Origin of the sequence: Pseudoalteromonas sp. NZS37, assembly GCF_015864265.1 — a bacterium.
GTDB lineage: Bacteria > Pseudomonadota > Gammaproteobacteria > Enterobacterales > Alteromonadaceae > Pseudoalteromonas > Pseudoalteromonas arctica.
In genome coordinates this window covers 1-57,671 of record NZ_JADYXL010000007.1, presented here as the reverse complement: position 1 = coordinate 57,671, position 57,671 = coordinate 1, and the positions used below count along the sequence as shown (strand labels likewise).

At 39.3% G+C, this 57,671-nt stretch carries 48 protein-coding genes (1 of these 48 running past the window's edge); 19 read left to right on the top strand and 29 right to left on the bottom strand.

The features are described from left to right. Positions 1–18, top strand: the 3' end of a protein-coding gene (locus tag I6F47_RS14100; RefSeq protein ID WP_197184058.1) for a DUF262 domain-containing protein. Its footprint begins 2,253 nt before the window's first position; 18 of the gene's 2,271 nt are visible here — the last part of the coding sequence; the start codon falls outside the window, past its left edge; its stop codon occupies positions 16–18. A gap of 37 nt (positions 19–55) precedes the next feature. Here the strand turns inward: I6F47_RS14100 and I6F47_RS14095 are convergent, their stop codons facing one another. From I6F47_RS14095 to I6F47_RS14085, 3 genes are read right to left on the bottom strand one after another with little or no spacing between them, the layout of a single operon-like run. Next, positions 56–2,095 carry a DNA phosphorothioation-associated putative methyltransferase gene (locus tag I6F47_RS14095; protein ID WP_197184057.1) on the bottom strand — a complete coding sequence of 680 codons (2,040 nt, stop codon included), beginning with the start codon at positions 2,093–2,095 and terminating at the stop codon, positions 56–58. 3 nt (positions 2,096–2,098) lie between these two features. Further along, positions 2,099–2,935 carry a DUF6997 domain-containing protein gene (locus I6F47_RS14090; protein WP_197184056.1) on the bottom strand — a complete coding sequence of 279 codons (837 nt, stop codon included), beginning with the start codon at positions 2,933–2,935 and terminating at the stop codon, positions 2,099–2,101. Beyond that, on the bottom strand, positions 2,936–3,100 hold the full coding sequence (locus I6F47_RS14085; protein WP_197184055.1) for a hypothetical protein: 165 nt from the start codon (positions 3,098–3,100) through the stop codon (positions 2,936–2,938). It abuts the gene before it with no gap. 962 nt (positions 3,101–4,062) lie between these two features. Between I6F47_RS14085 and I6F47_RS14080 the strand changes: the two genes are divergently transcribed. From I6F47_RS14080 to I6F47_RS14070, 3 genes are all read left to right on the top strand, one after another. After that, positions 4,063–4,548, top strand: coding sequence for a hypothetical protein (locus I6F47_RS14080; protein WP_165726384.1), 486 nt, complete (start codon positions 4,063–4,065; stop codon positions 4,546–4,548). A gap of 2 nt (positions 4,549–4,550) precedes the next feature. After that, positions 4,551–5,684 carry a DUF1570 domain-containing protein gene (locus tag I6F47_RS14075; protein ID WP_197184054.1) on the top strand — a complete coding sequence of 378 codons (1,134 nt, stop codon included), beginning with the start codon at positions 4,551–4,553 and terminating at the stop codon, positions 5,682–5,684. Positions 5,685–6,012: 328 nt separating this feature from the next. After that, positions 6,013–7,107, top strand: a complete 1,095-nt coding sequence (locus I6F47_RS14070) for a Fic family protein (protein WP_197184053.1) — start codon at positions 6,013–6,015, stop codon at positions 7,105–7,107. A 409-nt stretch (positions 7,108–7,516) separates the two neighbouring features. On the opposite strand, the gene I6F47_RS14065 is transcribed toward I6F47_RS14070, so the two are convergent. Together I6F47_RS14065 and I6F47_RS14060 are read right to left on the bottom strand one after the other, a co-directional pair. Then, the gene (locus tag I6F47_RS14065; protein ID WP_197184052.1) at positions 7,517–9,016 is read right to left on the bottom strand and encodes a phospholipase effector Tle1 domain-containing protein; all 1,500 of its coding nucleotides are present in this window, start codon (positions 9,014–9,016) and stop codon (positions 7,517–7,519) included. A 98-nt stretch (positions 9,017–9,114) separates the two neighbouring features. Next, positions 9,115–10,419: an NAD(P)/FAD-dependent oxidoreductase gene (locus I6F47_RS14060; protein WP_007583476.1), complete on the bottom strand. Its 1,305-nt coding sequence runs from the start codon at positions 10,417–10,419 to the stop codon at positions 9,115–9,117. Between the two features lie 514 nt (positions 10,420–10,933). Here I6F47_RS14060 and I6F47_RS14055 point away from each other — a divergent pair. Further along, positions 10,934–12,862: a RecQ family ATP-dependent DNA helicase gene (locus I6F47_RS14055; RefSeq protein WP_197184051.1), complete on the top strand. Its 1,929-nt coding sequence runs from the start codon at positions 10,934–10,936 to the stop codon at positions 12,860–12,862. A 45-nt stretch (positions 12,863–12,907) separates the two neighbouring features. After that, the gene (locus I6F47_RS14050; protein WP_197184050.1) at positions 12,908–13,216 is read left to right on the top strand and encodes a YkgJ family cysteine cluster protein; all 309 of its coding nucleotides are present in this window, start codon (positions 12,908–12,910) and stop codon (positions 13,214–13,216) included. Positions 13,217–13,287: 71 nt separating this feature from the next. Here the strand turns inward: I6F47_RS14050 and I6F47_RS14045 are convergent, their stop codons facing one another. From I6F47_RS14045 to I6F47_RS14030, 4 genes are all read right to left on the bottom strand, one after another. Then, complete coding sequence (locus I6F47_RS14045) at positions 13,288–14,907, bottom strand: methyl-accepting chemotaxis protein (protein ID WP_197184049.1); 1,620 nt, start codon at positions 14,905–14,907, stop codon at positions 13,288–13,290. 226 nt (positions 14,908–15,133) lie between these two features. Then, positions 15,134–15,751: a glutathione S-transferase family protein gene (locus tag I6F47_RS14040; protein ID WP_024594029.1), complete on the bottom strand. Its 618-nt coding sequence runs from the start codon at positions 15,749–15,751 to the stop codon at positions 15,134–15,136. 50 nt (positions 15,752–15,801) lie between these two features. Continuing rightward, positions 15,802–16,830 (bottom strand): NADP-dependent oxidoreductase, encoded by a 1,029-nt coding sequence (locus I6F47_RS14035; protein ID WP_197121082.1) that lies wholly within the window; start codon positions 16,828–16,830, stop codon positions 15,802–15,804. A 179-nt stretch (positions 16,831–17,009) separates the two neighbouring features. Further along, on the bottom strand, positions 17,010–17,516 hold the full coding sequence (locus tag I6F47_RS14030; protein ID WP_197184048.1) for a GNAT family N-acetyltransferase: 507 nt from the start codon (positions 17,514–17,516) through the stop codon (positions 17,010–17,012). Between the two features lie 149 nt (positions 17,517–17,665). On the opposite strand from I6F47_RS14030, the gene I6F47_RS14025 reads away from it, so the two are divergent. Further along, positions 17,666–18,871 (top strand): anhydro-N-acetylmuramic acid kinase, encoded by a 1,206-nt coding sequence (locus I6F47_RS14025; protein ID WP_197184047.1) that lies wholly within the window; start codon positions 17,666–17,668, stop codon positions 18,869–18,871. Between the two features lie 37 nt (positions 18,872–18,908). On the opposite strand, the gene I6F47_RS14020 is transcribed toward I6F47_RS14025, so the two are convergent. The 3 genes from I6F47_RS14020 to I6F47_RS14010 form a co-directional block, all read right to left on the bottom strand. Then, complete coding sequence (locus I6F47_RS14020) at positions 18,909–19,394, bottom strand: hypothetical protein (RefSeq protein WP_165735990.1); 486 nt, start codon at positions 19,392–19,394, stop codon at positions 18,909–18,911. 412 nt (positions 19,395–19,806) lie between these two features. Then, on the bottom strand, positions 19,807–20,934 hold the full coding sequence (locus tag I6F47_RS14015; protein WP_197184046.1) for a zinc-binding dehydrogenase: 1,128 nt from the start codon (positions 20,932–20,934) through the stop codon (positions 19,807–19,809). Positions 20,935–21,041: 107 nt separating this feature from the next. Next, on the bottom strand, positions 21,042–21,719 hold the full coding sequence (locus tag I6F47_RS14010) for a glutathione S-transferase family protein (protein ID WP_197116835.1): 678 nt from the start codon (positions 21,717–21,719) through the stop codon (positions 21,042–21,044). A 174-nt stretch (positions 21,720–21,893) separates the two neighbouring features. On the opposite strand from I6F47_RS14010, the gene I6F47_RS14005 reads away from it, so the two are divergent. From I6F47_RS14005 to I6F47_RS13990, 4 genes are all read left to right on the top strand, one after another. Beyond that, positions 21,894–22,820, top strand: a complete 927-nt coding sequence (locus tag I6F47_RS14005) for a LysR family transcriptional regulator (protein ID WP_197111745.1) — start codon at positions 21,894–21,896, stop codon at positions 22,818–22,820. 159 nt (positions 22,821–22,979) lie between these two features. Beyond that, positions 22,980–24,938 carry a hypothetical protein gene (locus I6F47_RS14000; protein WP_197184045.1) on the top strand — a complete coding sequence of 653 codons (1,959 nt, stop codon included), beginning with the start codon at positions 22,980–22,982 and terminating at the stop codon, positions 24,936–24,938. A gap of 107 nt (positions 24,939–25,045) precedes the next feature. Next, positions 25,046–25,504, top strand: coding sequence for a TlpA family protein disulfide reductase (locus I6F47_RS13995; protein ID WP_197184044.1), 459 nt, complete (start codon positions 25,046–25,048; stop codon positions 25,502–25,504). A gap of 215 nt (positions 25,505–25,719) precedes the next feature. Next, entirely contained in the window at positions 25,720–26,106 is a 387-nt protein-coding gene (locus I6F47_RS13990) for a hypothetical protein (protein ID WP_197184043.1), read from the top strand. 65 nt (positions 26,107–26,171) lie between these two features. On the opposite strand, the gene I6F47_RS13985 is transcribed toward I6F47_RS13990, so the two are convergent. Beyond that, entirely contained in the window at positions 26,172–27,050 is an 879-nt protein-coding gene (locus I6F47_RS13985) for a LysR family transcriptional regulator (protein WP_197184042.1), read from the bottom strand. A gap of 121 nt (positions 27,051–27,171) precedes the next feature. On the opposite strand from I6F47_RS13985, the gene I6F47_RS13980 reads away from it, so the two are divergent. After that, positions 27,172–28,251 carry a YeiH family protein gene (locus I6F47_RS13980; RefSeq protein WP_121954472.1) on the top strand — a complete coding sequence of 360 codons (1,080 nt, stop codon included), beginning with the start codon at positions 27,172–27,174 and terminating at the stop codon, positions 28,249–28,251. Between the two features lie 29 nt (positions 28,252–28,280). Here I6F47_RS13980 and I6F47_RS13975 read toward each other — a convergent pair whose 3' ends face one another. From I6F47_RS13975 to I6F47_RS13960, 4 genes are all read right to left on the bottom strand, one after another. After that, a complete protein-coding gene (locus I6F47_RS13975; RefSeq protein WP_197184041.1) occupies positions 28,281–29,600 on the bottom strand; it encodes a DASH family cryptochrome in 1,320 nt (439 codons plus the stop codon). Between the two features lie 120 nt (positions 29,601–29,720). Continuing rightward, positions 29,721–30,059, bottom strand: a complete 339-nt coding sequence (locus tag I6F47_RS13970; protein ID WP_197173417.1) for a transcriptional regulator — start codon at positions 30,057–30,059, stop codon at positions 29,721–29,723. A gap of 154 nt (positions 30,060–30,213) precedes the next feature. Continuing rightward, the gene (locus I6F47_RS13965; RefSeq protein WP_197173416.1) at positions 30,214–30,924 is read right to left on the bottom strand and encodes a winged helix-turn-helix domain-containing protein; all 711 of its coding nucleotides are present in this window, start codon (positions 30,922–30,924) and stop codon (positions 30,214–30,216) included. A gap of 49 nt (positions 30,925–30,973) precedes the next feature. Beyond that, entirely contained in the window at positions 30,974–32,701 is a 1,728-nt protein-coding gene (locus I6F47_RS13960; protein WP_197184040.1) for a DUF885 domain-containing protein, read from the bottom strand. Positions 32,702–32,929: 228 nt separating this feature from the next. On the opposite strand from I6F47_RS13960, the gene I6F47_RS13955 reads away from it, so the two are divergent. Together I6F47_RS13955 and I6F47_RS13950 are read left to right on the top strand one after the other, a co-directional pair. Further along, positions 32,930–33,517, top strand: a complete 588-nt coding sequence (locus I6F47_RS13955) for a DUF4202 domain-containing protein (protein WP_197184039.1) — start codon at positions 32,930–32,932, stop codon at positions 33,515–33,517. A 41-nt stretch (positions 33,518–33,558) separates the two neighbouring features. Then, positions 33,559–34,062 carry a TFIIB-type zinc ribbon-containing protein gene (locus tag I6F47_RS13950; RefSeq protein ID WP_197184038.1) on the top strand — a complete coding sequence of 168 codons (504 nt, stop codon included), beginning with the start codon at positions 33,559–33,561 and terminating at the stop codon, positions 34,060–34,062. A gap of 80 nt (positions 34,063–34,142) precedes the next feature. Here the strand turns inward: I6F47_RS13950 and der are convergent, their stop codons facing one another. From der to ndk, 9 genes are all read right to left on the bottom strand, one after another. Continuing rightward, a complete protein-coding gene (gene der, locus I6F47_RS13945; RefSeq protein ID WP_024592997.1) occupies positions 34,143–35,609 on the bottom strand; it encodes a ribosome biogenesis GTPase Der in 1,467 nt (488 codons plus the stop codon). A 74-nt stretch (positions 35,610–35,683) separates the two neighbouring features. Then, complete coding sequence (gene bamB / locus I6F47_RS13940) at positions 35,684–36,862, bottom strand: outer membrane protein assembly factor BamB (RefSeq protein WP_007583433.1); 1,179 nt, start codon at positions 36,860–36,862, stop codon at positions 35,684–35,686. 10 nt (positions 36,863–36,872) lie between these two features. Beyond that, the gene (locus I6F47_RS13935; RefSeq protein WP_007583431.1) at positions 36,873–37,493 is read right to left on the bottom strand and encodes a YfgM family protein; all 621 of its coding nucleotides are present in this window, start codon (positions 37,491–37,493) and stop codon (positions 36,873–36,875) included. 19 nt (positions 37,494–37,512) lie between these two features. Then, positions 37,513–38,793 (bottom strand): histidine--tRNA ligase, encoded by a 1,281-nt coding sequence (gene hisS, locus I6F47_RS13930; protein WP_024604284.1) that lies wholly within the window; start codon positions 38,791–38,793, stop codon positions 37,513–37,515. Between the two features lie 398 nt (positions 38,794–39,191). After that, positions 39,192–40,310 (bottom strand): flavodoxin-dependent (E)-4-hydroxy-3-methylbut-2-enyl-diphosphate synthase, encoded by a 1,119-nt coding sequence (ispG, locus tag I6F47_RS13925; RefSeq protein WP_007583427.1) that lies wholly within the window; start codon positions 40,308–40,310, stop codon positions 39,192–39,194. A 5-nt stretch (positions 40,311–40,315) separates the two neighbouring features. Beyond that, positions 40,316–41,185, bottom strand: a complete 870-nt coding sequence (locus I6F47_RS13920) for a RodZ domain-containing protein (protein WP_024591180.1) — start codon at positions 41,183–41,185, stop codon at positions 40,316–40,318. Further along, on the bottom strand, positions 41,182–43,020 hold the full coding sequence (gene pilW, locus I6F47_RS13915; RefSeq protein ID WP_197184037.1) for a type IV pilus biogenesis/stability protein PilW: 1,839 nt from the start codon (positions 43,018–43,020) through the stop codon (positions 41,182–41,184). Before pilW ends, I6F47_RS13920 begins: the two co-directional genes overlap by 4 nt. A 126-nt stretch (positions 43,021–43,146) precedes the next feature. Next, on the bottom strand, positions 43,147–44,277 hold the full coding sequence (locus I6F47_RS13910; RefSeq protein ID WP_007583420.1) for a bifunctional tRNA (adenosine(37)-C2)-methyltransferase TrmG/ribosomal RNA large subunit methyltransferase RlmN: 1,131 nt from the start codon (positions 44,275–44,277) through the stop codon (positions 43,147–43,149). Between the two features lie 167 nt (positions 44,278–44,444). After that, the gene (gene ndk, locus I6F47_RS13905) at positions 44,445–44,876 is read right to left on the bottom strand and encodes a nucleoside-diphosphate kinase (RefSeq protein WP_007377442.1); all 432 of its coding nucleotides are present in this window, start codon (positions 44,874–44,876) and stop codon (positions 44,445–44,447) included. A 279-nt stretch (positions 44,877–45,155) separates the two neighbouring features. On the opposite strand from ndk, the gene trhP reads away from it, so the two are divergent. Then, positions 45,156–46,541 (top strand): prephenate-dependent tRNA uridine(34) hydroxylase TrhP, encoded by a 1,386-nt coding sequence (trhP, locus tag I6F47_RS13900; protein WP_197184036.1) that lies wholly within the window; start codon positions 45,156–45,158, stop codon positions 46,539–46,541. A 230-nt stretch (positions 46,542–46,771) separates the two neighbouring features. Here the strand turns inward: trhP and I6F47_RS13895 are convergent, their stop codons facing one another. After that, entirely contained in the window at positions 46,772–47,152 is a 381-nt protein-coding gene (locus I6F47_RS13895; RefSeq protein WP_197184035.1) for a GreA/GreB family elongation factor, read from the bottom strand. Positions 47,153–47,778: 626 nt separating this feature from the next. Between I6F47_RS13895 and I6F47_RS13890 the strand changes: the two genes are divergently transcribed. After that, positions 47,779–48,651 (top strand): DMT family transporter, encoded by an 873-nt coding sequence (locus I6F47_RS13890; protein ID WP_024591184.1) that lies wholly within the window; start codon positions 47,779–47,781, stop codon positions 48,649–48,651. 44 nt (positions 48,652–48,695) lie between these two features. On the opposite strand, the gene I6F47_RS13885 is transcribed toward I6F47_RS13890, so the two are convergent. Continuing rightward, entirely contained in the window at positions 48,696–49,589 is an 894-nt protein-coding gene (locus I6F47_RS13885) for a LysR family transcriptional regulator (RefSeq protein ID WP_197184034.1), read from the bottom strand. A 217-nt stretch (positions 49,590–49,806) separates the two neighbouring features. Here I6F47_RS13885 and I6F47_RS13880 point away from each other — a divergent pair, with 217 nt between their 5' ends. Both I6F47_RS13880 and I6F47_RS13875 read left to right on the top strand, forming a co-directional pair. Next, complete coding sequence (locus I6F47_RS13880; protein WP_010554958.1) at positions 49,807–50,055, top strand: YfhL family 4Fe-4S dicluster ferredoxin; 249 nt, start codon at positions 49,807–49,809, stop codon at positions 50,053–50,055. 214 nt (positions 50,056–50,269) lie between these two features. Next, positions 50,270–50,971, top strand: a complete 702-nt coding sequence (locus I6F47_RS13875) for a metallophosphoesterase (protein WP_197184033.1) — start codon at positions 50,270–50,272, stop codon at positions 50,969–50,971. Positions 50,972–51,321: 350 nt separating this feature from the next. Here I6F47_RS13875 and I6F47_RS13870 read toward each other — a convergent pair whose 3' ends face one another. Then, positions 51,322–53,619 (bottom strand): hypothetical protein, encoded by a 2,298-nt coding sequence (locus I6F47_RS13870; protein ID WP_197184032.1) that lies wholly within the window; start codon positions 53,617–53,619, stop codon positions 51,322–51,324. Positions 53,620–54,111: 492 nt separating this feature from the next. On the opposite strand from I6F47_RS13870, the gene I6F47_RS13865 reads away from it, so the two are divergent. Further along, positions 54,112–57,048, top strand: a complete 2,937-nt coding sequence (locus I6F47_RS13865; protein WP_197184031.1) for a TonB-dependent receptor — start codon at positions 54,112–54,114, stop codon at positions 57,046–57,048. The last annotated feature ends 623 nt before the right edge of the window (positions 57,049–57,671 follow it).

Genomic DNA, 57,671 nt, shown 5'->3' with positions numbered 1-57,671 from the left:
TTAATTGTTAAGAGCTGATAACTAAAGAGTTGAAAGCTAGACAAAAATTCAGTACTCAAGGAGTACTGAATTGGTATAAACGATAACCCTCGATCTTCAAGTTTACCTGACTTAAAAAAGTTGAAGTTTGGGTATAAGTTAAATTCCTATATCCAAGATCTAACTTATTTAGTTCTTTCAAAAGGCGTTTATTAAACGCCTTTTGCTTTTTATAATCATCAAAAGTGTCATCAATATAATCAATTTTATTAAGAAGTAGTGGGCGCTTTTCCTCAATAATATAATCAAAAAAGTCTACATCCTGATCTGCCATTTTTATTTTAACGCGCTCTTTCAATTGTGGTAATGGCGTGTTTTCAAATCCTTCGTAACCTAGCAGTGTCACTTTACCTGAATGTATATGAATTTTAATAAGTTGAATATCATCAAGTTCACCATACATTTGTAGTGCTGCACCTATATAAACGCGAAGTACTAAAGGTAGCAGAGTTATAAAATCCTTATGAAGCGTTAGTGAGTGTGGTAGCACATTTTCAAAGTCGACTTTACCTGCAGGTAATAACTTTTCGGCTTCAATGCACAGTGACTCGATTAGTGCACTGTCTGCTATTTGAAAAAGCAGCTCAGTAGCTTGATGCTGCGCTATTTTGTAGGTGTCGAAGAATGCTTTTATATCACGCTTTAAATCTTCAGGTTGTTGGGCGTAAGGCTTTCGCTTTTCAAACATAGCAAGAGCAAAGTAAAGAAGTAAATCTTCTTTACGCATTGTTTCGGCGGTCGTTAGCTCATCTTCTTCAAACCATTTTAAAACAAGTTGCAGGGCTTTTTTATTTGAACCAATAACTTCTTTTATTTTGTCACTTTGCGCAAATTCATTGTTTGCTGGGCAGCGGCCAAGCGTTAAGCATGTTAACCAAAACGATTCAAAAAGTTGCTGGTGTTGTGTAAATAAAATTCGCGCCTGTTCTTCATTAACAGGTTCTGGCGCTGTTAGGTGCTGCCATTTATAAGCACGTTTATGACGGTTTTGTAAAAAGTGTTGTTCAAGTTGCTTATCTTTAAATATGTAATAAATACCAGGGGCAACAGCAATTGCGTTTTCATCAACGCTCATTTCTATAAATGCTTTAAGCTCTGATTGCGTGTAGTATTTTTGAAAGGTGTTACGACTCGTAATTACGCCATCTTTGTATGGTTGAAACTGACTTATCAGCGTTTCGTTTCCGAGCATTGCTGATACAACAAGTAACTTTTGTGAAAGCTCCCATGCACCAAGTAACGCTTCTATTCGCTCATCTCTGTCTTCTATTACATTAATTACAAAACCAATGTTAACAATGTCAGAAATAACTTTATCAGCATCAGGACGGTAGTTTAAATCCCAACCTAATGCATCTATCCCATGAGCTTCGAGTTCGCGCAAGTCGTCGCCTCTGCCGCACCCGTAATCAAATATTGAATAGTCGCCGCTCAAAAAGCCATTTTTAGCGAGTGTTTTTAAAGGAGCTGAAAGTTCATGTCGTACAATGGCCGTTAAATGTCGATCTATTATTTTATCATCATCAGGGCTTTGTAAGGCAGAGCTTCGAAATAAACGACCATCAACTAGCTCATATCCTTTTTTAGCAATTAAACGTTCCCATGAGCCTTTAAAACCGATCATACGCGTATTTTCGTATAAGCCTGCTTGCTCACCTTCAGAAGTTAGGTCACAAAATAATTGGTAATACTTACTAGCTGGTGAAACCATGGTTTCTTTTCGGTGTAAAATAGGTGGATTTTCGCTGTTATTGTATTTAGTTATTCTATGGCTAAGTTTTGCTAAATCTACTGTAACGCTTTGCTTTAATGCGGGGTAAGAGTCTTCATAAAATGTTGGGTAGCTTAATAGCGAAAGCCTAAAGTTACTTTTAAACAGCTTGATTAAGTCGAAATCGGTTTCTTCAATTTTTAATGCTTGCGCTACAACTTTAATGAACTTAACTAAATCGGCTGGTGCATCTGCAAATGCATCTTTATGGAAATAGATTGCATCAGGTAGCTTTTTTGCTATTTTTACTTTTTTTACAAGCTGCTTAAATTGCTCTGCGTTCATAGTTTAATAATTTGCTAAATGTAGTGCCTGAACTTTACAGGAGCTTAATGTATCCAAACTATATAGTTCATCTTGTTGATTTACAATGCAAGGACACTCTGCAATATAAAAGTTGATACCATTTTCTGTTTTTATACTTCTTAAGTAAACGGGGACTATAGGCATAGATGAAGGAAGCTTTTGCAATAAGCTTAAACTAGGGTAAAGCAATTTGTGTTTTGCTAGCGAATCAAATTTATCGCCATGCTTTGCCTCAATTACAAATAAATGCTCTTTACCGTCCCGCTTAGCAACAAATACAGCATCGATTTCAACTTGGCCATTTATATGCTCAAGGACAACATCTTCGTTATCGAGTGGCTTAAATTTAAACGTGAATGTACTTTGCCCAGTTGCTGGCACTACTATAGTTTTGTCATCTTTTAAGTTAAGTGCTTCAGCAATCAGGCCTGATGCTATAGCTAAATTAACAACGGAGGTTTCAGTAACTTTAGGCAGGAGCTGAAATGCAAATAAGCTTCTTATTGATACGTTTGGTAAAAATAACTCTGGTTGTAATTGACCAAACAGCGCTTGGTCATTAAAAAAGAAATCGTTTATATTACTTGATTTTACAAGCGAAAAATAAGTTTGATTATCGCCTAAGCGAGAGCCAAGCCTAAGTACCATCGTATTATAATCTCGTAAAGTTTTTGGCAGCTTTTTTATCGAATCTATAGATATTGATGCTGCAGTATTGGCTTTTAAATTATTGGTACTTAAATATTTTTGAAAGCCTTGGGGAGGAGACACTTTTTGTTCTTTGGCTTGCATTTTTTGTAGTAAATCGTGAAATATCACTTATTCATCCTTGATTTCAAAATAATAAAAGTACGCACGTCCGCGTTTTTCAAACTTAAGCTCGCCACGTTCCCGACGATGCATTAACTCACAGTCTGATATTTTTAAGAGCTTTATCGTTTCTTTGCTTGAAAACCACTCACCTTGTTGTTTTTGGTTAGCCATTTAAGTTACTCAAATTATGTCTAAATTTAATATACCTAACTCTAAGTACATCGACAAATTTAGCTTAAACGCGACAGCTAAGGCATCCCCGTGATCACACCCGAAATTAAATTAATGATGAGTAATTAACAGCATGGATGCTGTTAAAAGCGTAGCTTGGCCATGGATGGCCTATCTACGCTGGTTACGTTCATATCATTAATTTAAATTGAGGAATTAGTGTGATCCTCGTGGCGCCGAGAGATTCCAAAGAGAAGTCGGCGGTTACTTCTCTTTGGTTGTCATCGCCAATGCGATATTTGTAAATTATTTTAAAAGCTACGCTTTTCGCGCGAGCAAGCTGAGCGCCTACAGCAAATTTTAAGAACGCTGCTAAGAAAGTTCCCCCGTGATCACATCCGAAATTTAATTAATGGTGAGTAATTAACAGCATGGATGCTGTTAAAAGCGTAGCTTGGCCATGGATGGCCTATCTACGCTGGTTACGTTCATATCATTAATTTAAATTGAGGAGATAGTGTGATCCTCGGGGCGCCGTGGGGTTCCAAGGGGCGGTCGGCGGTATCCGCCCCTTGGTTGCCATCGCCAACGCGATATTTGTAAATTCAATTTAAAAGCAAAAACGCGAGATAAACTCCCGCCTACAATTTAAAAGCTACGCTTTTCGCGCGAGCAAGCTGAGCGCCTACAGGTGTTTAGGCGGGCTTTGTAGCGTTGATTGGAGTAATGAGCTAGTTACTAAAGAGAAAGCGCGATGTAAAATCGCACCTACGCTTTTGTTGAGTGCGGTGGTTTAATTATTGTAGGTGAGGTTTTATACCTCGCGGGTGCTTTTTAAAAACCAAGACACAAGGTGAACTCCCACCCATAGCTTTAATTTTGCTTTTTGGATTAGTAATGTTGATGTGTTTTTTCACATTTATAGGTACACTATTTTAAAGTTTTAATTCAGGGAATGAATAATGATTAAATGGATTTTACTGGTATTTATTAGCGTATTTACAACTTTTCCTCAAGCTGGTGAGGCTTACACACAAGCCCAATGCGATAGCATTAAAAAGCAGCGCGAAGCTATTCGGTCTCAATTTAGAAGTGGCTACAGTAATAAAGAAGGTGAGCGTTTAACTGCGCGCGATAAAGCGCTATTTACCTTACTTGCTAATCACTGCAGTAAGCCTAAAAAGAGTGGCAGCGCTTATCAGGCTACTTCTTCTACCCCAACTCGTACGCCTAATAGCAATTGGTTACTCAATCATAAAGTATCAAACATGTCTTTGCACAGCGATAGCTATAAAGATGCCGCTAAGCTTGATGCTTGGTCAAAATTTTATAAATTGCCTAAACGTTGCCGTAAGAAAGGGATGGAGTCGGCCGACTTTGTATGGTGTAGCGAGTATCGGGGTAAGCAAAAAGAGTTGTTTGAAGCACAGTGGCAAGGGCGCCCATAAATATGTTCAAAACAAAATTACGTGTGGTGTTTGTATTTTTTGTGCTGCTAATTGCATCGGCGCTCATTGCTAATCATTTTACTGGGCGGGTATTTAATTATCACGATCCTATAGGCGAGGTTAAACGAATTTATAATAGTTTATCGTCGCAGGTAACTACTGAACCGTTAGCAACTAAACAGCTCAAAAATGTAAGCACGACAACTTTACAAAATGTATCAGTATCTGCCGATAATCATTTATCGCAAGCTAACAATACGCGCTGCGTGGATGTGTCGTTGGGTAAGGTTAAATATAAACGTAATGGCGATATATTTACGTGGACAGACAGTGACGGTGTGCCGCATTTTAGTGATAAAAAACCGGATTTTGCAGTAGCAACTTACGATACTGGTTTTATTGAACCGTTAGATTACTTTGATCTCACTTTAAATACGCCTAATTTACCTTCGTCATTTAACCAAGAGTTACGCATAAAACTCAATACTGTATTTAAAGTATACGGGCAGATTATTGGCGTGCATGCACTTAAAAAGGTAAAGCTGAATTTAACGGTATTGCCTACACGCCGCGCTTATGAGGCCGCAATTAGGCAACGCAGTGCTGACCCGACAAACACTGCGGGTATGTATTTTCACGCGAGTAATTCTGCTTTTATTCATTATGATAATGCACACAGTGCAATGCGAACTGCGGTACATGAGGCAGTGCACGCCATTAATAAAGCGGTCTTAGGTTACACCCCGAGATGGTTTAATGAGGGATTTGCTGAATACTTTGAGCTTACTAAAAATAATATGCAAATGGCTATTGTTGAGCCGAATAGTTCATGGACGAAAAATAACAATATTACTAAAAGTGTATTTTTAATTGATTCGTTAGTGGGTTTGGATGACTCGTGGAAAAAAGGTGATACCAGTAAGTTGTATGCAAGCAGTTGGGCTGCAATTTACTTTTTAATGGATACTCAAGCAGGGCGATCGTTACTTAATAATATAATGCTTGCTGAGCAAGGATTTCTCTGTAATAAATTATCTGAAAAGCAATTAAAAACAATGATATATAAGCAATTTCCTAATCTTAATCGTGAATATTCTAAGCGGTTAAAAAAGCCTTTAAAAGCGCATATATTTTAAATTATAAACCAAAAGCGCGAGGTAAACTCCCGCCTACAGCTTTTCGCGCGAGCAAGCTGAGCGCCTACAGGTGTTTAGCTTGGCCTTATTTCAAAGGCAAAGCGCGATGTAAAATCGCGCCTACGGGTTTGTTAAGAGTGGTGTTTGCAATGATGTAGGTGAGGTTTTATACCTCGCTTATAAATGGATTGTTTTTACCACAGAAAAGTGAATTATTGTTCTATGTAGCGCTTAAAAGTAATGAGGCAATTAACTCTTCTATTCGCCTCATTGCATGAGGCAAATAAATAACATAGACTGAAGCTAATTACCTTTAGGACTAAAGACTATGTGGATATGGCAACAGCAAAACTGGCCAAACTTTACGTGGGATGCTGCAGCGCTTGCTCCTTTACTAAGGGAGCTTTCATATAATCAAGGTTTATTAGTAGGGCGTATGGGCGCGCAAAGTGCTCAACAAAAGCAGCAGGCCCTTGATATCTTACTAGCAAATATTATTCACTCCAGTGCGATTGAGGGCGAAAAGCTTAATGCATTTTCGGTTCGCTCTTCTCTTGCTAAAAAGCTCAATATTAATGAGCAACCTTACCCAACAACAGTGCAAAGCGATAATCTTGCAGAGATTATGCTTGATGCAATAAATAACACAGATTCACCGCTTAATTTAGAACGAGTGCTTAATTGGCATCGCTTATTATTTGCAGGTGAGCAAAGCTTGTTTACTAAAATTGAGGGCGGGCAATTGCGTGGTGACGAGCCAATGCAAGTGGTATCGGGGCGCTTAGATAAACCGGTATTACATTTTACGGCGCCTCCTAAAGAGCGAGTAAATAAAGAGCTTTCGCTATTTTTTAACTGGTTTAACAAAACGCAAAACGATCCTCAAATAGACCCTTTTATCCGGGCAGCTATCGCACACTTATGGTTTGTAACAATACATCCACTTGAGGATGGTAATGGGCGTATTACACGGCTTATAACCGACCTGGCATTAGCGCAAGAACATGCTGAGTCAATTCGGTTTTACGCTATGTCGGTGGCTATTTTAGAAGACAGAAAAAGCTACTACGAGGTGCTTGAAGCGACTCAACGTGGAGAACTTTGTATTACGCAATGGATTAAGTGGTTTTTATGTACGCTTAATAATGCGATACACCATACGCTTAATAATATTGAGCAAACAATTTTTAAAACCAATTACTGGGCAAGTAAAGATCAAACAAAGTTAAGTGAGCAGCAAGTAAAAGTGCTTAATAAGTTACTTGATGGCCAATTTGAACAGGGTATTAGTGCGAGTCAGTATCAAAAGGTGGCTAAGGTTAGCCGTGCAACCGCAACACGCCATTTATCGGACTTGCAAGCGCTTGGATTTTTAACAAAAACCGCCGCAGGTGGGCGTAGTACACGTTACAAAATTGCCTAATGAGGCAATTACACATATTGTTTGCCTCATTGTGTGAGGCGAATAGGTGTTTTAAATTGTTACAGGTGAGGTTTTATACCTCGCATGGTGTTTTTATAAAGCGAAAGCGCGATGTAAAATCGCACCTACAATTTAAAAGCTTCGCTTTTCGCGCGAGCAAGCTTTGCGCCTACAGGTGTTTAGGCGGGCTTTGTTGTGTTGATTGTGGTGTTTGAATTATTGTAGGTGAGGTTTTATACCTCGCGGGTGTTTTTATAAGAGCAAAGCGCGATGTAAAATCGCACCTACGGGTTTGTTGAGTGTGGTGTTTGAGTTGTTGTAGGTGAGGTTTTATACCTCGCATGGTGTTTTTATAAAGCCAAAGCGCGAGATAAACTCACGCCTATAATTTTAAATACTGTGCAACCTCTTATTCCAGCCGCGTTACTTTCACTTTTATTTTACCTGCATTAGCGCCATAAAAGCGGCTTAGGTCGTTTGCAAATGGGCAAAACTCGCCTGATTTATCTATTTTAATATCGGCGCCGTTGGCTATTTCAAAAAGGTGGTCGTCGTTTTTATTTATAGCACCAATGAGTGAAAACCATTGTGCGCGAGGAAATCGTCTAAATGGTTCGAGTACGGCCATTGGGATTTCTTTTACGCCAAGTTGTACGTTGTCGCGGTTCCAGCCTAATGGCGTGCACTTTATGCCATCGTCAAACCAGTATTGATTTGGGTATGGGGTAAAGCGGTACGTAGCGCCTTGCTCTAGCATGAGGCCGGTTGCGTTGTATTGCTCAGAGGCAAATACCATTACATCTTGGCTTTGGTTAATGCTCAGCACACTCATGTTTTGATTAGCTAGTTCTATATGTTGGCTTAAACCAATAAAGCTAAGTGTGGTGTTGTCGTTATAGCTAATTTTGTAATGCAGTTTTTTAAGCGATTCTGGGCGGTAACTGGTTAGCTTATTAATACGTTCGGCTACGCTGTAGTGTACTAAGGGCTCAAGGTTGCTAGCTTCGTCATCAATTAATATATAGCACTGCCTATCTACTAATTTAAAAAATGGGTTAAACCAAAAGTAATTTTGTTGATGACTTAATGCGAGCGGATCGGGCGTTACTGTTACGTCATCTTGTGCTACTAAGTTGCTATCGGGGAGTAGGGTTTCGTAATCTATGTCGTGACTAGTGAGTAACGATATATTAAGCGGTTGTTCTATTAACCACTCAAGTGCATAGCGCAAGCTAATATCGGCTAGGCCATCGCGGTAGTAACCGCCGCCAATGTCTGAATGCGCACCTGCAAACCATAGCTCGGTAATGTTGCTTTGATGGTTCATGAGTGTGGGTTCAAACGCGCGGCGTTTTTCGTCAAGGGCTACGCAGTGCAGCGCGTGAGTAATGTTGTTGGCAATGGTGTGGTTTTCAAAAATAACATGCTCTGCGCCACGTGTGGCTTTACTTACTTTTGATAAGCCAATAGAGGCGACGGTATCAAACACACATACATACACGTTGTTGCTTATTAAGGGTTCTAAACATTTAGCAAAACGCCTAGCAAGCGCGGCGCCTCGGCTAAAGCCCGTTAGCAGTATGGTATCGCCTATTAGGTAGTGAGCTTTAAAGTCGCTTAACGCTTGATTTAAAATACTGGCTACGTCGTCGCCACGAGGTGCAAGAGTTTGGTTTAAAATACGTTTAAGGCGGCTGCCTTTAGTACCAATACCTTGATAATAAAAACTGAGTTGGTTAGCAAAAGGAGTAATAGGGGAGTCTTCTAATTTACCGCCAAGCAGTAAATGCAGTTTTAGAATGTTGGTAATATTAGAGTCTTCTTTAAAATGATCTGAGCTAAATTGTTCTGCGTCACGGGGCTCGTTTCCTGTGCCGTCAAAGTTAAAAATTAGCGTTTTACCCGTCATAACCCAATTCCCTTAGTTGTTTTAAATACTCTACACAGACAATGTTAAAAATTAAAGACAGTGATAACGCTCACTGTCTTTAATTTAGTATATATAGATTAGTGCAATTTCATTTTAGGACGCACTACACGCAACACTTTTTCGCTTATCCATAATGCAAAGGTTTTTGCGCTGCCATGTATGGCGCGTTGGTGCATACGGTATAAAGATATATACATAAAGCGGGCAATTTTACCTTCAATAAAAAAGGTATTGCTGGTGAGGTTACCCATTAAGTTACCCACGGTGCTGTAGCTCGATAAGTTAACAAGCGAGCCATGGTCGCTGTATTTAAAGCCGCGTAGTGGTTGCTGCTTTAATGTTGCTATGAGATTTTTTTCGACGCATAACGCCATTTGATGCGCCGATTGTGCACGAGGTGGTACTTGCTTGCCGTCGGCTTGGGTAAATGCGCAGCAATCGCCTAATACAAAAATGCTTTCGTCAACGGTGCTTTGTAAAAACTCATTTACTTGAATTTGATTGCTACGAGTAAGCTCAAAAACACCTAAGTCTTTAATAAAATCAGGTGCTTTTACGCCTGCCGCCCACACCATTATATCGGCATCAATGTGTTCTTCATCTTTGGTGATAAAGCCTTGTGCGGTACCTTCTTTTACTTGCGTTTGCTCGCGCACGTTTACGCCAAGCTTTAATAGCTCACGCTTGGCACTAACGGCAATACGCTCTGGTAATGCAGGTAAAATACGCGGGCCAGCTTCTATTAAATGAATATGTAAACGCTTAGACGACATATTTGTTAAGCCATAAAGCTTTAATAGCTCAGACACATGATAAAGCTCAGCTGAGAGCTCAACACCGGTAGCACCGCCGCCTACAATGGCAATATTAAGTGATTGCTGTTGGTTGTCGTCTTGGTGAAGGCGCGTAAAGCTATCTAGTAATGAGTGCTGAAAGCGCTCTGCTTGTTGGCTTGAATCTAAAAAGTAGCAATGCTCTTTTATACCTGGGGTATTAAAGTCGTTACTTACGCTGCCGATGGCAATAACAAGGTGATCGTAACGAACTGTACGGCCAGGTAAAATAGTGTGGCCTAATTCGTCGTTTAATGGGGAGAGGGTGATTGTTTTATTGCTTTGGTCTATATTGCAAAAGGTGCCAAGTTGAAAACGATAATGATGTTTTGCGGCATGGGCTGAATACACAACGCCATCTAAATCAGGGTCAATAGAGCCTGTCGCTACTTCGTGCAGTAACGGCTTCCATATGTGGGTACGGTTTTTGTCTATTAACAGTATATCTGCTTGTTTTTTTTTCCCTAGCTTATGCCCCAGTTGGGTTGCAAGTTCTAATCCGCCAGCACCACCGCCAATAACGACGATTTTAGGTATTGTAATACTCATAACGTTGCCCTTAAAAATAATATACCCAAGTGATCTGTATTTTTTATTAGTTTTTTAAGGTGACTTGGGTATCAATAAATTATTTTGGCAACAAGTAGTTACTACTCATTTTATGGGTGCCTAGTTTGCGCCTAAATAAAACCGATGTCAGCAATAAATAATGTTATTTGTTGTATACTTATACCCAAACCGTCTCAATATGCAGAATTCAGCGTTTCACAGGGGCTTAATATCAAGGCGTTACTTTGCAAGAATGGCAGCCCCCTTTTAAGAAGTAACAACGATGAGAGTAAGTGCCTGTGAAACGCCCAATGGGTTGGTTTAAAAGCGATTTATACTGCGTTATTGATTTTAACAATAGAACCACTATTATTTGCAATCAATGCCTTGCCTAAATCGCTTTTAACTCCAACTGAAACTCTCATCTTGAGATGGTTTGGGTATACATGCAAATATTTCATCTACACCGCATTTTTATAAGCATGACTATTGTTTAGCCATCAAAAGGACATTTATGACCACGCCACTAATTCAATCACTTGAGCAACACTTTGGTTTTAGCCAATTTAGAACAGGGCAACAACAAACTATAGAGCAGCTTTTAAATGGTCAATCGTCGTTGGCTATATTTCCAACCGGCTCGGGTAAATCGTTGTGCTATCAATTAACTGCGTTGCATTTACCAAATTTAACCTTAGTGGTTTCGCCTTTACTTGCATTGATGAAAGATCAAATTAGCTTTTTAAATAGCAAAGGTATTTATGCTGCCAGCCTTGATTCGAGCCAAGATCAAATGCAAAGCAGCACCGTAATGAATGATGTGCGAAATGGTAAAATTAAAGTACTAATGGTGTCGGTTGAGCGCTTTAAAAACGAGCGTTTTAGAGAGTTTATAAGCCAAGTGGCGCTTTCGATGTTAGTGGTAGACGAAGCGCACTGTATATCAGAATGGGGCCATAACTTTAGACCCGACTACCTTAAATTGCCGCGTTACCGCGAAGAGCTTAATATTCCTTTAGTGTTGTTACTTACTGCAACGGCCACTAAAAAAGTAAAACGCGATATGGCAGAGCGATTTGCTATTGCGCCTGAGTGCATTGTGCAAACGGGTTTTTACCGCGCTAATTTAGATTTAAGTGTGTTGAGCGTTAAAACCGCCGATAAAAACACAGAGCTTACCAACATTGTGCGCGCGCAAAATGGCCCAGGTATTGTGTATGTAACGCTTCAGCAAAGCGCTGAGCAAGTTGCTAATGTGCTAAGTGCGCAAGGTGTGCACGCGGTGGCGTATCATGCAGGGCTTGAAGATACGCTACGCTGGCAAATTCAAGATGACTTTATGGGCGGTAAAATTAACGTCGTAGTGGCAACCATAGCCTTTGGTATGGGCGTTGATAAATCTGATATTCGTTTTGTTATACATTACGATTTACCAAAATCGATAGAAAACTACAGCCAAGAAATTGGCCGAGCAGGGCGCGATGGCAATCCATCAAATTGTTACACGCTTGCTAACCTAGACGGCCTAAATACGGTTGAAAACTTTGTATATGGCGACACCCCTGAGCTTAGCGGTATTGAATACGTAATTAACGATATTCGCCAAAGCCACCAGCAATGGGAAATGCAAGAATACAGCTTATCGAGCGAAAGTAATATTAGGCAACTGGCACTTAAAACCTTACTTGTACAGCTTGAAATGCAAGGCGCTATAACGCCGCAATATGCTTACTACGCCGATTTTAAATATAAATTTTTGGTTGATAAAAACGAGCTACTTGGTCATTTTGATGAGCAACGCCAAGCGTTTTTAACGCAAATATTTAGCCATACCGATTTTAAAAAAATATGGGGCACACTAAATTTTGACTCCCTTACGCAAGCAGCGCAGGTTGATCGAAAACGCGTAGTGGCAGCCCTTGATTACCTAGCCGAAAAAAACCTAATAACGCTTGAAACCAAACGTATTACCCAAGTATACAAAGTGCATGGGGAGGTTATAAATAACCCAGAACTTGCCCAGCAACTTCACGACTACTTTACCGACAAAGAACAGGCCGAAATTAAACGTATTGCTGCACTGGTACGCTTTTTTGAGCTACAAAGTTGCTTAAGCTATAACTTAGCGCGCTATTTTGACGATCAAAATGCACCTGAGCAATGTGGGCATTGTAGTGTGTGTAGAGGCCATGCGGTTAAGCTTGAATATTCTATAGAGCCTGCATATATTGACGAGCAACTTATTTATCAAAAGGTAGATGAGTTTTTAGCGCATATGGCAGGCAAGGGTAATCATAATGTGGGTATTGAAACCCAATGCCGCTTTTTAGCAGGGATGAGTGTGCCGTTATTTGCGCGTAATAAAGTGCGCCAGCTGAGTGGTTTTGCGCTGTGCGAGCAAATGCGTTACAGCGATATTAAAGCAAAACTACTAGCGCGTTAAATTAGTTACTGTATCCTAGTGGCTTATTCAAAAAAGTAAGCCACTATGCCTCATATTGTTATTCCCGTTGAAAATATTTCTACTACCGCAGAGCCCATTACGTGTGCTAACTGCCAAGCCTGTTGTTGCCAATTAGAAGTGCGCATAGTAACCGACACCGGCGTGCCTTTTAACTATATAGAATACGATAAATGGGGCAGTGAAGTAATGAAACGCGCTGACGACGGCTGGTGCCAAGCACTCGACCGTAATACGCTTATGTGCTCTATTTACGAAAACCGCCCATTAGTATGTCGCGAGTTTGAAATGGCGTCGGGTGAGTGTATTACCGAGCGCGATTTAGCGGGTATATAGTCCGCTATTATTAATGTACATAAACAACAAAGGGGCTTAAAAGCCCCTTTGTTTATTGCTTACTATAAAAATTAAACTTTAAAGTAGCTAATATACTTTTTAAGAGTGTTTGAAAGGTCAGCTAATGCAACAGCTTCTTGTGCGTTACTGTTAAGCGACATGCTGGTTTCTTTGGACATACTGGCAATTTCTTCTACGCCGGTACTAATTTGCGCCACGGTGGCTACTTGGTTTGATGTTGATTCAACAATTTCAAGCACGTTACTTAATGAATCGTTAGCTTGTTGCTGTATTTGATGCAGTAACTCGTTTGCTTCGTGAGTAAGTGTTAGGCCATTTTCTACTTGTGGTACTGTGGTTTCCATAGCTGTTACCGACGCTTGCGTGTTTTCTTGCACTTGCAAAATCATCTTTTCAATATCGCCAGTTGCATCACCAGTACGCTGGGCAAGTTGCCTTACTTCGTCAGCAACAACAGCAAACCCTCGGCCTGTTTCGCCTGCTCTTGCAGCTTCTATTGCTGCATTTAGTGCAAGCAAGTTCGTTTGATCAGAAATACTGCGGATCACACTTAAAATATCGCCAATGTGTTTTACATGTTCTTGCAGCACGTTCACTTGGGTAACTGTGGCTTTTACGGTTACTGAGATTTGCTCAATTTCGGCCGCTACTTTTTGCACTGCAATACTACCTTGCTGCGATAATTGCGCGGTTATTTTTGAGTTATCTTCTGTTTGCCTAACTGAGTCGGCTACAGCATGGATACTACGGCTCATTTCTTCTAGGCTGCTTACTGCCGAGTTTGTATAAGTTACTTGTGCGTCAGCGGCACTAAGTGCTTGCTGCGAGCCAGACGCTACGCTTGCAGAGTGCGTAGAAAGCTCTTCAGATGAGTTAATAATGCTATCTACAATGGTTTTTAATTTAGATTGCATAACCCCTACAGAAGCCATCATGCTATTTGGGCAACACGACTGTACATCGCCTCTTAAGTCGCCTTGTGCAATAAGGGCAATTACTTCAGCGGCTTCTTGTGGTTCGCCACCTACTGAATTTCTGATCAGTTGGCTAATAACATACGCAACGCTTATGCCTATTAAAAAGGCAAGTGCGGTGAGCGAAATCATCCAAATTTTAAACGAGCTAGCAATATCGAGAGTATCAATAGTAGTGGTTTGATTTGCTTGCTCTTGCAGGTTTATAAATTGGTTTATAACATTTAGCCACTGGGTAAACGCAGGGCGCGCATCGGTTAATAAAATGCGCTCAGCTTCGCTTAGGTTTCCTGCATTTTTAGCGTTTATTACACCTTGAATGAAAGGCTGAGTGCGCTGCTCTATTTGATTTATTTTATTAATTAAAGCGCGTTCTTCACTATTCATATTACCCATTAGCTCGGCCATAGACCTGCTTGACGTTTGGTAAAATGCGTTTAGCTCTTTTATGCTCTTTAACACGGAGCTTAAACTGCTTTGATCGGTAATTAGCACTACATCGCGCACGGCTATCGCTCTGTCGTGTACGCTGCCTCTAAAGTTAATTGCGTAACGTTGCTTTACCGAGTTTACGTCGGTCATGTGGGTAATGTTATTATTAATGAGGCTAACGCGCGAAATGCCAATAATGGTTAAAATAAGCATCATTGATAAAATTACGCCAAAGCCAGTCGTTAAACGCATGTTTATGGTCATGGTTGATCCCAAGTGTGAGTCAATACGCGCAAGAGCAGCTTGTATTATTAGTGATTATTCTAAAACAATAGCAGCATTATGCCTTATTAATTAAAGTTTTATTAGCAATAAGGGATTGTTTGTTAATTTAGTTTACAAGCGTAACTTTAATGAGGAGTGTTTTTCAGGCATTAAAAAAGGGGCTAAATGCCCCTTAGTGTTATATAAAAATATTATATAAAAGTAGTTAGTCGTACTTTGCTTCTAGCTCATTAGCTGTGTGAAACTTCTCATGACTTTGTAATTGCTCGTCGTATTTAACGAGGTTTTTAAAGTGCGCTAATTGACCTGAGTTTTTAACTATTTCAACAATAAACGACATCATAAAGTCAGCGCCCGTTAGGGTATCGCCCACTAAATAACGTTTACCTTCAAGGCGGTCGTTAAAGTAGCTAATTACTTTAGCTGTTTCAGCGTCGGCATAGCCTTCTAAAAACTGCGTTTTAGCGCCGTCTTTTAGTACAAACATTTTAAGTAAAAGCGGTAAAATTGCTGAGCTTTCTGCAAAGTGCAGCCACTGCTGGTAGTCAACATATTCAGCGGTATCTACTTTTGGAGCAAATTTACCGTTACCGTATTTAGAAATAAGGTAGTCGGTAATAGCGCCTGATTCAGCAATAATTAAACCGCCATCTTCAATTACCGGTGACTTGCCAAGTTGATGAATATGCTTTAGTTCGTCAGGGGCTAGGAAGGTGTCTTTGTTGCGCTGATAAGCCACAATTTCGTAGTCAACATCTAGCTCTTCTAAAAGCCAAATTACGCGTTTAGAACGTGATTTATTTAAATGGTGTAGTTTGATCATGTCAGTCCTTTTGTGGCTTGTAAGGACTTGGCCTTACAAGCCGTTTAAAATTAAAGTGGGTTATTAATTTTAACCACAGTTTTACCAAAGTTTTTACCGCATATCATATCGTTGAACGCGTCTACTGTATTTTCGATGCCTTCTACCATGTGCTCACGGTATTGAATTTTTCCGTCTTGCAGCCATTTTTGCATGTCTTGTGCAAACTCGTCGTAACGGTCGCCGTAATCATCAAAAATGATAAAGCCTTGCATTTTAATACGCTTAGTAAGCAATTGACCCATTAGCATACCTAAACGGTCTGGGCCTTCTGGCAAGCTAGTTGCGTTATATTGCGATACTAAACCACACAATGGCACGCGCGCTGCGGTATTTAGTAATGGTAGTACGGCGTCGAATACTTTACCGCCCACATTTTCGTAGTAAACATCAATGCCTTTATCGCAGGCTTTTTCTAACTGCTCTGCAAAGTCATCAGCTTTGTGATCAATACAGGCATCAAACCCTAGTTTTTCAACGGCGTGTGCACATTTTTCGCTACCACCAGCAACACCCACTACTTTACAGCCTTTAATTTTAGCTATTTGACCAACCGTTGCGCCTACAGGGCCTGTTGCTGCTGCAACAACTACGGTTTCGCCTTCTTTAGGCTGGCCAATATCAAGTAAACCCATGTAAGCAGTAAAGCCAGGCATACCCATAATACCTAATGCGTATGAAGGGTTTGCAGGCTCTTTACCTAACTGCATTAAGCCTTCGCCGTCGGTAATGGCGTAGTCTTGCCAACCTGTGTAGGCAAGGACCCACTCGCCTTCGCTAAATTTATCGTTTTTAGACTCTTCTACTTGGCACACGGTTGCGCCAACCATTACATCGCCAATATTAACTGGGTCAGCGTACGACTTAGCATCACTCATACGACCACGCATATACGGGTCTAATGATAGGTAAATAGTACGTAGTAAAACTTCGCCGTCTTTTAATGCAGGAAGCTCTACCGTTTTTAATTTAAAGTTTTCATCTGTTGGAGCGCCATTAGGGCGTGATTCAAGAGTAAGTTGGCGACTAGTCGTAGACATATAAGATCTCCTATTAATATAAATAAACTACTTACCGAATGTTTACGCTTTAAAAATCGTGTTCAGCTAAACAATAATGCGCGGCTAAGCAGTATGAATATGTACAATGCGTACCTTAATAAAGGAGTTTTGGGCGGGTGGTTGATAATTCAACCTTTGCGCAAATTTAATTAGAGTAGTTAGTCTGCTTTGAGCTTACTAAATATATGATTGTTGTAAAATACCCCGTTTTTATAAATGGCCTGTTTAAGCACAGCCTCTTGCTCAAAGCCACTTTTAATAAGTGCTTTCATAGAGCCGGTATTACCAGCAAACATAGCGCCAAAAATTCTGTTTATGTTGGATTGCGCAAACGCTTCATTGCATATAAGTTCAATAGCGCGAGTAATAATGCCTTGCCCCCAATAGGCTTTATTTAGCCAATAACCAATTTCGCCACTGTGGCTGTATTCAAATTCGCCGGGAGTTATGCCAATACAGCCGGCAAATTGCCCATTAACCTCAATGGCCTTAGCCGTTGCATCAATTACGCCGTTTTTTGAGCCTTGGTTTATCCACCAATCAGCATCGGCTTGCGTATACGGAAACGGAATTTTTGACGATAAATAACGCGTTACCTGTTCATCATTTAAGGTGCTAATAATAAAAGGCGCGTCTTGGGCTTTAAACTCTCTGAGGGTGATCATATTTTTTCATAAATTTTTAGTATGCATACTAACTTAACAATCATTTTAACGTTAAACAATCAGAACCTAAATTAAACGGTTTACGGCTATTACTTTGTTTTAAAGTCCTCTAATATAAGCAAAATATTACACCTATTTTAGATGCCATTATGCACCCTCACATTAAAGCGCTTTATAACAGCGCCCAAAAACCAAGCCGTTTAATTATTGGTTTAATGAGCGGTACCTCGTTGGACGGGCTTGATGTTGCACTGTGTAAAGTAACGGGCGCGGGCTTAAATACACACATTGAGGTTTTAAATTTTACTACTGTTGATTACAACGACGATTATAAAACTAAAATAAAGCAGGTATTTGCCAAAAGAGAATGCGATTTAGAACTTGTTACTTTATTGCACCCGTGGGTAGGTAAACTCCATGGCGATATGGTTAACCAGTGCTTACATACTTGGCAAATAAACCCGGCAAGTATTGATGTAATAGCAAGTCACGGGCAAACCATTTATCACTGCCCGCAGTCTCAGCATAACCACAAAAGCTTTACTAATGGCACCTTACAAATTGGCGATAGTGACCAGATAGCCGTTACTACGGGTATTACTACCATTGGTGATTTTAGGCAAAAACACATAGCCGCAGGAGGCGAGGGCGCACCGCTTGCTGTGTATGGCGATTATTTGTATTTTTCGAGCGCTGCTGAGAGTCGGGTTTTGCTAAATATGGGCGGCATAGCTAACTTAACGTTTTTACCCAAAAATGGTGATGCAAACGGTGTGTTTAGCTCCGACATTGGCCCCGGTAATACCATTATGGATGCCTACGTACAGCAACATTTTAAAGATATGCATTATGACGATGGCGCAAAAATAGCAAAAGCAGGCAAGGTAAATACGCCATTATTAAATGCTTTATGCAATAACGCATTTTTTAAACTCCCAATGCCTAAAACCACAGGGCCAGAGGTATTTAACTTAGCGTATTTAAACGCCGCACAGCAGGTTACAAATACTCACCATTTAAGCCATGAAGATGTAATGGCCACCTTAAATACCTTTACTGCAACCGTTATAGCAAATGCATTAAACGAGTGTGCAGAGCGCGTACAAAATTGTGTGGTGTATGCAAGTGGTGGCGGTATTCATAACCCGTTACTAATGGCGCAACTTACAGTGCTTTGCCCACGTATTAAGGCTTTTAAAAATACCGACGATTTAGGTATAAATCCCGACGCAAAAGAGGCTGTACTATTTGCTATTTTAGCAAACGAATGCCTAGCAGGAGAGCAGCAACACCTAAGTAATACTGCACAAGGTATTGCGGGAGTTACTATGGGTAAAGTAAGTTTTGCAGACTAATAACTTGTCGCATCGCGTAATTTAAGTGCAGTCAGCACTAAAACAGCGATAAAAACGTAGAACCCATACTCGCAAAGTAGCTACGAACGCCCTGTGACTTGGTATGTTCAGTTTTTATTTGCTCAGGAATATAGCCTTGCTCAAATGCTTTAATGTACACATCGAGTTGCTGGCTTTCTTTTAAGGTCGTGTTTTTTCCGTGCAGCATCATTTGCACTACAAAACACTGGCTTTGTGTAATGTTATTTAAAGTTAGGTTTACAGTACCAGATTCAAGGTCTGCATTGCTCAGCGTTTTTTCAGTAAAATACTGCGCCCCACGCGCACTGGGCTGCGTTGCACTTAGTGAAATAACATCGCTCTCATTTGCGCCATCAGGCAACACACACTGCAGCGTAATGTTATGCGCAGCATTGGCTTTTAGCGATAGCTTTTCATATTCCATAGCGTGGCTCATCGCCGCAGACATAGAATCATCAAATGATTGCAGTGCAAATGTTAGTTGCACTAAGGGTGTACTCATCTTACTTAGTCTTCTTGAGTCTATTCATTTATCGGATAGAGATTATCGCGGATCAAAGTTACAGATTTATGACTAATTGCATTAATTAGTATAATTATTGAGTAGTTTGATCAAAGAGGATCTTTGTTGAAGTTTTATAATGCTAGAAGGTGATTCCAGGTGATATTTCTAAAGATACGTTCTTAAATGCGTTAAGTAATTTAGATATTCATTTACACCAAAATTTCATTGATGGCTTGAGTGTATTAAAAATTATAAATTCAATAACAATTAGCGAGCCTATTGCGCATTCATTATATTTTTAAGTTTTTATTACGACAAAAAAGCAGATACCTAATTAGCATCTGCTTTTTAATTGTAAAACCACAGTGCTAAGCGCTGTGCTTTTTAATTTTTAACGAAGAATATTTAATTAAGCTTGAGGTTTAATTAAGTACTTCTCGCCTGTAGCTTGTTTAGAATAAGCGGCAATTGATTGTAAATGTAATACCTCAGCTAATGACACTTCGTGCGTGTAGTTGCTCGCAAAAGTAGTAGTGATTTCATTAGCAACGCGTTTGCGCATTTTCATTACTGTATCTGTGCCTAATTTACCTAAAGCATTAAATAACAAGAACCCGTTTACAGCCCAAGCAAAGCCAAAGTTACGATTAAGTGTAATAGGGCCTCGATCTAGCGCGCCATAAATATACACTTGTTTAAATGTATCAGAGCCATAAATTGTGTGCTCTTTCATATCGCGAGCAGCTGCAACTTCCATGCAGTTAAGTATGTCACTTGTTAGCTGGCCGCCACCAATAGGATCAAACGCGATAGTTGCACCGGTTTCGATTATTGCAGCTGTTAGGTCAGCAAGAAAAGAGTCCTTGCTTGAGTTAACAATATATTTTGCACCCATATCGCGCAGTAATTTTTCTTGTTCTGGTTTGCGAACTATATTAATTAAATCAATGCCATCGGCAATACAAATACGGTTTAGCATTTGGCCAAGGTTAGAGGCCGCTGCGGCATGAATAATGGCTTTATGGCCTTCAGCGCGCATGGTTTCTACCATTGCTAGTGCGGTAAGTGGGTTAACAAAAGATGATGCACCTTCTTTAGCGGTAGTCCCTTCTTTTAACTCTAGGCAACTTTGTACATTGGCACATATAAATTGACGATACGTACCGCCGCCAATTACTGCAACGGTTTTACCCATTAATGCTTGTGCGGCTGGTGATGAGCCTGCTGCTACTACGGTGCCCGCGCCTTCATTACCTACTGGTGTTGCTTTACCTACACGGGTTTTAAGTGATGGCATAAATTGAGCTGGAACATCGGCAGTAATTACCGGGTCTTCATCAGTACCCGATTGCTTTGCAGTAGACATATCAGCTGCGCTGAATAAAACGCCTAAGTCTGATGGATTTAATGGTGCAGCTTCAATGCGAATAACCACTTCATCGGCATTCGGCTTTGGCATCTCGATGTTTTTTAAGGCAAGTGTTAGTTTATTGTCTTCGCTGATAGTTGAAGTAAGTTGGATATTTTTATCTGTCATAGGTGTCTCCTGCAAAGAATTAAATTTGTTAAGCCAATCACATTATTGTATTGGCGATACTGAGTTAGTAATTGAAATTTAGAATAGATTACTTTTATAGCTACGCGTTATTTAGCGTTTGCTGCTTGAATTTGCGCTTTTACTTTTTGCATAAATTCAGCCATATTTGATTGGCGATCGGCCTCTATGCTTTGGGCAATGGCTAATTGGCTCATTGATTCGTTCCACTCTTTCATACCGGGTACTTGTGCAAGTACATCCCAATCAAGCTGGCTTGAGCCAAAGGCGCTAACAATGGTGTTTACGTAATAAACGTAAATGTCTGCCATTGTAAATTGCTCGCCTGCAATCCAAGGTGAAAACTTACACACGCTACTCAAAGCGGTTACGCCACGCGTTAATACTTGGCGTACTTCGGCTTTAGTTGTGTCGGTTACTTCAGCGCCTGAAAATACATAAGGGATGAACCGTCTGCTTGGCAGTTCAAAATAAAGCTCTGCCATTTTCATAATTTGACGTACAACTGCGCGCTCACCTGCATTTTCAGGATATAGCGGGGTTTGTGGGTACGACTCTTCTATAAAGTCGCAAATAACACTCGACTCTGAAATATTAAGGCCGTTAGCTGTTGTGATTGCAGGCACTTTGCCTGCAGGGCTTATTGCTAGTAACTCTTCACTACCGCCGTAAACAAGGTGTTCTGTAAATGGCAATTGTTTGTGTAAAAGTACATGTTTAACTAGGTTGTAATAGTTGCTAGCAGCAAAACCGTGCAAAGTAATCATAAGTCAGCTTTCCATCATTAAGTGAAGGTGTTTAATTGCCAAAAAATGCAATTTAAGTCCCTGTCTTTAGGTTGAGTACATTATTACTTGTTTTAATTTGCTTATATATAGGGGAAAATGCGAATCACTTTTGTCTTTAAGACAATAAAGCATTTTATGTAATGGAGAAGCGACTTGGATCAACTAAAAGCCATACGGTATTTTATTAAGGTGGTTGAAACGGGCAGTTTTACCAAAGCCGCCAAAGCATTTGATGTGCCGCCCTCGTCGTTGTCGAGGCGAGTTGCTGATTTAGAAAAAAGCCTAGGGGCGACGCTTTTAAAGCGTTCTACCCGCATAGTTAAATTGACCGAAGTTGGGCAAATTTACTATAACGATGTTCAGCAAATATTAAATCAGCTAGAGCAAAGCCACGAAACTGTGCGCAGTTATCAAACAACACCAATGGGGCGATTATGTATAAGCTCAATGGTGAGTTTTGGTGACAAAATATTACTGCCACTGCTTGATGAATTTAGCGCGCTATACCCCGAAATTATATTAGATGTTAGCTTAAGTGATGAGCTGTCGACACTTGGGCGTGACGATGTTGATATTGCTATTCGCGGTGGCTATGCGCCAAATGAGCGCGTGTTGGCAATAAAACTGATGGATAACGGCTTTATTCCTGTTGCGTCACCCTGCTATTTACAAAAATACGGTATGCCCACTAATGTTATGGAATTAAAGGGCCACAGTGGCCTTTATTTTAAAACGCCAGCGGGACCAACGCCTTGGTTATGTAAAGTGGATGAGCAATGGCACGACGTTTCTGGGCCTGCGGTCGCTATTTCAAATAACGGATCGTGGCTAGCTAAAAAAGCATGTAATGGTGAGGGCATTTTAATGTCAACTCGGTGGGCGCTCGACTCATACCTTGAGTCTGGCCAGTTGCAAGAGCTTAAGTTTGAGCATGAATTAGCGATAAGCCAAAATGCGACTATGGCGGTTTATTTGTTGTATCAAAAGCAGCGTTATTTAGTACCAAAGGTAAAAGCGGCGGTCGACTTTTTAGTAAAAAGAATTAAAGAAACAGATGGAAGTGTTAAGCGAATAGAATAGTGAATTGTCGGATGGCGTTGTGCTTATCCGACCTACACTTATCCGATTTATTAATGGGTTGTTTGTATAAATAATAGGTAAAAAACGTCTCCTTAAGCTAAAGCTTTTAATGCTGCGACCGATAAATTACTTAATAGGGTTTAGCGATTAAGGATAATCATGGTTAATAATGTACTTGGCAGCCAGTCTAATTTAAGCACTTTACTTGCCCAATCAGTTAATAACGCTAACCAAACCTCTGTGAGTCCTTCACTACTAACCGGTAGCGACCTTCAAGCTATTAATGATTTACAAACTAACGCCCCCAAAATATCCGATGAATTATTAAGCCAGCTAAATAACGAAACTATTGACGAAGCACTAGCCAGTAATCAAAAAGCAGGGGACGTGTTAAAGCAGCAACTTACCTCGTTATTTACTATTTCAAGCACGCTTAACTATAAACTCTCCGATGAAGAACTCGCCCTGCGCACCGTAATAAGTTCTCAGCATGAGGGGTTATTAAAAAACGAAAACAGTACCCAATTAATTGAGCGATTAAATACGTCGGTTAAAAATATTCAGGGTGCTTATGCTAATACCAGCGATATTTTATCGAGTTTAGGTCAGCTTGGACATGAGCAAAAAACGTTTTTAGCCTCAAGCCAGCAACGTGTAGAGCGCTCACTTAATCCATATATGGAAAGCCTTAATCGCGCAAAATACGAGGATGACGATAACTACCTGTTTGAGCTCTCGGTAAAAACTAAAGAAGGTGATGTTATAAACATTACCTTTAACTCATCGCAAGGGTACGATGAAAACACAGGCGAAGCCGTTGATGGCTTTAGTTTAAGTTACGAAGTAAATGGCGATTTATCTGAGGCTGAGCATAAAGCACTTACGCAGGTGCTCAGTGGTGTTGGCGAAATGGCCGATGAATTTTTTAAAGTGAGTGAAAACTCATTTAATCCTCTTATAGTGCCAAACCAAACAGACATGAGTTTAGATTTTTTAGCAGGGTTTAATAGTGAGCAGCTAACAGGCTTTGATGTGTCGTTTTCAACAACGCAAAATAAAGATCTTGATTCGAAAGAGAACACGCTTGATTTAAGTTACTCCATTGATGAAGCATCAAACCAGCAAGCACTTGTGTTTAAAGCCGCAGGTGGGCAAAACGACATTGATTTTGCACTTGATATGTCAACCATTGGCGCTAAAGACACGCAGCAAATGCAGCAGTATTTAGCGTCGCTCGATCAAAGCTTAGAAGATAGCCGAGTAAACAGTACCAAAGACGATAAAGAGTCGGCATTTGGGCGCAAAGGCGACGAAGCAATGCTGCAGGGCTTTGCATTATTTAAAGGCGCTTTTGCGAGTATGTCGTCGGCGGCTGAGCGCTATAGTAATTTGGAGTCACTTGCAGATCAGCACTTTAATGACGGGCGCGCTATGGTAGCCGATTTAGTTGATAACATGATTACAAACGATGTCCGTTACCAAGGGCTAGGTAATAAAGCGCCAAATACATTGGGTGCGGGGATTTCTAAGCTCGCTGATTTTGATGCTACGTTTTCTTATGCGCTTGATAACGGCGATTATCAACCTAAAAGTACAATTGAGCTAAGCCAAGCGACTGAACAGGCCCAATTAGGGGATCTTAGCGGTGTAACGCAAAGTAAAAATGTAAGTAGCCACTTTGATTATCAATACAGTCGCCCTGATTACTACAACAAAGAAGAGAGTTATAACGTAGGGTCTGCGGTTAAAAATAAAGAACTTGTGGGGCTCGATCAGTCTCACGAGGTTGATGTTGATACAAAAATGTATGCGTTTAATCCACAAACAAATCAATACGAGCTGCAAATGGCGATGCAAGAGCAAACAGTTAGTAAAAGCGACATTCGCTTAATTGACGATATTTGGCTTGAAGAAAACGAAAACAGCTACAACATGAATAAAAAAGAGCGTGTTGAGAGTGATGACAAGCAAGATGATTTTATAGAAACAAACCGTCACTCACACACCAAGCTTGTTACCTTAATTGGTGACTTAGATAAGTTAGCCGAGAATAAAGACGTAAGGAGAGAATATTTAACTAACTTATCGCAAGTTAACTTTTTTATGGATAAAAAGTAACGGTCTTGAGTTGTTCACTCCACACTCAATATTGGGTATAGTCGTTAAATGCTTTATTTAATACCTAACTTTAATACCTAATTTAATATCTAATTAAGAGCAACCTTATGTTTAAACAATTAATTTTATTGTGTGCTTTAAGTATGCCGTTAATAAGCTGTGCTGCTGACGCACCATTTTCGGGCGGAATTACCACTGATGTACTGCTAAGCGACTACGACAAGTTTAACGAGCAATACAAAGCATTTACGCCAACAGCACAGGACATTGCATTAATGCAAAAGCTAGAAGGTAAAGAGCTAATTGTATTATTTGGCACATGGTGCCACGACAGTGAGCGCGAAGTGCCGCGTTTAATTAAGTTACTAGATGAATCAAAAGTACAACTTGCAAGCATTGAATATGTGGCCGTAGGTTACAACAAGCAAGACGATGCAGGCATTGCACAGGCTCACGACTTACAATACACACCTACGTTTATTGTTAAACAAAATGGCAAAGAGTTAGTTCGCGTAATTGAAAAGCCAACGGGTACATTGGCGCAAGATTTAACGCAGGGTTTGTAAATAGAGCTTGTTCGTATTTGGGGTTAACGATTTAGCAAATAGGTTTATAAGTTAGTTGTTGGGCTGCTATGAGTAGTCTCCTGATACTTTAATGTGTAAGGCCAAAATTTTCCCCCTTTGGCTGAGCCAAAATAGGAATTCAGCTATGGTTTGCATATCAATTAAAACAAATAAAAAACTAATTAATCTACAAGCTCGTTATGGTGTTTCTTAATATGTCTAAGGATCTACGTAAAAATTTGATTGCTGCGATTCTTAGTCCTTTAATTGTATTACCAGTCCTTGGTTTTTGTTATTTTTATGCGGGTATAGAAAATTATACTTCTCTTAGTTCATTAATTTCAGGTGTTGGTTTTGGTGTATCAATAGGGATGGGAAGTTTATTTTATTTCTATCCTTTAATGTTCATTTACGGATTACCTATTAGCTTATTACTCCAAAAGTTAAATTTATTTAAATTACCTGTAGTTTTAATCTTAAGTATACTTCCAGTTTTTTTACTTAGTCTTTTTAGTGAATTTAATCGTGCAACATTGGTTCTTCATTTATTAGTACTTTCAATGGGTTTAACTAGTTGGCTTATATATAATAAATTAAGGTAACACCACAACAGGCGATTAATGTTACACAACCGTTTTCTTACTCGACTTACAGCTCAGATCAAACATTATTCACTAAATAGGCTTTTTTCGAATGCTTGTGCGGCATGTGAAGACGGTCTGTCTTTATAATGTAGTTGATACAGTGGCCGAGAGAGTTGCTCGTTATTTTTTTGACTCAGGCGCGTTAATTTACCAAGCTGTACTAAATCCTCAGTGACTACATTAGGCAATAAAGCAACGCCCATTCCTTGTGCTACCGCCCTTGCTATCGCTTCATTACTTCCGAGCTGCATATTATTTTTTGCTGTAATGCCATGTTGCTGTAGTAATTTAACCGAGACCTCTAAAGTGCCCGAGCCTGGTTCGCGCAGTAGCCAAAACTGTTTGTTTAACCATGGTTTTAAGTCTTTCGTGGGCTTAAAGTTACTGGGTATAACTACACTCATTAAATCGTTTTGCCAGTGCTTACTTATAATATGTGGCTCGGTTGGTGTGCCTTCAACCAGTGCTAAATCGATAGTGCATTCAAGTAGGGCGTGCTCAATTTGCGCGGTATTAGCAACTTGTACTTCTACTTTTATATGGGGGTATTGCGCGCAAAAATTGGCTAAATAGGGCGGTAGCCAATAGCTGGCAATGGTTGTACTGGTGCCTATAATGAGTGTGCCGCGCTTAAGCCCTGTGCGTGATTTAATATCTTCAATGGCGGCTTTTTCTATGGCAAAAATACTACGAGCATGTTCAAAAAGTGCTTGTCCGCCTTCACTTAAGGTGAGTTTTTTACCCTTAGATGCACGCTCAATAAGTTGTATATTTAGCTGATACTCAAGCTCTTTTAAAGCTTTAGACACAGCTGGTTGGCTTATAAAAAGCGCCTCAGCTGCTGCTGAAAAACTGCCTAATTTAGCAACCGTATAAAACACCCGAAGTGCATGCAAGTTCATTGTGCCTCTCAAATCACATAACCTTAAGTTATCGAATCATGATTTTAATGTATTGGAGTTATATTTTGCGCTTTCTTAAAATGAAGTCAATTAATCACGATGACTTTATTAAGGGATGACTATGCTTAGTGCAATTAAAGATATGCCACAGCTTTTTAGTATTAATACTAAGCAGTATACCAACTCGCGTTGGTGGCTAGGAATGCTATTGGTTATTGTTTTAGCGTGTGTTGCTGTTGCCATGAGTAAGTTACCGGTAATGCAAAGTGCCCAGTTTAGTTCCTTAACTATTGGTATTGTGCTTGGCATTATTGTAGGTAACAGTGTTTTTTCGCGCATTGCGACTCATACAGATGTGGGTGTTGATTACGCTAAGAGTATTTTACTCAAAGCGGGTATTATTTTATTTGGTTTTAGAATTACCTTTGCACAGGTAGCTGGCGTTGGCTGGCATGGCTTACTAACCGATATTGTTATGCTCAGTGGTACGTTTATATTAGCAATACAGCTTGGCAAACGAGTATTTAAGCTTGATGAGCAAACAGTAATATTAATTGGCGCAGGTAGCTCTATTTGTGGCGCAGCAGCTGTAATGGCAACCGAGCCTGTAATAAAAGCGCAAGCGCATAAAGTATCGGTAGCGGTAGCAACGGTGGTGGTATTTGGTACGTTGAGTATGTTTGCCTACCCAATCATGTTTGAGTATATGGGGCTGAGTGAGCACGCATATGGTATTTTTGTAGGTTCAACTATTCACGAGGTAGCGCAAGTTGTTGCGGCGGGTACAGCCGTAAGCGCCAATGCTGCTGATACCGCCGTTATAGAAAAAATGCTACGCGTTATGATGCTTGCGCCATTTTTAGTGGGTTTATCATTTTGGCAAAATAAAAAGGCGAGTAAACAAAGCACACTAAATCACGGGACTCACAAAGGCGGCGTTACCATTCCTTGGTTTGCTGTATTGTTTATTGTGGCAAGTGGTATTTACTCGCTTGCTATTATTCCTAAAGCGACCACCGACGTAATAGTACAGTTCGACAATATACTACTTACAATTGCCATGGTGGCTCTAGGATTACGCACCCATATTGGAGCAATTCGCCAAGCGGGTATTAAACCGTTGTTACTGGCGCTGTGTTTATTTTTGTTTTTAACGTTAGGCGGCTTTGCCATTAATATAGGTATTGCTGAGCTGTTTTAAACGTTACTTGGTAAAAGTTGATTGGCGGCTTAAATCGGCCAATCAACTTCGTTTAAAGTATCCAGCTGTTTGCTGGTGTTTTCATTGCCTTGCCATTTATTAGTGTAAAAAGCGTGCGGGTCAAACTGTAACGTTTGTTTTTCAATATTGAAGTGCCTACCACCACGCGGATCTACGCCTACACCTGCTATATATTGCCAATTACCCCAGTTAGCGGCTACATCGTAATCAATTAACAGTTGTTCAAAATAAGCCGCGCCATAGCGCCAATCAAGGCCAAGTTCGTTAACTAAGCAGCTTGCGGCAATTTGCCTTGATCTATTTGATATATAACCGGTCGCATTAAGCTCGTTCATAATCGCATTGACTAATGGATAGGGCGTTGAGCCATTACGCCACGCAGCAAATCGGTTTGGCATAAAGGTAGTAAGGGGTTTTGTTTGCTTTTGACCTTTAAAACTAAACAGACTTTTACCAGCCTTAAGTGCATGCCATTTAAAATATTCTCGCCATAGCAGCTCAAACTTAATCCAGTAGGTAGACTCGTTTGTTATTTGGTTATGTTCGTACGTCTCAACGGCTTTATAAACTTGCCGCGCACTTACACAACCAAAGGCAAGCCAGGTACTAAATTTTGTGGTGTTATTAAAGCCATCAAGTTCGTTTCGAGTTGTTTTATAGGTACTTGGTAGCAAGCCTGAAAAGTATTGCGTTAAATGAGCTTGCGCACTTTTAAATCCGCCGTGCATTATCGCGTTGTTGTCATCAGTATATTCACTAAGCTCAATTGGTTTGGCCGCACATAATGTTATAGGTCGAGGGAGTAAACCTTTAGGCAGAGTTGAGGTTGTTATAGGTATGTTTATCGCCTCTACTTTTTTTCTAAATGGGGTAAAGCTTTTAGGCAGCTCGTTTAAATCAAAAGGGAGATCACTTTGTTGAAATAGAGTGTCTTGTTGAGTTGTTTTAAATATGACATGTGGGCAATGTGCTTTTAGTCGCGCAAGTTGGCGCTGCTCATAGGTTCCAACATGTTCACTGCACACTACTTCATCAATGTGTTGCTCAGCTATACGCTGCTTTAAAACACTAACAGGTTCACCCTCAAGTACGTGCAGTGTTTGTCCGCGTTCAATAAGCGCTTGTTGCAGCTCGTACAAGCTTTGCATTAAAAACTGTTGTTTATGCACACCATATGGCTTTTGTTGGTAATTATTACTTTTAAACCAGTGCGGATTTATTACAAATACAATATCGATAGCACATTGCTGCAACGCAAGGTCACTAAAAATTGGGTTGTCGGTTAGGCGTAAATCGTTTTGTAGCCAATATAAAATGCGTTTGCTCATAGGTTTGCTCAGGTTTTTATAATCATTAACTTTACGAAGCAAAAGCGGGTAGGGATTAGTTAGCTGCAAGTTTTAGTAATGAAGCGGTGAGCAAGTATTACTTACTCACCTGCTTAAGTTTTATTTAACGGTTTTGGTTTTGTTAGTTAGGTTAGTAGATACATAAGCAATTAAATACACAAATACGCTAAGCGGTAAACTACAAATAAACAAAGCGACTTTGTACTTTTTAGCAATAGATGGTTTAGGCAGTATTACCGCAAAAAGTATATTCATTGCTAACCAAAAAATGGTAACTAACGGTGAAAGCGTTGTTTTAGCGCTTGATAAATCACATGTGCCAAATGAAATACTGGCAATAGATGCGTTACCTATTTCTATACATTGCGCGTTACCAATTAGGCTGATGGTAACTAATGTTGTAATTAATAATAGTGTTAGCGGCAGTAAATGTTTCATATTTTTTCCTTAGTTATTTAATTTTATGGGTCGCTCTAAAGCGCCTAAACAAATTAAAACGTTTGGCAAAAAATAACGATAACAAAGCCGTTAACTAGTTATTATAAAGTTATAACCACGATATCACCTCGGTTATAACTTTAATAAGTCACTATTATTCAATGGGTTGTGTTTTTACTTTAGCTATAAGCTGATAACCTCGCTTCATTACAGATTTTATATATGTGGGGTTTTTTGTGTCGTTATCGTTAAGGGCTACACGTAGTTTGCTAATAACTCGCCTTACTGCGGTGTCGGTTACAATTTGATTCTCCCATACATTATTGTGTAACTCTTCAAGGCTAACTATTCTTGGTTGTTGTTCTATTAAATAGCTAAGTACCTGCATGCATTTGGGCTCTAATGTGTAGAGGTTATCTTCTTTAATTAAAGACTGCTGCATGCTGTCAAAAGTGTACTCACCAATTATTAGTTGATTAATACTCGGTTTTTCAATAACAGCTTTTGCGTCATCAGGGTTAGGCTGAGCTGTTTTGGCTGAAGAAGTAGTTGCATATTTTTGATAAACCCGAAATACCACCATTCCAGTTAAATTCATTAATAGTACTAACGGGCTCAGTGGGAACGCACATAGGAAAAGTAAATATTTAAATCCCACGTGTATATTTGGCTTATTAAGCATTTGCCCAAATAACACATTTAAAAGCATCCATATAATAAAATAAGGCGTAAGGGAAATTGAATCAGTTTGCTCCCCACAAACGCCATATTTTACTCCCTCTATGTAGTTTGATGCATCTAAACAAAACGCATTAGCTTGGCTGCTAAATAAAATGAGTGATATAAAAATAAGTAGGTGTTTCATTAAAAGTCCGTTTAGAAAAAGGCGGCAAATAATACCGCCCTCATTAATTTTAAATAGCCGATTTTTGTTTTGCTATCCAATCGTTTATAACGTCTTCAAGTACAGCCATAGGGAGCGAACCTTGGCCAATAACGGTGTCGTGAAAGCTGCGTATGTCAAATTGTGGGCCTAGCTCTTTTTCGGCTTTTGCACGCAGTTCGCGTATTTTTATTTCGCCCATTTTGTAAGAGAGCGCTTGGCCTGGCCATGAAATATAACGATCTATTTGATCCTCGACCGCGCTTTGTGGCAAAGCAGTGTGATCTGCCAAGTAGTCAATTGCCTTTTGGCGGCTCCAGCCAAATGCATGAATACCGGTATCAACAACAAGCCTCACAGCACGCCACATTTCGTAACCTAAACGACCAAAGTCGTTGTATGGGTCTTGATAAAAGCCGGCTTCTTTACCTAAACGTTCGGTGTAAAGTGCCCAACCTTCGCCAAATGCTGAGTGGCTAAGTGTGCGTCTAAACTGGGGTACATCTAACTCCATTGCAATGGCGTTTTGTAAATGATGCCCTGGTATTGCCTCATGTAAGCTAAGTGCTTCTAAATTATATAAAGGCTGTAGCTTAGGTGTTGAGGCTAAAAAGTAAGTGCCAGGGGATCGGTTATCAGCAGGTGGCATATAAAACGCGCCGCGACTCGCTGAGCCTTTTATAGTAAAGGTGTTACGCGGTAAATGATTAAAGTAGGTTGGTAACTTGCCATACATTTTTTGCGTAATAAAGGCTGTTTTTTCAAGTAAGTCTTCCGCGTCTGTTGCGTAAAATTGCTCGTCGGTTGCTAAAAATTCTAAAAACTCAGCATACGTGCCATCAAAACCTACTTTATCAATGATGTTTTGCATTTGCGTTTTTATACGAGCCACTTCTTTTAAGCCAAGCTCATGAATTTGCTTTGGTGTGGCATTGGTTGTGGTGTAGTAATTAACTGCATATTTGTAATACTCAAGCCCGCCTTTAACGCTTGAAATACTCGGCTCTGCTCTACAGTTCGGCATGTAATCGTTTTCAAAAAAGTCGTAAAAGTGCTGATAAGCCGGGACTACTTTTGAGCTAATTAAGGCTTTTGCTTTGTTTTGGTATGTGGCCTTTTGCTCTGCTGTAAGCGTATTTGGTATACGTGTAAAGGGCTCGTATAAGGCGCTGTTTTCAGGTTGCTTAACTATATGAGCGCTAATGCTTTGGCTGTAATTTTCAAAGGTCTTACAATAATGAGTAAATCCTATTTTTATCCCTTCTTTCATTAAATCAATATTTTGCTGATTAAAGCGCGGGTAGTCGGCAAGGCTTATTAAAAATGCGTTGTAATCATCAGCTGTTAAAAAAGCCATATTAGCGGGCGCTTCTGCAAAGTAAGTATGCCAGCCACTTAAAAAATTAACCGGAAAATACTTATCTTGATAAAGGTAGCTTTGCTGCTCGGTTTCTCGCTCATATTTAAATAAGCGGTAGTTCATTAGCTGCTCGTTGTTGAGCGTTTTTGGGTCAATGCTGGCTAAGCTTTTTAGTACGCTGTTGTTATAAGCTTGGCGCTTAGCAATGGCTTGCTCGCTCCAATTTGGCAATGTACCACTGGGTTTCCAACCATCAGGGTCGGTTCGAAAAAATATTTTTTCAGCTTTGGCATTTTGCCAGTGGTTATCAATAATGGTTTTTAAATCTGCATTGCTATCGGCTGCGCTCGGCAGTGATGCTACAGCTAAGCAAATAGCTAAAATTGTTTTTTTAAACATATTATTCTCATTTTTAGCGCGTTAATTTTTATTAGTGTACGCACATTTATCATTTTTGTTTTTAATATAGTACCAAGTTAACTTTATTAATGCGCTTAATTTTACAACCAGTACCTCTTGCTTTTACTTTTTGATTAAACAAATTTCACCGCTGAAGTGAGTGGGCCACTAGTTTATTGTTTTATCAGCGTTTAGAATGATTAAAACTAATTACAATAAAAGACCGTCATGTTTAATAAAGTAATAACGCTGATTGATGAAGCTAATAACCAAGACCCTAATACTGAGCAGCACAATGGAGAAAGTTTTCCAAAAGAGTATTTATACTCACAGCGTATGAGCGAAATGCTAACTCGCTTTAAACCTGATGCCGATGCACTCATGCAAATTGCAGTGCGTGCACAGCATATTCAGCGTTGGAAATCGCCACGTAGCGACTTTGAAATGAACAAGCAGGGTTATCATCAATGGCGTAGCGCACTTTATATTTTTCATGCGTCACTAGCCGTTGAATTAATGAAACAAGCTGGGTTTAACGATACTGACCAAAACCGTGTTTATAACGCTGTTGCTAAAAAAGATATTAAGCGCAATCCAGATAGCCAATTAGTTGAAGATGTAGCAAGTTTGGTGTTTATTGAACACTACATGCTTGGGTTTGCCAGTGCAAAACCAGATTACAATGAAGAAAAATGGATTGGTATTATTCGCCGTACATGGCAAAAAATGTCAGATGAAGCGCATGAGTTTGTACTTGCAGGTAATATTACATTGCCAACGCCACTTGTTGGGCTTATTCATAAAGCGCTTGAATAAAGTAGTGTAAGCTAGGTATTAAAATAAAAAGGATTTTTAGAATGTTATGCCCACGTACAAATGCCTCTCTTGAGCCGTTATTAATTGGCGGTATTACTGTTTACACTTCAGTGCAAGGTGGCGTATTTTTTGATAACAGCCAAATTTTTAAGTTTAGCTCGCCAGAGTTAAAGCATGGTCAGGTATTACTTAAACATTTAAGTAATTATATTGAAGGTGAGGGCGATGTCTCAATGCGAGTAAATTGTCCTAAATGCCCAAGTATTGTGATGATGCGCCGGTATTTTTCACCGCTTAAAGTGGTTGAAATAGACGAATGCCCAGGTTGTGCAGGCATATGGCTTGATAGCGGTGAACTGGCAAAAATACACGAAAACCATTTAACACCTAAAGAGCGAAAGCTATTAGCTCATGAAATGGCAACCAATCATGGCTTTATAACTATTAAATCACCTACTTCTAGGTTTACGCCAACTAATAAAAATAAAAATGCACATGAAGCCACGGTGGAGAACTTAGTGCGCTTAGCTTTACTTGGTTTGTAACTCTTAATAACATATTAAAACAAAAACGGCGTACTAAAAAGTACGCCGTTTTTATTGTAATAAACTAACTCTTGAAAAGTTTATTTATTACGGTTTTCTTTAGCAAATGCACGTATTTTACGCTTTTGCGACAGTGTTACTTTATTAACACGACCAGCAAATGGGTTTTCACCTTCTCTAAATTCGATTTTGATAGGTGTGCCCATAATTTTAAGCGCTTTACGGTAGTAGTTCATCAGGTAGCGTTTATAACTATCTGGTAAATCTTTAACTTGGTTACCGTGAATAACAATACGTGGTGGGTTATAACCACCGGCATGCGCATATTTGAGCTTAACACGACGACCACGAACAAGTGGCGGCTGGTGATCGGCTTGAGCCATGTCCATAATACGACGTAACATTGCAGTACTTATACGTTTAGTCGCTGATTCATACGCTTCGTCAACAGACTCGAATAAATGACCAACACCTGTACCGTGTAGTGCAGATATAAAGTGTAGGCGTGCAAAGTCAATAAAGCCTAAACGGCGATCGAGCTCTGATTTAATACGATCTTTAACGTAATCGTCTAAGCCATCCCATTTGTTCACTGCAATTACCAATGAACGACCTGAGTTAAGAGCAAAGCCTAATAAGCTTAAATCTTGATCAGAAATACCATCGCGAGCATCAACAATCAATAACACAACGTTACAATCTTCGATTGCTTGAAGCGTTTTAATTACAGAGAACTTTTCAACTACGTCGCTTACTTTTTTACGCTTACGAACACCTGCGGTGTCAATTAACACATACTCTTTTTCATTTCGAGTCATCGGAATGTAGATAGAGTCACGTGTTGTACCTGGCATGTCGTATACAATTACGCGATCTTCACCCAGTATACGGTTTGTAAGCGTTGACTTACCAACGTTAGGACGACCAATAATCGCAAGCTTTACAGGTTTGTCTGCAAATGCCTGGTGATCGGTATCGCTGTCTTCATCTTCTTCGTAAAGATTAATAAGCTCTTCGTCATCGCCTGTTACGTCTTCGTCTTGTGCAGCTAATTCAGCAATAAGCGGCTGAAGTGTTTGCTCAAGTAATAACGTAATACCACGGCCATGCGATGCAGCAATGTGATGAATTTCACCTAATGATAATTGGTAAAATTCAGCACAGTTTGAATCTGCATCAATACCATCGGTTTTATTGGCAACAACAAAACACTTTTTATCTTGTTTACGCAAGTGATTAGCAATTGCTTGGTCAGCTACGGTCATACCTACACGAGCATCTACTAAAAACAGAACAATGTCAGCTTCTTCAATAGCTAGCAGAGATTGATCTGCCATTTCGATTTCGATGCCTTCTTCTGAGCCATCAATACCGCCCGTGTCTACCACGATAAATTCATAGCCATCGTAACTAGCTTGGCCATATTTTCTATCTCGTGTTAAACCTGGAAAATCGGCTACGAGTGCATCACGAGTACGTGTTAAACGGTTAAATAATGTGGATTTGCCCACATTGGGTCGCCCAACTAGAGCGATCACGGGAAGCATAAACTACCTCTTTAAAAAACAACAAAAGGCTTCGCAGTGCGAAGCCTTAAAAAAACCATATGACTATTAGTAACTTAGTTTGGTATTTTTACCATACTAACTTCACCATCACGGGTGTATAAAATTAGCTTATCGTCGGCAACAACTGGCTCAACAAAAAAGCCCGAGCTGTCAAAGTCTTCACGAGATACTAGCTCGCCAGTTTCTTTATTTAGCCAATGTAGGTTACCTTCTTGGTCGCCTAAAGCTAAGTGGCTACCTGCAACTGCAGGGCCTGTTAGGTACCAACCGCGTAGAGCGGGTTGGCTCCAACGTTCAATACCTGAATTTTTATCTAATGCGTAAATAACACCATCGCTATCTACTAAATAAATTGTTTGTGCATCCATCGCAATTTCGCGGTAGCTGCTGTACTCGCGTTTCCATACAACATTGCCAGAGCGAATATCTACAGCGGCTAAGTTGCCGTTGTAAGCTATAGCGTAAGCGTATGGACCGCTAATAAGTGGTTGAGTGTCTACGTCAACTAGGCGTTCAAATTCTGATGCGCCTTTAGCAACCGCAATTTCTGCGCTCCATGCTGAGTAACCACTGTCTGAAATTAATACGCTTAGCTTGCCTGTTTCAAGGCCTACTAATACACCACCGTTAGCAACGGTTGGCGAGCTTTGTCCGCGTAATGTTAGTGGTGGAACTTCTTGTTCAAAGCTCCAACGCTCTTCGCCTGTATCTGGGTGAAGGGCTAACAATTTACCAGAGCCTAAATTTACAAATATTAAGCCATCGCCTGCTGTTGGTTTAGACAGAGATTCGCCTGGTACGTTTTTACGCCAAACTTCTTCACCAGTTTCGCGATCAAGAGCAATAATAAAGCCGTGTTCAGAACCAATATAAATTTTACCATAGGCTTGCAAAATACCACCTGATAATTTTGCATTACCGTTGTCAGCCCAAGGCCAAAACGATAAATCTTGGCGTACATCGGTTTCCCATTTTGTATCGCCATTATCAAGCGAAAGCGCTTCTACTTGGCCTTCGCGGCTAGCAACATACACAGTATCTTTGTAAACTGCGGGTGTTAAACGAGAAAAATAATGCTCTACGCCATCACCTACAGATTCTTGCCAAACAACGTCAGTTTCAAATTGGTTTACAATTTCAGGAAGTACTAGTTCATCTTCATCATCACTTGATGAACAACCCATCAATGTTGCCATACATAGGGCAAGGGCTGCTGTTGTAAATTTTTTCATGCCTAAAACCTTATGCCGCTGGGCTAGTTACTGCTAGGTCATCTAACTTAATTTGTAATAGTGGGTTACTTGTTAATCCACCCGCATCTATTGCTGCTTGGTATGCAGTACGTGCTTGATCTTTATTACCTTGCTCAGTGTAAATATCGCCTTTAAGCTCGGCCACGTTTGCATTGAACGCTTCAGGTAATGGTGCATTTAATGTTGTTAATGCATCGTCATATTTAGTTTGCGCAATTTGAACACGTGCTAAACGTGTAATCGCAATTGCTTTTAATTCTGTATTTGGCGTATTAGACACAACCCAGCTTAGCTTTTCGCTTGCTACGTCTAGTTTTTTCGCTTCTACTGCGTCTTTTGCAGCAACGAATGCAGCAAGTGTTGCGTAGTTTGTGTCTTTATTTTCGCTAATAAACGCATCAGCTGAAGATAAAACATCATCGCTTTCAACAAGCGCTGTATATGAATCTGATGCTTTTTCAGCGGTAGTAATTTGGTTTTGGTTATATGCTTTCCAGCCATATAAGCCACCTAGGCCAACAAGTATACCTAGCGCAAGTGAAATGCCGTTTTCACGGAAAAAGCGTTTAATGGCTTCTGCTTGTTGTTCTTCTGTTGAATAAATATCCATTCTTACCTCTAATGTTCGCTTAGCCGTTAATAAGCTCAGCTAATAGCGCTTTAGCTTGTTCTAATTCTAATGTGACTTGTTCTTTACGCTCGCGTAAATACTTGATAGTCACAACGCCTTTTTCTAATTCATCTTCACCAATAATCACTGCAACAAGTGCATCGCTTTTATCAGCACGTTTTAATTGTTTTTTAAAGTTGCCGCCGCCCGCATGTACCATAACGCGTAAACCCGGTACGTCTTTACGTAGTTGCGCTGCAATTGCAGGAGCTTGAATGCTTGCTTTGTCGCCCATTGCTGCTAAATATACATCAGCATTACGACGAATGTCACCTACACACTCAAGTGCTTGTAGTAATAATACTAAGCGCTCTAGACCCATTGCAAAACCAACTGCTGGCGTTGCTTTGCCGCCAAGTTGTTCAACTAAGCCATCGTAACGTCCGCCAGCACATACAGTGCCTTGTGCACCTAAACTGTCGGTTACCCATTCAAATACAGTGCGGTTGTAGTAGTCTAAACCACGTACTAACTTTTCATTAACCGTATATGAGACGCCAGCAGCGTCTAAACGTTCACATAAATTTGCAAAATGTTCTTTTGATTCAGCATCTAAATTTTCAGACAATTTAGGCGCATCAGTTAAAATTGCTTGTACGTCTGGGTTTTTGCTATCAAGTACGCGTAATGGGTTTGAATACATACGACGTTTTGAGTCTTCATCAAGCACATCAATGTGTTGCTCAAGGTAGGCTACTAACGCATCACGGTAATCTGCACGCGCTTCGTTAGACCCTAAAGAATTTAGCTCCAAACGAACGTGCTCAGTAATACCAAAAGCTTCCCATAGTTGCGCTGTTAATAAAATAACTTCTGCGTCTATATCTGCTGTAGCAATACCAAATGTTTCTAAACCAAATTGGTGAAACTGACGGTAACGACCTTTTTGCGGACGCTCGTGACGAAACATTGGACCCATATACCAAAGGCGTTGTTCTTGATTATATAGTAAGCCATTTTGGTTGCCAGCACGTACGCATACTGCGGTGCCTTCTGGGCGAAGTGTTAATAAGTCGCCATTGCGATCGGCAAAGGTGTACATTTCTTTTTCTACTATATCGGTAACTTCACCAATAGAGCGTTTAAATAAGTCGGTTGATTCTACAATAGGAAAACGAATTTCTTGATAACCGAACGATGCTACTGTCTCGCGTAAAATGTTTTCTACTTTCTGCCAAACTTGTGTATCGCCCGGCAGACAATCGTTCATACCGCGAACTGCCTGAATTTGTTTTGCCACTGATAAATCCTAAATGCTGTTTTTTTGTGTAATGAAAAATGCTTACACAACAAGAATGCTAAAAATTGACCCGCCATTATATACCCAAACCACCCCAAGATGCGAGTTTCAGTTGGAATTAAAAGCGATTTAGGCAAGGCATTGATTGAAAGTAATAGTGCTTCTATTGTTAAAATCAATAACGCAGTATAAATCGCTTTTAAACCAACCCGTTGGGCGGTTCACAGACACTTACTCTCATCGTTGTTACTTTTTAAAAGGGATTGCCATTCTTGCAAAGTAACGCCTTGATATTAAGAGCCTGTGAAACGCTGAATTCTGTATCTTGGGGTCGTTTGGGTATCCACTAGCTATAAAGGTAAACGGCAAACCACGGGGTTTGCCACCTTAAACGGTATTTATTCGACTATTTTTATGTCAATCGGTGTTTGGCTCTGCTTTTTTTCTATAAAGTCGCGTACATAACCTTCAAGCTGGTCAACAATGTTGTTGTTATCAATGCGCGCTTTTTGGCGTTCGCCATTTATATACAAACCAGAACGACGATTTGCACCGGCAAGCCCTATATCACTCACAAGCGCTTCACCTGGTCCATTTACAACGCAACCAATTACCGAAACTGACATAGGTTCGATAATATCCTCTAAGCGCTCTTCAAGTTGGTTCATGGTGCTTACTACATCAAACTCTTGGCGTGAGCAGCTAGGGCAGGCAATAAAGTTAATTCCACGCGAACGAATGCGCAATGAATTTAAGATATCAAAGCCGACTTTAATTTCTTGTACCGGGTCGGCAGCAAGTGATACACGCAGGGTATCGCCAATACCTTCGGCAAGAAGCATACCTAAACCTACTGCAGATTTAACAGAGCCTGAGCGCATGCCGCCCGCTTCGGTAATACCTAAATGCAGTGGTTGGTCTATTTCTTTAGCGAGTAAGCGATATGCACCTACAGCTAAAAATACGTCAGACGCTTTTACTGATATTTTAAATTGGTCAAAATCAAGGCGGCGCAATATATCTACATGGCGCATTGCTGATTCTAATAAGGCTTCTGGTGTTGGTTCGCCGTATTTTTCTTGTAAGTCGCGCTCTAGTGAACCGCCATTTACACCAATACGAATAGGAATGTTGTGCTCGCGTGCTGAGTCTACTACGGCTCTAATACGCTCTTCACTACCTATATTGCCCGGGTTTATACGCAGACAATCTACACCGTATTTTGCTACTTTTAAGGCAATACGATAATCAAAATGAATATCTGCAACTAGCGGAATCGTTACTTGCTCTTTTATACTTTTAAACGCTTCGGCTGCATCCATTGTTGGTACTGATACACGGACTATGTCGGCACCTGCATCTTGTATTGCCTGTATTTGTGCAACAGTTGCATCAACATCCATGGTGTCGGTGTTGGTCATTGATTGCACTGCAATAGGGGCACCATCACCAATAGGGACGTTACCTACATTGATTCGGGTGGATTTTCTGCGTTTAATTGGAGATTCTGAAAACATAGCGACTACTCTGCTAGTGGTAATGTAAATTTGGCTAAACGGTTTTGAGGAAATGCAGAAACATCTACAGGTTCACCGTTTAAAGTAATGTCTACAGCGTCATGCTTACCAAGCACAACTGAAAAAGGAGGCGTACCGCTTACGGTCATAATATAGCCTGCTTTTTTAACGCCGAATGCTATTTTTTCGCCTTCGCCGTCGTAAATTTCAACCCAACTTTCGCCATTAAAGTTCATGACAATTGTGCTGCTAGCATCTTCTTGGCTTGCATTGTTAGAAGCAATAGGAGCCGTTTCTTTAACTATTTCTGGGCTTGTTGATGTTTCACTAGACGTGCTTTGTGATTCTAATAATGATTCATCGTCAATTTCGGCTTGTTGCTGTTGCTCTGAAATACTGGGTTGAGCGGCTTGGCGCTCGCTCATTTTTGAGTTGGCAACGTTTATGTTACTCGTTTGCTCTTCAATAGGTGTCGCGTTTTGCCAAAACCATAAAGCAGATGAGCCAATAACAATCGCTAAAATTAAATAGCTAAAAAACATTAAACGACTGTCGTTTGCTTCTTTTTCTGTACGGCGTGAAAAACTCTGCATATTAGCGGGTTTAGCCGGCTCCGGTGGGGCTGGCATCATTGCTAATATAGGTGCGCTATCTACTTTTAATTCACGGCAATAGTTTTTTATATAGCCTTTAACAAAAGTAATAGGGCCGAGTAATGTAAATTCATCATTTTCAAGGCGTTTAATTTGAAGTTCAGACAGCTTTAACGGTGCAGCAATAGTCGCTATGCTAACGTTCGCTTGTTCTCTGTGATTTTTTAATATTTGGCCTACAGTTGGCTGTTCGCTCTGTGTTTGCGTATTTTCTTCATTCATAATGTGTATGAGTCTGGATCCACTAGTAAAAGTTTGTGCCCTGGTTTTAGTGCTATATCAGGACTTAATTTATTCCATCGCATTAATTCATCAATTAATACATGCCGCTGGGTAGCTATATCGTAAAGGGAATCACCAGCTTTAATTTCGTAATAAATATTTGGATCGTTTAGGTATATTTTACTTCCATTCATTACCCGATCCGACTCTTTTAGACCATTCCATTGCAGGAGCTTTTGTAGTTTAACATTGTATCGCACCGAAATGCTAAATAGGTTTTCGCCAACAGCAATTACGTGAAATGGCACGCGTAAAGGCGATACTTTAGGGTTAAGCATTGGGAGCTCTGTTTTTTGTACTGCTTCGTAACTTTTAAATTCAATATCTGCATCATTTTGATAGCTGCTATTTTCAAATACAGTTGTATTTTTAGTCGCTTCGTAGAATACCACGTCACTATTATTTTTTTGAGCGGTAACTGCAGGAACTGAATTACTATAGTTACTAGTTTGCTGCGAATTAAACTGGCCTGTTTTAGGTGCGCCAAACGAAATTATTGTAACTTCGTCATCAGCTTTAGTTGGTTGCTTTGCTGCTATAGCTTCTTTTTGAGGTTCGTAAACGGGCTTAGCTTTTTTAGGTGCAGCTACTACGGAATCTGCAGAGTCGTGCTCAGTAGTAAGTGCAAGCATAACAGCCGATGTATCGGTAGGTTTGCTTGGCGCTACGACTTTAGGAACTTCTTCTTTTTGAGTTGTTATTTGTTTTGCTATTACGGCTGTTTCATCGGCTTGCTTACTGGCCGTGTTTTGTACCGCCTTAGCTTGCTTTTCTCTTACTATAACTGGATTTACATCTTGGTTATTTGCTGTTGCGATCTTTTTATCTGTTTTTTGTTCGTTGTTTGTTACCAAGCTTGTTGAACCGTCTTGTGGTGAACGTTTCTTTCTGATTACTTTTATTTTTGGTTTTGAACTAACGTGCGCGCCGCTTTCGTCATTTTTTAGTTCTTTTAACTGCGCTTTGCGGTATTTTTCTCGCAGTATTTCAAACTCATTAAAACGTGTTCTTTTCTCTTTTAATGCATAGGCTTCGTTACTGCTAGAGTAAGTTTGTAAAATAGTGCTGGAAATTTTTTCAGCCTCTTCTATTCTGCCCATTCTGTTTTTTACAAGGTAGCTAAGCATTAATGCGCGAGAAGATACTCGACCTGTGCTTTCGTAGCGTTTTAAAAGTTCACTGGCTTTGTATAAGTCACTTTTTGCGTAATACAGCGCTGCTAAACTAATTAACGTAGATGTACGCTGAGAGCTGTGATTAAGTGCCTGTTGAAAGTAACTTTCTGCATTTTCAAAATCATCAAATTCAATAGCACACAAGGCTAAATTTTCGTAACTTTCGGCAACGCGAATATAACTTGGTACTTCAATGGCTTTTAAAAATTGATCAGTTGCACGATCGTATTCATCAATACCACATAAAAACACGCCGTAGTTATTAAGGGTATTAGGATCGTCAGGCTTTATTTCGAGTGCTTTTTGGTAGGCTTTATCAGCTAGCGGGTTTTCGCCTACTTGTTGATAGTAATAAGCAAGAGAGTAATGTACTTCAGGTAGGTCAGGAGCAAATGCAGCTGCACGTTCTAAATTGTATTTGGCTTGAGAGTTATTACCCGTTTTTAAATACTGTAGGGCTAAAGCAATTCGTGTTCGTGCTGCGCCAGTATTATTAATTTTATTTTCGACGACGGGCTTATTACTGCCGTTATAACTACTTTCGCTAACACAGCCACTTAAGGCAAGTGTTGATAGTGTTATAGCAAGTATAGATCGCATTACCTTATCTCTTTATTTTTAGTCCATGGCGCCTATCTTACCTAAAACCTTTGTTGTTGCATCATTTATTTAAAAATAAACAACTTAACCACCCTACATGACTAATTAACATAGGGTGGTTACAGATTATGCTTGGTGGATATTAACGCTAATTGCGTTATCGTCACGCATTTTCTTTTTAGCTAAACGTTTAGTACGGTCAACTACATCACCTACTAACTGTCCGCAAGCGGCGTCAATATCGTCCCCGCGAGTACGACGAACAATACAGGTAACGCCTGCTGCTTGTAATACTTTTGAAAAACGGTCAATACGGCTATTGCTTGAGCGCGTGTATTCATTACCCGGGAACGGGTTAAACGGAATAAGGTTTACCTTACAAGGTGTGCCTTTTAACGTTTGCACTAATGCATGCGCCTGATCGGTGCTGTCGTTAATACCGTTAAGCATCACGTATTCAACCGTTACATCTTTATTTGCTTTTGAGCCATCGATATAACGACGACACGAGGCTAAAAATTCTTCAATAGGGTACTTTTTATTAACTGGCACTAAAATGTCACGCAGTGCGTTATCGGGTGCGTGAAGTGAAATAGCCAGTGCTACGTCAATTTTCTCTTTTAGTAAATCAAGAGCAGGTACAACGCCTGAAGTACTTAATGTTACGCGGCGCTTAGATAAACCAAAGCCCCAATCGTCCATCATTAGTTCCATTGCTGGCACTACGTTTTTAAGATTAAGTAAAGGCTCGCCCATACCCATCATTACAACGTTAGTTACTGGGCGCTTTTCGCTATGACCATCAAGGCCTATATCTTTAGCTACACGCCAAACTTGACCAATAATTTCAGATACTTTTAAGTTACGGTTAAAGCCTTGTTGAGCAGTAGAACAAAAAGTACATTCAAGAGCACAACCCACTTGTGATGATACACATAACGTAGCGCGCTCTTTTTCAGGGATCCAAACGGCTTCTACTTCTTGGCCGCCTTCAAGAATAAGCGCGTACTTAATAGTACCGTCGCTCGCTTGTTGGCGCACAGTAATTTCTGGCGCTACAATTTCGCACTCAGCTTTAAGTTTTTCTTTAAGCTTTTTGTTTACGTTGCTCATATCGTCGAAGTTATCTACGCCAAAATGATAAATCCATTTCATCACCTGGTCACTACGAAACGGCTTTTCACCGAACGATGCAAATAGCTCGCGCATTGCTTCTCGGTTTAAATCTAATAAGTTAATCTTTTTTTGCTCGGTCATGAAACAACCTCAATCGGTGACGGTGGAGATAAAATTTACGAGGACGAATTGTACACAATTCACTCACTTTAATCATTAAGTAAAACATCATGAGTTTCTGATTAATACTTTACGTAATGACTAAAAAAGGGCCCGAAAGCCCTTTTCAATATGTTAACGAATTCGAATTAACGAGTACGTGAACAAAGCTCTTCGTCAGCGAAGAAGTACGCGATTTCGCGAGCAGCAGATTCAACAGCGTCAGAACCGTGAACAGCATTTTCGTCGATGCTATCAGCGTAGTCTGCACGTAAAGTACCAGCTAGTGCTTCAGCAGGGTTAGTAGCACCCATGATTTCACGGTTTTTAAGAACAGCGTTTTCGCCTTCAAGAACTGTAACCATTACTGGACCAGATGTCATGAAAGATACTAAAGCACCGAAGAAAGGACGTTCGCTATGTTCAGCGTAGAAACCTTCAGCTTTCTCTTGTGAAAGGTGAACCATTTTAGCTGCAACGATTTTAAGGCCAGCAGATTCGAAACGGTTGTAGATAGCGCCAATGTGGTTTTTAGCAACTGCATCAGGTTTTACGATTGAAAAAGTACGTTCTAAAGCCATCTTTATGCTCCAATAATTTTAAGTAAAAGTGTGAATATTAACGGGCGCGAATTATACGCGTTTTAAGTGAAAAATCCTAATTTTATTAAAAACCAGTTTGGTTGCCGTTTTGTGATCTCGATCAAACGCAAATTATTGACCGCATTTATACTGCCGCGCTTCTGTTTACTTATTTGTTAATGACTAATCTGAATTCTGCTTGGGATAGATTTATTTTTCAGAGTTCAGGTTAACTACTTATGCAACTGGCTTAAACCCAGTTTGATATATGGAGCGCACATGTCACCCGTTATTTCTTCAATGCCTTTTATTCCTGAATTACTATGCCCCGCAGGCAGTTTAAAAAACATGCGCTACGCTTTTGCTTATGGCGCAGATGCGGTTTATGCAGGGCAGCCTCGCTATAGTTTGCGTGTGCGCAATAATGAGTTTGACCTAGACACTCTGCAAGTAGGAATTAGTGAAGCGCATGCGCAAAATAAAAAGTTTTATGTGGTGTCTAATATTGCACCGCACAACGCTAAAGTTAAATCGTATTTACGTGATATAGAACCGGTTATTGCGATGAAACCCGATGCGCTAATTATGTCAGACCCTGGTTTAATTATGCTGGTTCGTGAAAAATGGCCGACTATGCCGGTTCATCTATCAGTGCAGGCAAATGCAGTTAACTACGCAAGCGTGCAATTTTGGGCAAAACAGGGGATTGAACGTGTTATTTTATCGCGGGAGCTGTCGCTCGAAGAAATAACCGAAATACGCACACTCTGCCCAGACACCGAACTTGAAGTGTTTGTACATGGTGCGCTTTGTATGGCATATTCGGGGCGTTGTTTACTCTCTGGTTATATAAACAAGCGCGATCCAAATCAAGGGACGTGTACTAATGCATGTCGTTGGGATTACGATGTAAAACCTGGTGTTGAGAACGAAACCGGCGAAATGGTGCATAAAATTGACCCCAAACAGGTGATTCCAACACTAGGTGAAGGCGCGCCAAGCAAAGATGTATTTATGCTAGAGGAACAAGGTCGCCCTGGTGAGTATATGCCTGCGTTTGAGGATGAACACGGCACGTATATTATGAACTCAAAAGATTTACGCGCTGTGCAATATGTAGAGCAGTTAACAAAAATGGGTGTACATAGTTTAAAAATAGAAGGGCGTACTAAGTCATTTTATTATGTAGCGCGCACAGCACAAGTTTATCGCAAAGCAATAGACGACGCAGCTTCGGGTAAACCATTTGATACTAACTTATTTAAAACACTCGAAAATCTAGCGCATCGTGGTTATACCGAAGGCTTTTTAAAACGCCATGCCCATCAAGATTATCAAAATTATGAATACGGTCATTCGGTATCAACTAAGCAGCAATTTGTGGGAGAAGTACTTGAGCGCTGCGAAAATGGATTAGTTGAAATAGACGTTAAAAATAAATTTTGTACAGGTCACTCCTTAGAGCTTATGACACCACAAGGTAACATTACTTTTAAGCTTGAATATATGGAAAACAAAAAGGGGGAAACTATTAGCGATGCTAAAGGCTCTGGTCACATTGTAAAAATACCGCTAAATGAAGGCATTAACTTAGCGCACGCTATTTTAATGCGTAATCTTGAGGAACACCAAGATACTCGTAATCCATTTAAACAAGCTGTTTAGCTACAGCTGAATATAGTTTTTTCAAAAAACTCGGGGTTATAAAACCCCGAGTTTACGACTTTATTTAAAATAATATTGATTATTTTTCAAGTTGCTTTAGCTTATCTCTTCGCTCTTTACGTTTTTGTTTTAATGTTTTGCTTGCATGTTTTTTAGGTTTTTCTTTACTCATTACAAATAACTCCAATTAAATATATAAAATTAATAAATAAAAATTGAAATAATTTACTCTATATTTCCTCCTTAATATTAATGGCTATTATTTCCCAAAGGTGGGATTCCCCAGCTTCTTTATATTCAATAATATGATTTATTTTATGCCCTAAAAGAGCGACCCCAAGAGGAGAGTGAAATGATACGTCATTAATAAAGTGCCTTCGTTGGTTTGGAGGCACTAAAGTTATACGGCGCTTAGAACCGGTGGTTATATTTTTAATAACCACCGTGCTATTAATTTGTACATGCGGATTGAATTTTGACCAAGGCCGCTGTGAATACTCGACTTCTTGTAGTAAATACGCAAGCTTCAGCGGTTGTGATAGTACCGCTGAGTCTGTGAAGTCATTTTTAGACAGGAAAGATTTTTTACGCTCGAACAGAAAAGAAAGCACGGACTAATCCCCACAAAAACTAAATCGAATTTAAATATATAAAGGTACAGTGTAACTGCCGAGTGTAAGGGTTACACTCGGCTTAAATTCCGAAGGTGGTATTTGTTTTTAGCAGGTATGTGATTAAAGTAAACATATTATCCTCTTTGTTTAAATCAATCATATTGAGTTTAAAAATAAAGTCAATTGAGTTTTAGGTTAAAAATATATTGGCGATAAAATGACAGTTTAAAACTGTTTTTTATGTTTTTATAAATTCGTTTTTTTCCACTAAATTGTTGTTATTTCTGTGTGTTAGTTGCTCACTATGTGATTGAAGTTGAGCGACTAAATAGTTAAGTGCTATTTATGGGATCTATAGTGCCACTTATGCCTATTTATAATATTTATAGATTAAATATACTGGTGTTGTTGTTTATTAAAGTGTAATTGTGTGGCTAGTATTTTATTATGTGAAGTCTAAGCTGCTTATTTTATAGAGTAGAAGCTAGGTATCGGGTAACGCTTTTGTAGTGGCTACGTGTTTTACAGCAGAACCTTTATGTAATAGTCATTGCATTCAACAATGTTAAATAACCACTTTTTATTCGGGTTTATCAAAGTAAATTATAAAGGGTCTCATTTATATGTGGATAATTTTTGCATTACTCGCCACTGTTTTTTTTGGTGCGCGAGGAATAATGTACCAATGGACTTCACAAAAAAAGATTAATCGTAATCTATTATTATTCGGTGTTTTTTTTGTGGGATTTATAATTAGTGCGCTAGGTACTGTGGTGTTTGAGCACACATGGTACGGCTGGGCTGATATTACGGTTGGGCTCGCTTTAGGTTTTGGATCTTTTGCGGCTAATGGGTTTTTGCACAAAGGGTTTTCGGTTGGGAAAGCGTCTTTAATTAGCATCCTGTCGGGGTTAACGCCTTTATTTGTACTTTTATTTGCCTTTTTATTATGGCAAGAAACCTTAACTGTTATTCAATTAATCGGCTTTTTTATTATTTTTGGCGGCCTTTATATTATTCGCTACTCCAGCGATATCTCATTAAGTAATTTACAAGGCGCGCAATGGGGATTACTCGCGGCACTGTCTTTTGCATTTAATGATTTAATGGGTAAGCAATCAACGCTTCTTGAGGCGGATACGTTTGCAACTTTAACGTCTATGTTTGGTTTTGGTAGCTTTCTTTTTGCCGTTAGTTGGTTAGTAAAGCGTAAAAAAATGCTAGCAGAGCAAGGCTCTTCTCAAGCGTATTGGTCTGCCGGTAAAACATTTTCGTGCGGGTTACTTATTGGTTTAACAAATGTAGCTGGCATGGTTGCAATAATATCGGCTTTTGCTATTGGTAATACAGGGCTAGTTTCAGCGATTTCAGGTATGAATATTTTAATTATTTTGTTGTATTCACGCATCATTCTAAAAGAGTCTTTTACACGCCAAGAAGTTATAGGATTAACAACGGCATTTTTAGGTGTAATTGTACTAAGGCTTAGTTTTTGAAAGATGAATTAGCTTAATTACTTTGCTGTGAAAAGCCTACACTGCTACATTTTAGTGAAGTGTTGCAGTGTATGCTCTATAAGTAATCGCACTCGATAAGGGATTTGTTTTCTGTCGCGATAAAGCATAGAAAATGGCTGCCCTTTACTTTGCCAGTCAGGAAGAATGTGTTTAAGCTTTCCGGCTTCAATAAGTGGTAATGCTATATAATCAGGAATGTAGCTAATACCTACGCCAGACTCAACGGCTTGTTTCATCATTTGAATTTCATCAACTTCCAATCGAACATGTGTGTTTGGGTTGAAGCTATATTCCTCGTTCGTGTGCTGATTTTTTAATTGCCACGGTACCAACCCAACGCACGTAACTTTTGGGTGATCTTCTAATTGCTTAGGATGAGTGATGGATTGATAATCATGATTTAAGTGAGTACATAATATATTGTGAGTAAGCTTAAGCTCCCTAATAACCCAATTATCAATGGCAGGATTTCTTACTCTAAACGCTATATCAATCCCTTCTTTTTCAATATCAATAAGGTTATTTGAAAAGCGTAAATCTAGTTGAATATCGGGATACTGCAGTAAAAAATTACAAAAAATAGCACTTAAAAAATGTTTACCCATGTAAATGGGTGCGCAGATCCTAATTTTCCCTTTAGGTTGGTCTTTCTCATCACAAAGTGCTTGCTCTATACACTCTACTTCATCGAACAGTTTACGATAGCGATCGTAATATAACTCGCCAGTATGCGTAAGTGTAACTCGATGGGCATCTCGATTTAGTAACGTTAATTGAAGTGCTTGCTCTAATAAACGTATTCTACGGCTTAAAGTTGATAGTGACATATCAAGGCTTATTGATGCTTTTTTAAAGCTACCTAATTTTACTATGGTGCAAAAGTAACGTAAATCATCGAGAGAATAACTAGCTGCCATCAGAACTACTTTATTGTTTAGGATGTAGACAATATTAACAGCGACGCTTTAAAATTTCATTAGAGAAGCCAGAAGTTTTTATTGATAAAGATCAACAAAGAAAAAGTCAATAAAATGCATAATCTAACGCTGTTAATCATATAATTTAAAATAAAGCAGTAAATGCTCTATTTTTTCATTTTTTGTTTTATAGGACTTTAATTAGAAAGGCTAAAAAGTGGCTCTACTCATAAATAGTAAATGCATTAACTGCGATATGTGTGACCCAGAGTGCCCTAATGAGGCTATTTATATGGGCGCGAAGATATACCAAATAGATGCTAATAAATGTACTGAGTGTGTAGGGCATTATGATAAACCTACTTGTGTAAGTGTATGTCCAATTGACTGTATAAAGCCCGATCCTAATAAGCGTGAAAGTTTAGATGAGCTGGCTGATAAGTTTGTGCTGCTAACGAACTTATAACTTGTTCAGGTATTTTGCTAAGCCGCTTTTTACTACTGGCTAAAAACTATCTACATTACTTATTTAGCTTGTAGTTAAAGTCCGCTGTCATACATTTTTAGTTTCAATCAAATTTTATTACCTTCATTAATTATCAATTATATTGTGTTACCTTAAGGCTTTATAAACTCAAGTATTAATCTAAGTTTTAGATTGCATTCTATAGGAGTCTATTTTGCATATAGGTATTAACGCTATTCAGGCTGTATCTTCAAAACAAGCAATATTTATTAATGATGAGTGCCGAGTATTTGTAATTGGCGATCTTGATGGTGATTTACCTGCCTTAAAAAACGCACTTAATAACGTAAATTTTAACCCTGAAAGAGATACTTTGTTTTGCCTAGGCGATTTTGTTGATCGCGGGGATAAAACATATGACTTATTTACATACTTACAAGCCATTAAGGCATGTATGATATTAGGTAATCATGAGCATTTAATGTTGGAATCATTATTAAGTAATGATAAAGCGGCTTTTAAATTATGGACTGACAATGGTGGCAATTGGCACAAGTCGGTATCGAGTGAAAAGCTCAATGTTATGTGCGATGAGTTACTAACTAAACCTCTTTCAATAGTACTTGAATATCGCGGTTATAAAGTTGGGTTGTCTCATACATTTGCACAATCGTGGGATTGGGAAAATTACCCTGATGATAAATCGGTGATTGTGCAATCTCTATTGTGGGATCGCGAAGTAGTTAAACAAAATAAGGTAGTTAAAAGTCATGGAGTCGACTTTTCAATACATGGACATAACTCAACTAAAGCACCTTTCTGGGTGGGTAATAGCTATCACATAGATACCAATTATTATGGTGGAAAGCCTACACTCTTAGAACTCTCTGATGTTATTAATAAATTAGAGAAGTAGTATAAAGTTCGTTGGTTGTTGACCTCATATAAGTTAATTTTCAGTAAAGTACTTTTTTTGCACAATACTAAGGATGCTAAGCGTGGATATGTGCTTTAAACAAATGATCAGAAAATTATAACTATATAAATACTGAATAGCTGCGGTATAAACTTTTTTGGGGCGATTTCTACTTTTTACAGAGATTAAATTATCCCCAGTTTGAAAAATTTAACCATTAAAGAATAGCAGTTCTTTAATGGTTAAATTTTACTGAAGGAGCTATGTAGATTTTAAATTACGGAGTAAATAGCTGTTTATTTTGTGTAAGTAAATATACAAGCTCCGTTATAACCCATAGATCATCTATATTATTCTGCTATAGCTACTTTCTCAGTCCAAGCTTCTGGCATGTTAAGTGCGCCAACCGCTTTTACCATACAGCGAATTTCTTTCCCAGATTCTTCACTCGTAATATCGTAGGTATTAGTTGCGGTGTATGTTAACGGATAACCATCAGCAAACCAATAATAACGAATATCTGTAATATCTTGTAAATTAGCTTGGCAGATTATGGTGCCACCAACTACTTTTTCTCCTGTAATAATTGGTTTACTGATAAAGGGTTTTGGGATTTTTATTATGTTTGATGTTTTTTGTAGTACTTCAATAGAGTCTATGGTGAAGCTTTCTTGATCGCTCGTCGGATTGCCATCGTAAGATCTGAGCGCATAGTCAAGTTGCAAATCAAGCCTTTCAAGATAAGTTGGTGCGGTTGGTACACGACCAACTTCAACCCACTTTTCATTCCCAGCTTCATCTTTAATAGTCACATTTATATAAGTCATGTCATTATCAATAACAAATTCCCAGGTGTGGTATTGCCCATCCCAAAATTCAAGACCACCTTCAATTTTACTTTTTTGCTCCGTCAGTTCTCCCCAATATGCTTTGTAACTTTTATAACTAGAGTCATCTTTTGCAAATATGTTTGGTACATGAGCATAGTGGTAATGAGAAGAAAGCCCGTTCAACCAAGCTCCATTTTTTCCATCGAATTCAAACCAATCTACTTCGATGCGGTTTGCTGTTCGCCAAAACAAAAAATCAGGATTATAAGACCAAAATGCTGGAAATAACCCCCCAGGCAAATCATTTTTGTTTATTTTAGGAAGCATACTACGAATTCGAAAAATTTTTGGCCCAGTCCAAGTATATCCATGTCCAAGATCATTCACGCTATAAAAAGCACTCGCTTTCCATCTTTCGTTTTGTTTTCGTAGCAAAAGAGATTGTTTTTTTTCATCTTCTTCATGGGGATAAACATTAAATGTTTCACTAGGAGGCATCAGCTGAGCACTCGCGCCAACTGCCGGATTAAACCCAGGTGCAGACCAAAGGTCAGATTCACCACTAAAACTCGCTTTTACTCGATTATTACGAAAGTCATCATAAAATACTCTTTCAAAGTCGTCTGTAGATACACGTTCCCCACCACCATTAATGCGTACTTCAGAGCTATTAATAGAGCTCCCCCAAGCCGTCCATTCTTTTTCATTATGAATATAACGATAAGGGAAGTCTTCAGCATCCATTACAGGTCTAATATTTTTATATGGATGCTTGTTTGGCAGATCAATTGAAGATATTCCATTACTAAATAACGCTTTATTAGTACTAAGACGATAAGCAGCCCAGCCAGTCATTTTTTGAACCATAGCTTCTGATGGTTCAGTTAAACCAAATACTAATGAATCATATGCCCAAGCCATATTACCAATATCTTTATCGCCAATGTATGAGGAAGTATTACTAATCCACTCGCCTGAAAAGCGATCTGGTTGGACTGTTTCACTAGATATTAATGTACCATTTACGGAGGCGAACATCTGACCATAGCGGATCCCGGCAACAATAACATTCCATGTTTTACCATCTGCGACCACGCCATTTTTAGTGGTCATAATTCGTTTATCAAGACCATTATTATTTAGACCGACATACTGAATACTTAGACCGTTTGTTTTGTTATACCAGATTTTAGGAGATGACTTATTTGAACCTTTACCATGGTTAATATCTAATAAAACCGTTTCAGAATTATTACCTGTATTAGCATCGATCCTAAAAGTAAAAAGCATCCATCTGTAATTCCATCTAGCATCGCGCTGACCAGGCATTATTAAATATTGCCCAGAATTCTCCGTAAATTCAATACCATTATTTTTTCTTGTTTTGGCTGGTTGAAGGGAGAGATTTGCTTGTGTTGCATTAGCTATAATAGTTCCGCGAGAAGAATGATTTATTACATTACCTATTACAGTGTCTTCTTGAAAATAAGCAGACATAAGCCACTCAGGAAAAAGGTTTAAAGCCCAAGGAACTTTGGTTGTGCTATCAATTGCGCGTTTGGGAATACGCAGCGATAATGGAAGTCGACCAGTGGTTTGCTCTAGTACTGTTACCTTACCATCATCATTAGTGTCGTAATTAGCGTTGATTTCTGGATATTTTCCCCCAAGAAAATCAAGTAACAATTTACGTTCGTAGTCATCATATAAGCCATTGTCATCTAGATCAAAGTTAGATTTTGCACTGTGGGCGTTGCTGTCATTGATAAACCAAATAATAAAACATACAGCAATGATTAATTTAATATTACTTTTCATAAATAAGCTCCTATTCAAGGTTAATTTATTAGGAATATTCATCCAAGCGAGTATTAAAATACAAAATATTGAATAAACAACGATATATAAACCAGTTATATTTAGTGGTGTTTTAGCATATGACTAGATTTATACGATAATTAAAAGTAAATATCTCCCTCTGTCACCAACTAATTCTTTAGGGTTGCGTTAAATATTTTTTATAGTTATAAAGTTCTTTAAATAACTTTAGTCTATATTCTTTGAAAATCTACCTAATACACCTTAAAAATAAATATTAGCTTAGGTATTAAAGGTGCTGTCTACATGAGCTTTTTATTCACTGTTGCCTGAAAGCAGCTCATCTAATTTTAAGCTCTCGTTAATAAAAGATTAAGTTTGGTTGTATAAAATTAGCAAAATTTTTTTCTTTGCGTCAATTTGATTGCTGCAGAATGATTAACTAACTTGCTTGAATCAACATAAGCAGCTTTAAACGGAATAGCACTTCCTATGACAGCACTTAGCTATAATAATAACTCAGTACACGCTTTGTCTAAACTTTCAAAATCAACATTGTGTCTTTCTATTTTATCCGCGATAGGTTGCGCCAATGCATTTAGTGCAGAAATAACCGAGGAAGCAAAAATAAAAAAAGATATAGAAGTAATAGAAGTACGTGGTATCCGTTCAAGCATGGCCGAAAACTTAGATGTAAAACGTATGTCTGGCTCTGTGGTTGATGCAATTACCGCGGAAGACATTGGAAAATCCCCTGATAAAAACGTTGCGGACTCTCTTCAGCGTGTACCTGGTGTGGTAATTGAGCGTGATGGTGGGGAAGGTTCATCAGTCAGTATTCGTGGTTTGTCGTCGGCGCTAACTTTTACACAGCTTAATGGTAATTTTATTGCGTCTTCTCCAGGGGAGCCTTCGCGTTCGTTTGATTATGCTTTGTTACCGTCTTCGATGATTGAAAGTGTAGAGGTTTATAAATCGCCAGAGGCACGCTTAGATGAAGGATGGGTTGGTGGTACTGTATTAATGCATAGCCGAAAGCCTTTGAGTATGGATGCAAACTCGGGTGTATTTAATGTAGAGAGTACTTACGCTGATGTTACAAAAGAGTACGAACCACAGTTTACGGGTTTATATTCATGGAAAAACGACGACGAAGACTTTGGTGTATTAGTTGGCTATACGTATCAGGAACGAACAAACAGGACACTTTCGGGAGGAACTGATGCAAATGTATGGCGCTACACTGGCGGTGGACAACCTACAGATATAAATGGTAACGCAGTTAATAACAATAATGGTTGGGATACTATTAATGATGCAAACGGCAACAGTTACGATGGAGTTTGGTTTCCACAAGTTGTGCGAGGTTCAGTTCTTAACGAAAAACGTGAGCGCGAAGGAATTCAAGTTAGTACACAGTGGCGACCAACAAATCGTTTAGAGCTTGGATTTAATTACTTTGGCTTTACACTCGGCCAAGACAGAACTGAATCTGTGATTGATATACCTGAGTGGTCTTTAAATCCTGATTTTTTAACTGATGTAAATCTTGATGAGTCGGGGAGTATTGTTACTGGTATACAATACGATGCGATGGCAAGCGGAACTGAAAGTGATATGCAGTTTCCGTGGATGCGCGGCAGTTATGTACGTGAAGAATCTACCTCAGATACTTTTGATTTTAATTTAACCTATGAAGGCGATAATTTTAAAGCGCGTTTTGTCGTGGGTAATACAAAATCAGAAGGAGGACCAGAAGAAAGTTGGGAAGCTGCATATAAAAGTTCAAACGCGGGCGAAAACGCCATTGCTATTCAAAATGCTGCTCAAACGGCTGGCTGGTCACTCAATCAAAATAATGTATCACTTAATATTGACCCAAATACACTAGCTAACTTGCAAAGTGGAATTGGAGGCGGTCGTGATGCGGGCTCTTCAAACTCAAGTTTTGTACGCAGTGAGCTTGAGGAAGATTACTACCAGGCTGATGTGGATTTTTATGTTGATTGGGGCTTTTTAAAAACAATTAGAACCGGTGTTAAATACCGTAACTCCACGCTTCATCGTGAAACTGGTAATACCTTCTTTTTAGATCCTAATTTTGATATAGCTGCAGGCGAAGCAAGCGAGCAAGGTATTACTCGTTTTGATAGCTACCAGTGGAATGGTGGAATGCCATTAGCTCAAAATGTATTTACAAGTGAGAGTAATATAGTAGGGGGTTTTGATATAAACCAAATGCCAAGTATCGACTGGGACAAATACCGCGATATGGTCACTGCTAACTATGTACCTTATACACGCATTGAAGATAACTTTGTTTACGACATTGAAGAGAAGATATCTGCTTTTTATATACAAGGCGATTTTGAATTTAGTGAAGTAAGAGGTAATTTGGGCGTGCGTGTTGTGCAAACAAAAACACTTACTTCATCTACTGACTTATATACCTATCAATTAGATCACACAAATGACGAAACAGGCGAGCCAGTAACTGGTGACGCACGCTTTGTAGAAGACTATCAATTAGTCACTCAACAAAACGAAGACACTCAAATACTACCAAGCTTTAATATAGCGTGGGATGCAACTGACGATTTAGTTATTCGTGGGGCAATAGCAAAAGTAATGTCTCGTCCTGATTACAGCGATTTAGGTGCGCAGCAGCGTATTACGTTTGTATCGGATGAATGGGCAAATGATAGAGCTGCATTTAATGAACAGTCAGGTTTTAGCGGCAGTGGTGGTAATAAAAACTTGAAGCCATTTGAATCGGTGCAAGCTGATTTATCTATTGAGTATTATTATGCAAAGGGTTCTGCGGTTGGATTGGCACTTTTTCATAAGAAAGTAGATAACTTTGTTGTGCCACTGATAATTGATGTAGAGCAAAACTTTGCCGGTAAAAATAATATAGTAGATGCAGGAACCATTAATATAGCTCCGTACAGTACTGTAGGTAATGGTACCGATGCAGTATCTAAAGGCGCGGAAGTATTTATCCAGCATGCATTTGATAATGGCTTTGGTTTTTATGCAAACTACACCTATAACAAAACCAATAAAGCAGATGTAACAGTAAATGGTGAAGAGTTTGGTCAGTCGGCATTAATAGGCAGTGCAAAGTATCAGTACAACACCTCTGTTTATTATGAAGGTGACGCTTTTAATGTGCGCGCTTCATATAACAAACGAGGGGAGACAGTATTAGGCCTTAATAGTGGTTTAAATGTATATCAAGATCCGTACGAGCAAGTTGATGTTAATGCATCGGTTAATTTGTATGAAGGGCTAAGCTTAACAGCTGCTGTTATTAATTTAACTAAGTCGGAATCGGTAACGCGTTTAGGTGATGATACAGATGCACGATTACTTAACTCAAGCTATTCAGGGCGACGCTATTACGCAGGCTTTAATTATAGTTTTTAATTAACTGCATACGTAATACTTTATTAAACGCCAACTAAAAAATGTAGTTGGCTTAGCCTAACAGCACCTAATATTGTAGTTTTATCTATGCAGATAGTTTAACTGCTCATATATTGGTTGTTTAATAGGCAAAAAAAGCTCTGCAGCCCTTTGTTTGTATAGCTTTCATACTAAATTCATTTAATTGTCAAAAAGCTGAAATAAAACATTGACCCCCGCTCGAATCTCCCTATAATGCGACCCCACTGAGACGGGAAACGCCAACGCATAGCGAGGCACGAACTACTCAGAGAGTTAAATAAAACTTCGGTTTTAAATTATCTAAAAAGAAAGTTTAAAACTAAGTGTTGACTCGAGAAATAAAGGGTGTATTATTCGCATCCCTTGAGGCGCTAAAGCGACTCAAAATGTTCTTTAACAATATAAAGCAATCATCTGTGTGGGCACTCGTACAGATTGAGTTCTAACAGCCAACCTACTTCGTTCTTTATTGAGCAAGTAACGAGGCAAACAAATTAGAGTCTCAATTGAAAACTGAGTGACCAACAGAATAGTTATTTCGGTAATTATTCGGCACAGTCAATTCAATATCGAAAGATATTAAAATAAATTCAGAATTCATT

What these genes read in the sequence shown, in the direction of transcription:
- I6F47_RS14095 (WP_197184057.1), bottom strand. Translation starts at nt 2,095, where the DNA reads ATGAACGCAGAGCAATTTAAGCAGCTTGTAAAAAAAGTAAAAATAGCA.
- I6F47_RS14085 (WP_197184055.1), bottom strand. Translation starts at nt 3,100, where the DNA reads ATGGCTAACCAAAAACAACAAGGTGAGTGGTTTTCAAGCAAAGAAACG.
- I6F47_RS14080 (WP_165726384.1), top strand. Translation starts at nt 4,063, where the DNA reads ATGATTAAATGGATTTTACTGGTATTTATTAGCGTATTTACAACTTTT.
- I6F47_RS14075 (WP_197184054.1), top strand. Translation starts at nt 4,551, where the DNA reads ATGTTCAAAACAAAATTACGTGTGGTGTTTGTATTTTTTGTGCTGCTA.
- I6F47_RS14070 (WP_197184053.1), top strand. Translation starts at nt 6,013, where the DNA reads ATGTGGATATGGCAACAGCAAAACTGGCCAAACTTTACGTGGGATGCT.
- I6F47_RS14065 (WP_197184052.1), bottom strand. Translation starts at nt 9,016, where the DNA reads ATGACGGGTAAAACGCTAATTTTTAACTTTGACGGCACAGGAAACGAG.
- I6F47_RS14060 (WP_007583476.1), bottom strand. Translation starts at nt 10,419, where the DNA reads ATGAGTATTACAATACCTAAAATCGTCGTTATTGGCGGTGGTGCTGGC.
- I6F47_RS14055 (WP_197184051.1), top strand. Translation starts at nt 10,934, where the DNA reads ATGACCACGCCACTAATTCAATCACTTGAGCAACACTTTGGTTTTAGC.
- I6F47_RS14050 (WP_197184050.1), top strand. Translation starts at nt 12,908, where the DNA reads ATGCCTCATATTGTTATTCCCGTTGAAAATATTTCTACTACCGCAGAG.
- I6F47_RS14045 (WP_197184049.1), bottom strand. Translation starts at nt 14,907, where the DNA reads ATGACCATAAACATGCGTTTAACGACTGGCTTTGGCGTAATTTTATCA.
- I6F47_RS14040 (WP_024594029.1), bottom strand. Translation starts at nt 15,751, where the DNA reads ATGATCAAACTACACCATTTAAATAAATCACGTTCTAAACGCGTAATT.
- I6F47_RS14035 (WP_197121082.1), bottom strand. Translation starts at nt 16,830, where the DNA reads ATGTCTACGACTAGTCGCCAACTTACTCTTGAATCACGCCCTAATGGC.
- I6F47_RS14030 (WP_197184048.1), bottom strand. Translation starts at nt 17,516, where the DNA reads ATGATCACCCTCAGAGAGTTTAAAGCCCAAGACGCGCCTTTTATTATT.
- I6F47_RS14025 (WP_197184047.1), top strand. Translation starts at nt 17,666, where the DNA reads ATGCACCCTCACATTAAAGCGCTTTATAACAGCGCCCAAAAACCAAGC.
- I6F47_RS14020 (WP_165735990.1), bottom strand. Translation starts at nt 19,394, where the DNA reads ATGAGTACACCCTTAGTGCAACTAACATTTGCACTGCAATCATTTGAT.
- I6F47_RS14015 (WP_197184046.1), bottom strand. Translation starts at nt 20,934, where the DNA reads ATGACAGATAAAAATATCCAACTTACTTCAACTATCAGCGAAGACAAT.
- I6F47_RS14010 (WP_197116835.1), bottom strand. Translation starts at nt 21,719, where the DNA reads ATGATTACTTTGCACGGTTTTGCTGCTAGCAACTATTACAACCTAGTT.
- I6F47_RS14000 (WP_197184045.1), top strand. Translation starts at nt 22,980, where the DNA reads ATGGTTAATAATGTACTTGGCAGCCAGTCTAATTTAAGCACTTTACTT.
- I6F47_RS13995 (WP_197184044.1), top strand. Translation starts at nt 25,046, where the DNA reads ATGTTTAAACAATTAATTTTATTGTGTGCTTTAAGTATGCCGTTAATA.
- I6F47_RS13990 (WP_197184043.1), top strand. Translation starts at nt 25,720, where the DNA reads ATGTCTAAGGATCTACGTAAAAATTTGATTGCTGCGATTCTTAGTCCT.
- I6F47_RS13985 (WP_197184042.1), bottom strand. Translation starts at nt 27,050, where the DNA reads ATGAACTTGCATGCACTTCGGGTGTTTTATACGGTTGCTAAATTAGGC.
- I6F47_RS13980 (WP_121954472.1), top strand. Translation starts at nt 27,172, where the DNA reads ATGCTTAGTGCAATTAAAGATATGCCACAGCTTTTTAGTATTAATACT.
- I6F47_RS13975 (WP_197184041.1), bottom strand. Translation starts at nt 29,600, where the DNA reads ATGAGCAAACGCATTTTATATTGGCTACAAAACGATTTACGCCTAACC.
- I6F47_RS13970 (WP_197173417.1), bottom strand. Translation starts at nt 30,059, where the DNA reads ATGAAACATTTACTGCCGCTAACACTATTATTAATTACAACATTAGTT.
- I6F47_RS13965 (WP_197173416.1), bottom strand. Translation starts at nt 30,924, where the DNA reads ATGAAACACCTACTTATTTTTATATCACTCATTTTATTTAGCAGCCAA.
- I6F47_RS13960 (WP_197184040.1), bottom strand. Translation starts at nt 32,701, where the DNA reads ATGTTTAAAAAAACAATTTTAGCTATTTGCTTAGCTGTAGCATCACTG.
- I6F47_RS13955 (WP_197184039.1), top strand. Translation starts at nt 32,930, where the DNA reads ATGTTTAATAAAGTAATAACGCTGATTGATGAAGCTAATAACCAAGAC.
- I6F47_RS13950 (WP_197184038.1), top strand. Translation starts at nt 33,559, where the DNA reads ATGTTATGCCCACGTACAAATGCCTCTCTTGAGCCGTTATTAATTGGC.
- der (WP_024592997.1), bottom strand. Translation starts at nt 35,609, where the DNA reads ATGCTTCCCGTGATCGCTCTAGTTGGGCGACCCAATGTGGGCAAATCC.
- bamB (WP_007583433.1), bottom strand. Translation starts at nt 36,862, where the DNA reads ATGAAAAAATTTACAACAGCAGCCCTTGCCCTATGTATGGCAACATTG.
- I6F47_RS13935 (WP_007583431.1), bottom strand. Translation starts at nt 37,493, where the DNA reads ATGGATATTTATTCAACAGAAGAACAACAAGCAGAAGCCATTAAACGC.
- ispG (WP_007583427.1), bottom strand. Translation starts at nt 40,310, where the DNA reads ATGTTTTCAGAATCTCCAATTAAACGCAGAAAATCCACCCGAATCAAT.
- I6F47_RS13920 (WP_024591180.1), bottom strand. Translation starts at nt 41,185, where the DNA reads ATGAATGAAGAAAATACGCAAACACAGAGCGAACAGCCAACTGTAGGC.
- pilW (WP_197184037.1), bottom strand. Translation starts at nt 43,020, where the DNA reads ATGCGATCTATACTTGCTATAACACTATCAACACTTGCCTTAAGTGGC.
- I6F47_RS13910 (WP_007583420.1), bottom strand. Translation starts at nt 44,277, where the DNA reads ATGACCGAGCAAAAAAAGATTAACTTATTAGATTTAAACCGAGAAGCA.
- ndk (WP_007377442.1), bottom strand. Translation starts at nt 44,876, where the DNA reads ATGGCTTTAGAACGTACTTTTTCAATCGTAAAACCTGATGCAGTTGCT.
- trhP (WP_197184036.1), top strand. Translation starts at nt 45,156, where the DNA reads ATGTCACCCGTTATTTCTTCAATGCCTTTTATTCCTGAATTACTATGC.
- I6F47_RS13890 (WP_024591184.1), top strand. Translation starts at nt 47,779, where the DNA reads ATGTGGATAATTTTTGCATTACTCGCCACTGTTTTTTTTGGTGCGCGA.
- I6F47_RS13885 (WP_197184034.1), bottom strand. Translation starts at nt 49,589, where the DNA reads ATGGCAGCTAGTTATTCTCTCGATGATTTACGTTACTTTTGCACCATA.
- I6F47_RS13870 (WP_197184032.1), bottom strand. Translation starts at nt 53,619, where the DNA reads ATGAAAAGTAATATTAAATTAATCATTGCTGTATGTTTTATTATTTGG.
- I6F47_RS13865 (WP_197184031.1), top strand. Translation starts at nt 54,112, where the DNA reads ATGACAGCACTTAGCTATAATAATAACTCAGTACACGCTTTGTCTAAA.